The following is a 57287-nucleotide window of genomic DNA, read 5'->3' as shown; positions in this document are numbered from 1 at the left end:
ATGACCGATTCCGGCAGCGGCTTGCCTTCGGCATCGACCAGCTTGAAAGGCGCGTTCGGCAAGTCTTTCAGCTGGTCTTCCTTGAGTTCGTAGCGCTTGCCGGCGATATCCTGCGGCACCGGCACCAGGCCGCCCCAGACCTTGGGAAGGGTGGGCAGGATGCTGCCGTCGTAGTCGCGCTGCTGGTAGTCGGCCGGCTTGAGCGCCGACAGCGGCGAAGCCAGGCCCGGGAAATCGGCAAACAGGTTGTTGAAGCTGCGATTTTCCAGGTAGATGACCACGACGTTTTTGACGTTGGCCTGCAGTTTGGCGTCCAGCGAGCTGGCCTTGGCCGGCTTTGTGGCGGGCGTGGCGTTCACTCCTGGCAGGCTGGCTGCCAGGCCGGCGGCGCCGGCGGCCTGGAAAATGCGGCGGCGCCCTGGGCTGGCCGGCTGCTCGTTCGTTGCTTTGTTGTTCTCGTCGCTCACGCGCTACTCCTTGCGGTTCATTCAGCGTGCAATTGTGACAGTTCGATTACAAAAAGGCGAGTGTGCCGCGCTGGTAGGTTTCGCGCACTTCGGCGATGGGCTGATGGGCGGCGGTGTACAGAACCGCGCTATGTTCGAACAGTGCGACCGGCGACTTTAGCATCCGGCTGGCAAAGGTGCGGCGATAGGGCGCCAGCGGTTGGACGACTTTGCCGAACGGGGTATCGGTTTCGTCGAGCAGGCGGTTCATGGCGGGCGTCAGGCGGCTGGGGACGTACCAGTTGTCCGCTTCCGAGAACAGGTGGGTGCCGCAATACAGCTGCACGCGGCGGTATTTGATCTCGGACGCGTTGGTGACGCCCAGGCGGGCCAGCGTTTCGGCGCTGGGGGCTTGTGCGCCGCCGCGCACCAGGCGCGCCACAATGTTGGGATCCGGTGCCATCGCATGGTCGGCGCACCACTTTTCCAATGCCAGGGTGGCGCTGCTGCTGGCCAGGATGTCGGCGTTCAGCTTTTGCGCAAGGGCGTCGGGAGAATTGGGCGGCGCCGCACAGGCGGCCAGGAAGGGCAGTGCCGCTAGCGAGCGTAAGCATGATGGTGTCTGCATCGGCGCACCTGGAAATGAAAAAAGCCGCTGCAAAGGCAACGGCTTTTCCGGAATTTGGTTGCGGGGACAGGATTTGAACCTGTGACCTTCGGGTTATGAGCCCGACGAGCTGCCAGACTGCTCCACCCCGCGTCTGAGGCAAGCATTATAGCTCGCCCATCCCGGTTCCGCAAGGTCGATTTATGCGGCCCCTAAACGCCACAGGGAAGTGAGCTCCGCTGAACGGGCGGCATGCAGGGGATCGTCCGGGTCGCTGGCTTTTGGATGGACGGGGCGGGCATCCAGGCGGCCCAGTATGTTCAATCCGGCGGCGGCGATCCAGCCTTCCAGTTCAGCGCGTGGGCGCAGGCCCAGGTGCTCGGCCAGGTCGGACAGGATCAGCCAGCCTTCGCCGCCCGGAGCCAGGTGGGCTTTCAGGCCGGAGAGGAAGCCGCGCAGCATGCGGCTGTCCGGGTCGTAGACGGCGTGTTCGACCGAGGAATTGGGGCGGGCCGGTACCCAGGGCGGGTTGCAGACCACCAGGGGGGCTTGGCCGGGCGGGAACAAGTCCGCCTCCAGCAATTCCACCTGGCCGTCCAGCAGCAGGCGCGACAAGTTGTCGCGCGCACAACTGAGGGCGCGCCGGTCCATATCGGTGGCGACCACGCGTTTGACGCCGCGCCTGGCCAGCACTGCCGAAAGTACGCCGGTGCCGGCGCCGATATCGAAGGCCAGTTCCGCGGCGCCTTTCGGCAGCGGCGTATCGGCTACCAGCTGCACATATTCGCCGCGCACCGGCGAGAACACGCCGTAGTGCGGATGAATGCGGTCGCCCAGCGCGGGGACGGGCACGCCGGCCTTGCGCCATTCGTGCGCGCCGATCAGGCCTTGCAATTCGCGCAGGGAAATCACGAAGGCATCTTCGCCGCGGCCATATGCTTCATTGCAGGCCAGCGCCACGTCGGGCGCGCGGCGCAGGGGAATGCGGTAGCCCGGGTCGAAGGGGATCAGCAGCATGGCCAGGGTGCGGGCGCGCTGCGATTGGGCTTGGCGGTGCAAGTGGAACGCTTCGGTGGCGTTGGCGGGCGCTTTTGCGGCGGCGACTTTGCGCCCCTTGCCGCCTTTGGACTTCTTGTGGTCGGCGCGCCGGGCCAGCGCCTGCAGCAGTTGGCGCGCGTTCTGGAAGTCGCCGCGCCAGAGCAGGGCTGTGCCTTCGCAGGCCAGGCGGTAGGCGACGTCGGCGTTCATGGTGTCATCGGCGACCTGCACGCGCTTGGGCGGCGGGTTGCCAGCTTCGGAATGCCAGCGCGCGGAGCGCGGCTCGCCTTGTTCAGTCCAGTGGATTTCTTGCATTGATAGCCCGGGTGTAAACGACGAAATTCGGGATCAGCTTTGGCGTTTCGTGCGGAACACAATGTCCTTTTGCCAGAGCTGACCCCGAATTTCTTTTTAGGAGCCTGTCATTATACGCGGGCTTATGCGGCTGGCGGCTCCTTGGTGTCCTGGGCGCTTGCCGGGGCCGGCGTTGGGCCTGGCGTTGGGGCTGGCGTCGTCGCGGGGTCGGCCGGGACTGGCTCGGCTGGGGTGTCTGGCGGTTCCAGCGGGCCGTTGCGCAGCGCCTTGCGGGCGGCGTTGGCGGCGTGCGCCAGGTCCGCTGCCTGGCCAGGCTCGGTTTGCAGGCGTCCGTAGGCTTTCGCTTTGTCGCTGGCGTTGGCCGGCAAGGCGGCGTCCAGCGGCGATTCGGCGTCGACCAGCTTGAGCAGGCGCATGGTCAGGTTGCCGGCATCGCTGTCCTTGCCTTGCCCGTCTTCCTGTTGGACGGTGGCGCTGATATTGCGGTCCATCAGGCGGAACAGGTCGGCCAGGCTGCCCGGGAAGTCGATGTCGGGGAATTCCACTTCCGGCAGCGGCATAGCCGGGTTCTTGTCGAACTGGTCCTGGCGGCGCGCCGGCACGCTGGATGCGGCGGCGGCGGTTGCGCGGGCTTCATACTGGATTTCCACTTCAAAGCTCAGCTTGCGGCCATCGGCCGTGGTGATTGTGCCTTTGCCGAGGAAGTGGGAATTTTCGCTCAGGCTGAACCCGAGGGCGTCGGTGACGCCATCGGCGCCCTCGGCATGCAGGGCGCCCGCAGCGAAACTGGCATTCGACTCCAGTTCGACGGAATCGAAGGCGATCTTCGCGCCTTTGGCGTTATCGCCCAGCAGGCTTTTCGCGAAGCTGCCGATCAGGTTCTGCGCCATGTCGACGGTTCGGTTGCCCAGCTGGTCGACGCGCTTTTGCAGGTCGACCGCATTGCTGGACAGCGAGACGGCGCTGCCGGAATTCACATCCTTCACCGCGTTGGCGTGCGTCGCCTTGCCGTCCGGCTGCTGCAGGGCCGGCGACAGCGAAGTGTTCTGGTACTGGCGGGGGCCAATGGAATTCAAGGGGTTCATGATAAGAGACCTTTAAGGGCACTACCCCCTGCTACGGCAGATTTTCGAAAATCTTGAGGATTATCAATGATGATGAGTCCACAATCCGTTCGATTCCAGGTAGGACTTGACGGCTTCCGGGGCGCCGGTGGCGTGCAGTTTCACTTCGCCGCAGGCGCAGACCCCATAGTAAGGCGTGATGTGGGAGCAGGCAGAAGTTTTCTGCAGGGAAACTTTAACCGCTTTGGCGCATTTGACGCACTTGAAGGTCAGGGTGCGTGGGGCTTTCAGGAACATAGCCAGTACTCCGGGCAAAACGACGATTTTATCAGGCAAAGATATCGATCGTGGCTTGCTTCTCGGATTGGCCGTAGCTGAGGGCGACTTGCCGTTGCTTTTCTGATATCTCGGCCTGGGCTTTCTGCGCCATCTGGGCCGCGCTGGAGGCTACGCTGCGGTCCTGGCCGGACGGATCGGCCGGTGCCAGGGCGGCGGCCTGGATCTGGCGTGCCTTGCTGATGGTTTCTTCCGGGGTGCTGCCGGGCGAGGTGTCGATATTGACTTCGCCGCCTACGGCATAGTTCACCCCGTTCGGGCCGCGCTGGTAGGTATACGTGGCGCCCGAGGTGGCCAGGCCGCCCGCAACGGCCAGGTGGGCTTGCTCATGCTGGCGCACCTGCAGGTCGCGCGCCTTGAGTTTGTCGATCTTGGCCTGGTCTTCGGCCGAGTATTCCTGCTGGGCCGATTGCGTGCGCGTGCCGCTTCGCGCGGGCGCGCTGGCCTGCGGCGCGTACGTGCTTGACGATGTGATAGCGCCGATTCCCATTTACATATGATAACAAATTGCTAGGCCTCTGCCGTCAACGGGGGCCTGCGTCCAGCGTTGAATGGGTGAGCGTCATGCCGATGGAGGTGTACGATGGACCAGACCAAGCAACCCACCAAGGAAGCGGTGCGCAACTGGCTGCAATCGCGCCAGGACGAACGCCGTCCTTTGCCCGATGCGCAGCAGATCCGCCGCGAACTGGGGTGGGAAATGGTGCGCGTCGAGCAGGCGCGGCGCCCCTGGCGCCTAGCTGACTGAGACGGCGCTGCGGCCGTTGGCGGCGGGCTGCACCACGATCCTGGTGGCGATCCGTTCGGTCATCTCCTGCACGTGGGAGATCACCCCCACTTTCCTTCCCATCGACTGCAAACCATCGAGCGCGTCCATGGCGACGCGCAGGGTTTCCGCATCCAGGCTGCCGAAGCCTTCATCGATGAACAGCGATTCCACCCGTACGCGGTTGGACGACAGCGAGGCCAGGCCGAGCGCCATGGCCAGCGATACCAGGAAGGACTCGCCGCCCGACAGCGAATGCACGGAGCGCTTTTCATCGCCCATGTGCAGGTCGCGCACCAGCAGGCCAAGCGAAGGCTGGGCCGGGTGGTCGATCCGCTCCAGCTGGTAGCGCGGCGCCAGTTGCGCCAGGTGGGCGTTGGCATAGCCAAGCAGCACGTCCAGAGTGAATTGCTGGGCGTAGTTGCGGAACTTTTTGCCGTCGGCGGATCCGATCAACTCGCTCAATTGGGCCCAGCGGCGTTCCGATTCCTGCTGGCGGGCGATGTCGGCCAGGATTGCTTCCGCCTGCTTGCGGCAGGCGTCATCCTGTGCCAGTTGCGCCTTGAGTGCGGCGGCCAGCTCATAGGCTTGCCTGCGCTCCGCCTGCAGCGCGGCGAGGGCTTGTTCGAGTTCGGCCGCGCTTCGCTGCCCGCCGGGCGGCGCGCCGGCGAGATGCCCGGCATGCAGCGCCTCGCGCTCGGCCAGCACGGCCCTGGCGGAGGCGAGCGCCTGGTCGATCGCCTGAAGCGCTGCGCGTTCGGCGCGCACGGTCTGCGGGGAATGGGCAAGCAGGGCACGCAGGGCTTCCACGCTTTCGATGCCGGCCGCCCGGTTGGCCTCGATCCAGGCTTGCAGGCCGGCGGCCGCGCGTTCTGCCGCGGTATCGAGCGCTGCCAGCCGCTGCACGGCTTGGGCATGCGATTCATCCGCCCTGGTGCGCTGTTCGGCAGCTTTACTGGCCGATTCCTGGCGCGCCTGCAAGGCTGAACGGGCGGCGTTGACCGCCTCGCGAAGACCGTTTTCCACCTCGCGCACCGGGCGGCCTTGCCACAGCGCCTGGCGTTCCGCCGTGGCGCTGGCGAGGGCCGCATGCGCCGTTCGGGCAGTATCCTGCGCGGCGAGTGCGTCGGCGGCGCTGCGGTCGCTGGCTGTGCGGAGCGCCTGCGACTCGACCACAAGCGTCGCGATGGCTGCGGCGCGCTCGTCGGCCGCCTGGCGCTGCGCCAGCCATTGCCTGCTTTCGCGTGCGCGCTGTTCGTGGAAGCGGGCCGGACCTTCCTTCCATTCATCCTGCCAGCCTTCATGTCCCAGCGGCGCGTCCAGCTGGTCAAGCAGGTGGGCGATTTGCAGCGCCGTGTCGATACGCTGCTCATCCAGTGCCTGTTCCTGCGCACCTGACTGGGCCAGCGCCGTCTGTGCCGCGGCGAGCGCCTGCTGGTGGCGCTTGCATTCGGCGGCAGCCTGGTCGCAGGCAGTCTGCGCGACTTCCCGGCTGCGGGTCGCCTGGCGGTAGGCCTGCTCCTTGTTTTCAATCTCGCGCAATTCGGCTTGCAGCGCGGCCCCGTGCCCGGCCAGCCAGGCAGGGACGTCGTGATCCGCTGCCATGGCGGACTGGCCCAGCGTGGCGCATGCCGCGTGCCAGCGGGTCTTCGCAGCGCCGATCGCCGTGGCCGTTCCGCTTTGCTCGGCACCGAGCGCGGCCAATTGCTCAATGCTGGATTGGAGGCGGGCTTGATGTTCCGCTTCCAGTTTCATATTGCGCTGCAGCTTTTCGCGGCAGTCATGCACCTCCGCCTGTAATTGCTTGAGCATGGCGTGCAGCGGGCCGTCCTCGTGGCGATAGGGGTGCTCGTGCGAACCGCACACCGGGCAGGGCGTGTCGTCCTGCAGCGTGGCGCGCAGCTTTTCGACACTTTCGCCGGTCGCCGCTTCCGCCAGTTTCAACGAGCGCTCGGCCTGGGTCGAGGCGGCCACCAGCGCCAGGTTGGCTTCTCGGGTGGCGGCCACTTCGGCCTCGGAGCTGTCGCGGGCCGTTTGCAGGGACGATATCCGCGTCGAGTGTTCCAGCTGGCGGCGTGTGAGCTGGTCCAGCTCCTGCCATGCGGTGTTGGCGTCGGCCAGCAGCGCGCGGCGCTGGTCGATACGCTGGCGCTGCTGTGCGATGCTTTCGGCGTCGATGGCGGCCACCGTCCTGGCAGCCTGCTCGCGCTGCGACTCGGCCTGGCGCAAGCGTTCGCCGGCCGCATCCAGCCCGCTGCGGGCATGGGCCTCTTCCTGCCGCTGGCGGGCGGCCGCCTGCTGCACGCTGGCCAGCGACTGGGATTGCTGTTCGGCGCGCCCGGACTGCTGGCTGGCCTGGCTGAACAAAACGTCCCAGCGCGCCCAGTCGCGGGCCAGTGCCACCCAATGCGCATGGGCGTCGAGCCATTGCTCCGCAGCTTGCCGCTCGCTGGCGAGCGCCTGCTGGCGCTCTTCGTGCGCGCGCAGGGCGGCCGCCGCGGCGGCATCCGCTTGCACGGCAGCGTCGCGCGCGCGGGCGGCGTGGGCGAAGGCCGCCTGCAACGATTCAAGGCGCGTATCGAGTGCTTTGGCCTGGTCCAATAGCGGAGCGGCCGCCAGCTGGGCGTGCTCCGCTGCCGCCAGTGCGGCGCCAGCTTGCTGCGCATCGCTGTTCAGTACTTCCAGCGCCAGGCGGGTGCGTTCGGCTTCCTGCTCGGCCAGCGAAATGGCCTCCTGCACCGCCGCGCGTTCGGCGGCGAGACGGACCACTTCGTCGTCCAAGGCACGTGCCGGCTGCACCGCGTCGAGCTGCGCCAGCACGGTACGGCGCGGGGCGGCGGCGTCGGCTTCCTGCTGCCGCTGCAGGCCTTGGTCGCGCGCCTGCTGCACGGCCAAGGCCAGGTGTTCGGCTTGCCGGTGCCAGCGCAAGTCGGCCTCCAGCGCGGCGACGCGCTGCGCGGCGGCGTCCTGCGCTGCTTCGGCGGCCTCCGATTGGGCGGCGATTTCCGCGCGCTGCTCCGGCGCCAGCGGTTGCTGGTTGGCCAGGCCGGCGGTGAGCGTTTTCAGTGCCAGTTCTTCGGAGCGCCAGCGTTCAAACGCGCGTTTGGAAATCTCGCTATAGATACCGCTGCCGGTCAGTGTTTCCAGCAAGGTGCCGCGTTCGTCGTCTTTGGCCTTGAGGAAGGTGGAGAACTCGTTTTGTGCAAGCAGTACGGCGCGCGTGAACTGGTCGAAGCTCAAACCGATGCGCTCGACGATTTCCGCCATCACTTCAGTCTTGGTGTGGCCGAGCGGCTGCAGGCCAGGCAGCTTTTGCAGCGACATCGCGCTTGGCTGCAGGGCGCCAGCCGCCTTGCTGCGGGCGCGCCAGACTTTCCAGCGGGCGCGATAGGATGCCCCGTCGTTGCCGACGAAATCCACTTCGGCCCAGCCTTCGGCCGCGCCGCGGCGCAGCAGGGTGCGCGGATCCTGCGAGGAGACCGGATCACCGACGTCCGGCGTCTTGCCTTCGGCCTTGTGTACGCGCGGCGTATCGTCGTACAGCGCCAGACACAGGGCATCGAGCAGGGTGCTTTTGCCCGCGCCGGTAGGGCCGCTGATGGCGAACAGACCGGCATCGGACAGGGGCTGGGCGGTGAAGTCGACCGAGAATTCGTCGGCCAGCGAGGCAAGGTTCTTGCCTGCGATGCGCAGGACCCTCATGGCCGCACCAATTCGGCAAATGCCGCCAGTTGTTCGGGCGGCGCTTCGCTACCATAGCGCTGCAGATACAGGCGTTTGAAGATGTCGTCCGGCTGCAGGGTTGCCAGCTGGTCCAGCGAGAGCGCGGCTTCCTCGAGCGAGGCGCGGGCAGCGCTGGACGTTTCAATCTTGGCCAGGCGGACAGGTTTGCCCTGCAGCGCCTCTTCGATGGCGGCGCGCAGGCCGGGTTCGGGCGCCGCCAGCTGGATGCGCACTTCGAGCAGCGGCTGCTGTTCCAGTGGCGCGTCAGGCAGCGCCAGGGTGGCCAGGGCGGCCTTCACCTCCTCCAGCGGGGCGGGCTTGTCTGGAATGCGCAGCAGCTGCACCGCGCGCGGGATCGGCAAGGCCTTGATTTCGCTGGCCTGGCCGTCCCGCAGGTCGATACGCAGCACCTGGTGCGGGTAGCTGGTTTCGGCGAAGGAGAGCGGGATCGGGCTGCCGCAGTAGCGTATATGGGCATGCGGTCCGACCTGCTGGGCCAGGTGCAGATGGCCCAGCGCGGCGTAGGCGATCGGCGGCGGGAAGATTGCGCTCGGGAGCATCTCGGTCCCGCCGATCACGATGCGGCGCTCGGAATCGGCCGACATGGTGCCGTTAACCATATGGCAGTGGCCCATCGCGATGATGGCCTGGCCTGTGCCGGCGCGCGCGCTGGCCAGTTGCAGCGCCTGGCGGTACAGCTCCGCAATGCCGGCCAGATAGGGATCAGGCTGCGGTGCCGGTTCGGCATCTCTCTCGGCGGCCGGAACCGGCTCCAGGCGCGGCACGTCGCCGTGGCGCAGGAAGGGCACGGCCAGCACCCAGGCGCCGATGGCGCCATCCTTGCCGGTCAGCGGCACCAGCAGGCGCTCCATGGCGATATTGCCGTCGGCGTCGCGGTGCGGGTAGCCGATCACGGTGGTGCCGTGCACTTCCAGCAGGGGGCCGGGCGCTTCAATGCGGCCCGGCGAATCGTGATTGCCCGCGATGACGACGATATCAAGCTGCGGGGCGCGGGCGCGCGCCTGCTGCAGGAAGGTGTAGAGCTGGCGTTGCGAGGCCGCCGACGGATTGGCGTTGTCGAAAATATCGCCCGCGACCAGCAGGGCGTCGGCCTGTTCGGACACGATGGTATCGAGCAGCCAGTCAAGGAAGCGCTGGTGCTCGTAGTGGCGGTCAAAATTATGCAGCGACTGGCCAAGATGCCAGTCGGAGGTGTGCAGCAGGCGCATGAAATGTAAAGCTGGGCGTGGGAAGCGCAAATATAGCGCAAACGGCCGGCCCCTGTCTTGATCCTTGTCAGGCTGCGCTCGGGGCGAGCAGATCCGGCAGAGGCGGGCCGCTGCGGAAGGTGTTGCGGCCGGCCTGCTTGGCTTCATACAGCAGCGCGTCGGCCCGTTTCAGCAGTTCGGCCGGGCTGACATCCTCGTCGCGGTAGTAAGTCAGGCCGATGCTGGTGGAGACGTTGGCCATGATCCCGTCCAGCTCGAAGGGCTGCTGCATATTGTGCACGATCTTGGCGGCGGTGATGGAGGCATCCTCCGGCTTGGAAATATGCTCCATGATGATGGTGAATTCGTCTCCGCCCAGCCGCGCCACCGTGTCGCTGCCACGCACGGTGTTGGACAGGCGCGCCGAGAAGGCCTTGAGCAGGGCATCGCCGACCGCGTGGCCGTAGGTGTCGTTGACCGGTTTGAAGCGGTCGATATCCAGGTACATCACGGCCATCAGCCCACGGCTTTCGCGGCACGCCGTCATCGTGTCGCCGAGTTTTTGCAGGAAGCCGGCGCGGTTGGTCAGGCCGGTCAGCGCGTCGACCTGCGACAGGCGCAGTAGGCGCTGTTTTTCCCGCTTTTGCGCCGTCACATCCTGCCGCATCACGTGGAAGCCGATCACGGTGATGCCGTCTTCGTCCAGCTGGGGGATGTAGACCACCTCATAAGTACGCAGGTTGCCGCCGACTTCGTCCTCCTCCTCGAAGGTCAACGTCTCGCCGCCCAGGGCGCGCGCGATATAGGGCTGCAGCACGGCATAGCGCCTCTCACCCACGGTTTCCGCCACGGTGCGGCCGGTGACATGCAGGCCGGTCTTGCTGAATTCCCGTTCGTAGGCCAGGTTGTGGAAGCGGTAGATCTCTTCGAAATCGATATAGGCGATCATGGCGGGCAGGGTGTCGGCGATGGTGCGCAGGCGCGACTCGCTTTCGCGCAGGGCCATCACGGATTTACGCACCAGGGTAATGTCGTCCAGCGTGCCGACGTAGCCGCCGATTTCATTGTCGATCACGATGGGGGCGACCTTGATCGAGGTCCAGACGATCTTGCCGTCCGGGTGCACGCAGCGAAGGGTTTCCTGGAAGGCTTGCTGCGTGTGGTTCAGGTGCCTGAGCGAAGCACGCAGCATTTCCCGGTCGTTCGGGTGCACTGCATCGAGCCAGCCGCCGCCCAGCGCCGCTTCGCGCCCCATGCCGGTGATGGCTTCGAATGTGCGGTTGACGTAGGTGCAGTTGCCATGCTGGTCGGCGCGCACCAGGCCGAGCGGCGAAGCGTCGTTGACGGCCTGCAGTTCCGCCTGGTTCTGGCGCACGGCAAGTTCGGAGCGTTTGCGTTCCGTGATGTTGCGGGCGGTGATGGCGACGCCGTCTTCAATGGCGACGATCTGGTGCCGCAGCCACAGGCGCTCGCCAAACACCGTCGAATCGATCTCCTCCTCGAGCGGCTCGCCGGTCTGCAGGACGCCCATGCACTTGTCAAAGAAACCCTCGCTGTGCCAGTGCGGCAGCATGTCGCCCATGCGTTTGCCCAGCGCATCCTCGGCGGCAAAGCCCAGGATGCGCGCGCCGCGCTCGTTCACGTCGACCAGGGTGAAGTCCTTGATGTCGCTGCCGGCGCCGCCGGCGCGGCAGGCTTTCATCAGGAACAGGGTGTCGAGGCTGGCGTCGACCGCAGCGTGCAGCTTTTCGCGCGCCTCGGTCGCTTCGCGAATGCTTTCACGCAGGCGCCTGGCCTGCCGCGTGAGCAGGACGCTGAACACCAGCACGACGATGGAGACGATGATGGTCACGGCAAAATACAGGCGCCGCTGACTGTAATACTTGGCCAGTGCGAGGTCGGTGGCGTCACCCACCACGGCGGTCAAGGAGTAGCGCGGCATATCGCGGAAGCCGTAAATACGCTCCGTCGTGTCGACCGGCGTTTTCAGTATGAGTTCGTCCGGCGAGGTCACCGGATCGGCGGGCGCCACGTAGTCGATGCTGTCGCTGATGAACAGCTTTTCGTCCAGGCGCCCGGCGGCAAGGCCGGTGTCGCGGCTGATCAGCATGACCAGGCCGCCTTCATCGACGTGCATGCGGTCGTAATCTTCGACAAAATAGGCCGGATCGATCATCAGGACGATGGCGCCCGCGAATTTTCCGGCCCGGTCGTCCAGCCTGCGCGCAATCTGGATTTGCCACTTCTTGGTGATCGGTTCCACCATCGGATTGGTGACGAGCGCCGCGTCGCCGGCTGTTGTGGACAGCGTCTTGAAAAAGCTCTGGTTGGCCGAATTCGGCGGAAACGCGCCGTGCATGCTGTCGACCAGGTCGCCGTTGGCATCGATCAGGGCGATCGGCAATTCGAGCCGGGAAGGCATGACCGAATCGAGTAGGCCGCCGCGCTTGCTGAATTCCGGCAGGCGCAGGGCGCCGTTGGTTTCCTCGAATTTGAGCTTGAACAGCTGGGTGGCGTGGTCCGCCTGGCGCAGGATATGGCTGGTATATTCAGCCAGGGTGCGCGCCAGCGACTGGCTATGCTGGACGGCGTCGAAATGCGCGCTTTTCGCATCCTGGGCCAGTTGGTAGAACACGTCGGCCCACATGATCACCAGCAAAACCAGCGTAAATGAGGGCAGCAGTATCATGCGATACAGCTGGCGGAAAATCTGGCGGGCGGTGGTCTTTGGCACAGGCTTATTTTGCACTCAAACCCCGGTAGCGGGGCAAAAAAAGCCGAACCGTGCTGCCATGCGGCCACCATCATGCGCAAAATGCCAGGAAATACTGTCAATTCGCTATTAGAATAGGCGCTCATCTCCTACAGGAATCGAGTCTTGACCGAATTGAACTTGACCTTGCCCGCGGCGCGCGCCTTGCACCTGGCGGCGCAGGGACTGCTGCAGCCGCGCCGGCGCAAGGCGCAGAAGGCCGATGTGATCGATGCGATCCGCAATATGGGAGTGCTGCAGATCGACACCATTCATGTGGTGGCGCGCAGTCCTTATCTGGTGTTGTGGAGCCGCCTTGGCGACTATCCCCAGCCCTGGCTGGAAGAGCATCTGGCCGAAGGCGCCCTGTTCGAGTACTGGGCGCATGAGGCCTGCTTTGTGCCGATCGAGGATTACGGCCTGCTGCGCCACCGCATGCTCGATCCGGGCGCGATGGGCTGGAAATATTCCGTGCAGTGGATGCAGGAGCGCCGTGCCGACATCGATCGCCTGCTGCAGCAAATCCGCAGCAACGGGCCGGTGCGCTCGGCCGATTTCGAGCGCACCGACGGCAAGGGCGGCGGCTGGTGGGAGTGGAAACCGGAAAAGCGCTCGCTCGAGGTGCTGTTCACCTCCGGCGAACTGATGATCGCGCGCCGCCAGAATTTCCAGCGCGTCTACGACCTGGCCGAACGGGTGCTGCCGGGCTGGGACGACAGCCGCCTGCCCGGCATGGAGGAAACGCGGCGCGAACTGGCCTTGAAAACCGTGCGCGCACTGGGGCTCGCGCGCGCCGCCTGGGTGGCCGACTATTACCGCACCAAGCCGCCGCGCCCGGACCTGGAAAGCCTGGCCGAGGAAGGCTTGCTGCTGCGCGCCCGCGTCGATGGCTGGAAAGACGCCGTGTACATTCACCCCGAACTGGCCGACCTGGCGCAAGCGGCCGCCGAGGGCGCCCTGTCGGCGACGCTGACCACCATCCTGTCGCCTTTCGATCCGGTGGTGTGGGACCGCCGCCGGGCCGCCGACCTGTTCGATTTCGACTACCGCCTGGAATGCTATACGCCGGCCGAAAAGCGCCGCTACGGCTATTTCTCGCTGCCCATCCTGCGCCGCGGCGCGCTGGTGGGGCGCCTGGACGCCAAGGCGCATCGCCGCGGCGCTGTCTTCGAAGTGAAAAACATCGCCATTGAACCGGGCGCGCGTGTAACGGAGCGCTTCGTGCGCGACGTCGCCGGTGCGCTGCAGCGCCTGGCCAACTGGCACGCTTGCCCGCAGGTGCAGGTACAAGCCAGCGAGCCGCGCGAATTCGCGGCAACGCTGCAATCAGAACTGGATGCGCAAGGAGTGGAGCAATGAAACTAGCGGCAGCACCGCAAAACGTGGTCGGCGCCGACGGCAAGCCGCAACTGGGCCGCTTTGCCGGCGAGACCAAATCCTTCGACTGGCATTTGCTGGCGGGCGAGCACGCGCGCAGCAGCTTGTGGCGCCGCTTCCACCACAAGAAATGGCACTATGTCTCGCTGGTCTCGGAGCAGGTGATGGCGGCCGTGGCCATCGTCGACCTGGGCTGGACCAGCACCTGCTTCGCCTACGCCTTCGACCGCAGCGACTGCGACATGATGGCCAATTTCTCGCAGGACGGCCTGCCGGGGCGCATGTCGGTCGGCGTCGGCGAGCACGCGGGCGCGGCCAGCTGGTTCCGCACGCGCGGCACGCAGATCAGCATCGATCCGCTCGACGGGGGCAGGTACAGGCTGACCCTGCGCTGCCAGTATATGGAGATCGACGCCGAGTTCGGTCCGCCGATCGGCCCGCTGCTGCTGGCCACCGGGCAGGTGAAGGGCGGGGCGCTGCATGGCACGCAGAAGTCGCCGGGCATGCCGATGACGGGCGAAATACGCACTTTCCGCGACGAATACAAACTCGATGGCGGGGTCGCCAGCTTCGACTACTCGAATGGCCTGCTGGCGCGCGAGACGTCCTGGAAATGGGCGTCGGGGCACAACCTGGAAATGGGCTTCAACCTGCAATCGGGCTATTTTGGCGGCCATGAAAATGCGCTCTGGATCGATGGCGAAGTCATTCCGCTGGCGCCGGCGCACTTCATCTTCGACCCGCGCGATCCCATGCAGCGCTGGCATATCTTCACCGAAGACGACCAGCTGGAGCTGTTCTTCACGCCCGACGGCGCGCGCCGCCAGAACCGCAACCTGATTGTTGCCGCCAGCCGCTACATACAGCCTGTCGGTCATTTCAGCGGCTGGGTGCGCGGCGCGCCGGACGGCCCGAAACGCATCGTCACCCAGCTTGCCGGGGTGACGGAGGATCATTATTCACGCTGGTAGGGGAGAGCAGCCATGAGCATCAGGAATATGGACAGCCTGTTCGAACCCGGTTCGGTGGCCATCTTCGGCGCCTCGCTGCGTCCGGACCGCTTGGGCACGCAGGTGATGAACAATATGGCCGAAAGCGGCTTTGCCGGCGCAATCTGGCCGGTCAATCCGAAGTACGACAAGCTGCACGGCATTCCCTGCTATCCGCGCCTGTCGGCGCTGCCGCGCGTGCCCGACCTGGCCATCATCTGTACGCCGCCCGACACGATTGCTGCCATGATCGCCGACCTGGGCACCAAAGGCACGCGCGGGGCCATCATCCTGACCCCGGTCAGCGACAGCGTCCGCCAGCAGATCATGAAAGCGGCCCGCCCGCACCTGCTGCGCATCCTGGGGCCCGGCGGCATTGGCTTGCTGGCGCCGCTGGCGGGGCTGAACGCCAGCGCCGCCCATGTCGGCGCCAAGCCCGGCAAGACCGCTTTCATCGCGCAGTCGGCGACGCTGATGACGGCGGTGCTGGACTGGGCGCAGCAGCACGGCATCGGCTTCTCGCGCGTGGTCTCCCTGGCCGAGGGCGGCGATATCGACCTGGGCGACGTGCTGGACTTCCTGGCGGCGGATGACGACACCTCCGCCATCATCATGCATATCGAATCGGTGACCTGCGCCCGCAAATTCATTTCGGCAGCCCGCCTGGCGGCGCGCGGCAAGCCGGTGGTGGTGCTGAAAGCGGGCCGCAGCGGCGACGACAAGGTGTACGACGCCGTCATCCGCCGCGCCGGCATGCTGCGCGTCTATTCATCGGCCGATCTGTTCGACGCGGTGGAGACGGTGGCGCGCGCACGACAAGCGCGCGGCACCCGCCTGGCCATCATGAGCAATGGCAGCGGCACCGGCCATCTGGCGGCCGACGCGCTGCAGTGGGTGCACGGCAAACTGGCCCAGTTTTCGCTGCAGACCAGCAAGCTGCTGCGCAGCGAACTGCCGGCCGGGCTGGCGCTGAGCAATCCCGTCGACATCGGCGCCGAAGCCAGCGCCGAGCGGCACGCCGCCGTGGCCAGGGCGCTGCTGGCCGATCCGGGCACCGATGCGCTGCTGGTGGTGCATGCGCCGTCGTCGGCGGTCGCCAGTACCGGCGTGGCACAGGCACTGGTGCCGCTGGTGCAGCAAAGCGGCCGCTGCGTCCTGTCCTGCTGGATCGGCGGCGCCTCGGTGGCGGGAGCGCGGCAAGTATTTGCCGATGCCGGCCTGCCCAGCTACGACACGCCGGAGAAGGCCGTGCGGGCCTACAGCCAGGTGGTGCAGTACTCGCGCAACCAGGCCTTGCTGATTGAAGTGCCGGGGCTGGTGCCGGCCCATTCGGTGCCGGTACGCCAGGCCGCACGCAACCTGGTGCGGGCCGCGTGCGCGGCGGGCCAAGCGGAGCTGGCGCCAGCCGACCTGGCGGCGCTGCTGGCCGCCTACGGCCTGCCTTTCACCTCCGCTGCCGCGCGCGGCGACATGCAGCAGCTGCGCATCGCCATGCAGGCCGATCCGGTCTTCGGCCCGGCCATCAGCGTCGGGCTGGGCGGCAGCGCGGGCAGGGTGGTCGACGACCGCGCGGTCGGCCTGCCGCCGCTAAATACCGTACTGGCGCGCGACATGCTGCGCCGCACCCGCGTCGGGCGCGCGCTGGCCGATGAACGCGAAGCCTTGTGCAGCGCCCTGGTGCACGCGGCCGAGCTGGTGGCCGACATCGGCGAGATCGCCACGCTGGAAATCGATCCCATCACGGTGGCCGGCGGCGTCCTGCACGTGCATGGGGCGCGCGCCACGCTGGGCCCGCGCCGCGCCGAAAGCAGCATGGCGATCCGCCCGTATCCGCAGGAGCTGGAGCAGGAGATCCAATGGCAGGGCGGCGCGCTGCTGCTGCGCCCGATCCGGCCGGAAGATGCGCCGGCCCATGTGCGCTTCTTCAGCCGGCTCGACCCGGACGATGTGCGCCTGCGCTTTTTCACAGCCATGAAGGAATTGCCGCCGACCCAGCTGGCGCGCCTGACCCAGATTGACTACGATCGTGCAATGGCTTTCATTGCGACACGCACCGGCGCCGATGGTGCGCCCGAGACGCTGGGTGTGGTACGGGCGGTGGCCGACCCGGATAACCAAAAGGCGGAATTTGCGATCATTGTGCGTTCCGATTTGAAAGGCAAAGGGTTGGGAAATATCCTGTTCCAGAAACTGCTTGACTATTTCCGCAGCCGCGGGACGCGCGAAATCACGGGCGAAGCCTTGTCCGAGAATATCGGGATGCAACATCTGATGCGCAGATTTGGCGGAACCGTGACGCCGGGAAGAGAAGCTGGTATGGTTGATCTTCGCCTTGCGCTGCATATGAAAACCTCCTAAATTAGGAGGGCGCGTGACGTTACATTGAGGAATGTCAAAGCGTTTTTGTCGGGCTTATTTACACTTGTACTTCCGTTTCCGCGTAGCGATATTTGGGAGCAAGAATGTTAACGGCCACATATACATTAGTTGCGCTATCCGTTGAACAGGCTAATGTGCGCCTTAGCCTGCTGTCGTTTCAAAAATACGTGCAATCGACGCTGCTGCGCCAGCAGCGTTTGACCCTGTCCCAGCTTGAATATGCGTGCGAAACCCTGGAGCGCCTGTACCAGGCCTGCCATTGGCGCAAGATCGAGCTGTACCTGATCCCCGCGCTGCAGAATGCGACCGAACAAGCGAACCAGCTGCTGGACGAGCTGAGCCGCCTGAACCAGGCCGCCCTGTCGGTGATCCGGCGCCTGCAAGCCGAGCTCGATACGGCCACTGAGCGCAGCGAGCAGCAGGTGACGGAAATCTGCGAATCGATTGAATCGTTCTGCGCGCTGCTGCTGCAGCGCCTGGAGAAAGAAGAGAAGGAATTGTTCGCCATTGCCCGCTCAGCGATCGGCGGCGAGGCATGGTTCGACATCGCCAACAAATTCCTTGCCCATGACGCTCAAGTGGTGGAAGCGCGCCGTACGCCCGCTGCCGCCGAGAAAGACAGGAAATCCTTGTCCCAAGCCAAGCAGGTGCGTGCCACCCTGCGTGAAGAGGACGAGGCCGTGGTTCCTGTGCCGAAGCTGCGCTACCACCGGCGCAGCCGTTCGGCCCATCGCGCCGCTGCGGATACGGCCTGAATTCGCCGTGACTGCATTCGCCGCCCCTGCCGGGCGGCGCTGCGCTATGATGGTGGTTTTGATCCATTCATAGCACAACTATGTTTGAGTTCCTCTTCAAGCGACAGGCCAGCCAGGCCAGCGTTGCAGGACAGCCGAGCGCCGGCGGCTCGCAGGCGGCGCTCGGCAATCCCGCCGAACGCCGCACCGCGCAAGCCGAACTTGCCCGCAACCTGGGCGGGGATGAGGCCGCCGCGGTCGAGCTGATCCTGAACAGCGAATTTGCCGATGTGCGCCTGGCGGCGGCCGAACACGTCGTCTCGCAAGCGGCTTTGGAAAAAGTGCAACACGCGGTACGCAATTCCGACCGGCGGGTCGCCAAGCTGATGCAGGGGCGGCTCGATGCCATCCGCCATGTCCAGGCAGAACAGAAGCAGGCCCAGGCGTGCATTGCTCTTGCGCAGCGTTTGTTGGCCGACGAAAAGCTGACCCCGAACCTGGTGGCCGACCTCGACCGGCAATGGAAGGTGGTCGATGCCGCCCCCGTGGCCGCGGCCGAGTTCGCCCATGTGCGCGAAGCGCTGGCGGACCGGCTCGAAGCCCAGGTCTCGCTCCAGCGTGCCATGATCGATGCGCTGGCCGCCCTGCGCAAGCACCCGGACGCAGCCGAACTCGAGCGCCTTGCCAGCGAACATGAAGCCCATCTGACGTCGCCCGAGCGTGGCTCATTGCCGCGCCACCTGTTGAATGATTTTGACGCGGCCCTGGCAGCCGAACGCAGCACGCGGCAGCCTGTCCCGCCTGTGCCTGCCATGGCCGAAGCCGAACCGGTCAACACCGTGGCCAATGGCGCGGACAAGCTCGCGGCGGCCCCGCCGCCTGCCACGCCGGATGCGGCAGCGGCCATGGCGTCCGCGCCGATCGATGGCCATCCCACGCTCGCTGCGCGCCCGCCGCGCGCGCCCAAAGACAAGCACAAGCCCTCCGCTGTCGAGCAGGAAGCCAATCGCCATTTCATGGACCTGGTCGAAGCGATGGAAGCGGCTCTGACCCAGGGCCAGCTCCACATTGCCGCCGAGCACGACAAAACGCTCAAAGACAGCAAGACTGGCCGCCTGACGCCGGCCCAGGCCGAGCGCCTGGCCCACGTGCGGGCCGACCTGAAACGCCTGGGCGACTGGGCGCGCTGGGGCGGCAATGTGTCGCGCGAAGAGCTGGTGCACGCGGTGGAAAGTCTGCCCGCCGAGGGGCTTGGCATGAGCGAGCTGGCGAAGAAAGTCGGCAGTATGCGCGAGCGCTGGAAATCGCTCGATGGCGTATCCGGGGCTGCACCCAAATCGCTGTGGGAGAAATTCGACGCCGCCTGTACGGCCGCCTACGCCCCGGCCGCGGCCCATTTCAAGCAGCTGGCCGACGAGCGCCATGCCAACGCGGCCAAGGCGCAAGAGCTGGTGGATGAAGCGAACGCCCTGATCGCCAGGGACAGCGCCCAGCTGGAAGCGGCCGGCGGCGCCCAGGCCGACCGCGAGGAATCGGCGTCGGGCAACCTGCCGCATACGCACGACTGGCGCACTCTGGCTTCGTCCACCCAGCGCCTGCGGCAGGCCTGGAGCCGCCTGGGCACCATCGACCGCAAGGACAAGAAGCGCCTGGACGCCGCCTTCAGCAAGGCGATGGACAGCCTGATGGCGCCGCTCGACTCGCAGCGCAGGATCGAAGTCGCGCGCCGCGAACAACTGATCGAAGAAGTGGGCAAACTCAATCCGCTGGACCGCCACACCATCGACACCCTGCGCCGCCTGCAGGAATCCTGGCAGGGCCACGCCCGCGCCTTGCCGCTCGAGCGCAAGACGGAGCAGGCCCTGTGGCAGAAGTTCCGCAACGCCTGCGACCTGATTTTCGCCAAGCGCAAGGAGCACGCCCATGCCGCCGACCATGAACGCAAGTCGCACCTGCATGCCCGCGAAGCGATTTGCGCGGGGCTGGAGTCCGCCACTTTTGAGGGCGAGGACAAGGCCGTGCTGGGCGCAATCGGCAAGACGCTGAAAGACGCTGCCGCCGCATGGCATGCGTCGGGCATCGTGCCGCGCGCCAGCGAGCAGAAAATCGACCAGCGCTACCGCGCCGCGGTCGGTGCCCTGCAATCGCAGGCGGATGCGATCCGCAAGCGGGCCGGGGCCGCGCAGGCCAATTCCATGCGCGAAAAGCTGCGCCTGGTGCAGGGGCTGGAAAGCGCGCTTGCCGAAGCGGGCGAGATCGATGGCGCCGACTGGAGCGGCCGCTGGCAAGCCTTGCCGGCACTGCCCGCCGACCATGAACGCACCTTGCGCACGCGTTTCGACGCAGCCTTGAAAGCGGCCAGTGAGGGCGCGGCTGCGCGCTCGGCCTACGCCGGCCAACTGGAAAACAACCGTCAACGTCTGCTGTCCGAAGTGCTGCGCCTGGAAATCGTGGCCGGCATCGACAGCGGCGCCGAATTTGCGAAAGACCGATTGAAAATGCAGGTGGAAGTATTGCAGTCCTCCCTCAAGTCCGGCCAGAAGCCGGCCAGCCACGCCACCCAGATCCTTGCCCTGTGCGCCATGCCCGCTTTGGCGGATGCACGCACGACCAGCCGCATCGAGCAGCTGTTCCGCAAGACCGGCGCGGCGGAGGGTAAATGAGCGAAGTACGTATCCAGACCGACGACTTCGACCTGTCCCATGAAGTGGCGCAACTGCGCGCCGGGAATGCCAAAGTTGGCGCTATCGTCACCTTTGTCGGCACGGTGCGCGACCTGAACGACGGGGCCGCCGTGGCCGAAATGGAGCTCGAGCATTACCCGGGCATGACCGAGCAGGCGATCCAGGCCATCCTTGAGCAGGCCAAGGTCCGCTGGCCGATCTATGGCGCGCTGGTCATCCATCGCGTCGGCCCGCTCAAGCCCATGGACCAGATCGTGCTGGTGGCGGTCACTTCGCCGCACCGGGGCGAAGCGTTCTCGGCTTGCGAATTCATTATCGACTACCTGAAGACCGAGGCGCCGTTCTGGAAAAAGGAACAGACCCCGGAGGGCGCGCGCTGGGTGGACGCCCGCACCAGCGACGACGAAGCCCGCAAGAAGTGGTCTTGAAATTTGTCAACGCGCCCTTAGATTGTCGTTGACAATTCATCAGGAGCGTTCGACATGCGCCAAGACAAACTTACAACAAAATTGCAAGAAGCCCTCGCCGATGCCCAGAGCCTGGCGGTGGGCAACGACAACCAATACATCGAGCCCGCGCACCTGCTGCTGGCCTTGCTGAACCAGGAAGACGGCGGCGCGCGTTCGCTGCTGCAGCGCGCCGGCGTCAATGTGGGCGGCCTGGCGCAAGCGCTCAAGCATGCGATGGAACGCATGCCCAAGGTGTCCGGCGGCGACGTGACGGTCAGCCGCGAGTTCGTCAATATGCTGAACCAGGCCGACCGCGAGACGCAAAAGCGCGGCGACCAGTTCGTTTCCAGCGAAATGGTCTTGCTGGCCATCTCCGACGACAAGTCCGACGCCGGCAAGCTGGCGCGCGAGAACGGCCTGCAGCGCAAGGCCCTGGAGACCGCCATCGACGCCGTGCGCGGCGGCGCCAAGGTCGATTCGCAGGAAGCGGAAGGCCAGCGCGAAGCCCTGAAAAAATACACCCTCGACTTGACCGAACGCGCCCGCCTGGGCAAGCTCGACCCCGTCATCGGCCGCGACGACGAAATCCGCCGCGCCATCCAGGTGCTGCAGCGCCGGACCAAGAACAACCCGGTGCTGATCGGCGAACCGGGGGTGGGCAAGACCGCCATCGTGGAAGGGCTGGCGCAGCGCATCGTCAACAACGAAGTGCCGGACTCGCTGCGCGGCAAGCGCGTGCTGTCGCTCGATATGGCGGCCTTGCTGGCGGGCGCCAAGTACCGCGGCGAATTCGAAGAGCGCCTGAAGTCCGTGCTCAAGGAGCTGGCGCAGGATGAAGGCCAGACCATCGTCTTCATCGACGAATTGCACACCATGGTCGGCGCCGGCAAAGCCGAAGGCGCCATGGACGCCGGCAATATGCTCAAGCCTGCGCTGGCGCGCGGCGAGCTGCATTGCCTGGGCGCGACCACGCTGGACGAATACCGCAAATACATCGAGAAGGATGCCGCGCTGGAGCGCCGCTTCCAGAAAATCCTGGTCGACGAGCCAAGCGTGGAGGCCACCATCGCCATTCTGCGCGGCCTGCAGGACAAGTACGAGCTGCACCACAAAGTGGAAATCACCGACCCCGCCATTATCGCGGCGGCGGAACTCTCCCACCGCTACATCACGGACCGCTTCCTGCCCGACAAGGCGATCGACCTGATCGACGAAGCCGCATCGAAGATCAAGATCGAGATCGACTCCAAGCCGGAAGTGATGGACAAGCTTGAACGCCGCCTGATCCAGCTGAAGATCGAGAAGGAAACCGTCAAGCGCGAAAAGGACGAAGCCTCGCGCGCCCGCCTGCAATTGCTGGACGACGAAATCGCCAAGCTGCAGCGCGAGTACAACGATTACGAGGAAGTGCTGAAGGCCGAGAAGGCCAATGTACAGGGCACCACCCACATCAAGGAAGAGATCGAACGCATCAAGCAGCAGATGGAAGAGGCGACCCGCGCGTCCAACTGGCAGCGCGTATCCGAGCTGCAGTACGGCCGGTTGCCCGAGCTGGAGGCCCAGCTGAAGCACGCCGAAGCCGCCGGCGCCGCCGAACAGGCAGGCGACAAACCCAAGCTGCTGCGCACCCAGGTCGGCGCCGAAGAAATCGCCGAAGTGGTGTCGCGCGCCACCGGCATTCCCGTCTCGCGCATGATGCAGGGCGAGCGCGACAAGCTGCTGCACATCGAAGCGAAGCTGCACGAACGCGTGGTGGGGCAGGATGAAGCGATCAACGCCGTGGCCGACGCCATTCGCCGTTCGCGCGCCGGCCTGTCGGACCCGAACCGCCCATACGGCTCCTTCATGTTCCTCGGCCCGACCGGCGTCGGCAAGACCGAACTGACCAAGGCGCTGGCGAACTTCCTGTTCGATTCGGAAGAGTCGCTGATCCGTATCGACATGAGCGAATTCATGGAGAAGCATTCGGTGGCCCGCCTGATCGGCGCACCACCGGGCTATGTGGGCTATGACGAAGGCGGCTACCTGACGGAAGCCGTGCGCCGCAAGCCCTACAGTGTGATCCTGCTGGACGAGATCGAGAAAGCGCACCCGGATGTCTTCAACGTGCTGCTGCAAGTGCTGGACGACGGCCGCATGACGGACGGGCAGGGCCGCACCGTGGACTTCAAGAACACGGTGGTGATCATGACCTCCAACCTGGGTTCGCAGAAGATCCAGTCGCTGGATGAAGCCGACCCGGCCGTGGTGAAGCTGGCCGTGATGGCTGAGGTACGCGGCCACTTCCGGCCGGAATTCATCAACCGGATCGACGAGATTGTTGTGTTCCACGGGCTGGACGACAAGCATATCGGCTCGATCGCCCGCATCCAGCTGCAGATCCTCGAGCAGCGCCTGAAACGCATGGATATGGGCATGGAAGTCAGCGATGCCGCGCTGCAGAAGATCGCCGAGGCGGGCTACGACCCGGTCTATGGTGCCCGTCCGTTGAAGCGCGCGGTTCAGCAGCAGATCGAGAACCCGCTGTCGAAGCTGATTCTGGAAGGCCGCTTCGGCCCGAAAGACACGATCCGCATCGACGCCGACGGCAGCGAGCTGGCGTTCCGCAAAGCCTGACAGGCGGCACAGGGGGCTTGCCCCCCCGCATCAGTGGCAAGGTGCGCTGCAGTCGACCGGCTCGCGGCGCCCCACGGCCGAAGCTGGCCACGCTGCATTCGACGAGTGGCAGCACTGGCACCCAGTAGTAAGCGCCGGTGAAAAAGGAGCGATCGATGAAAGACTCAACATTGGCCGGCCGCCTGAATTTCCTGCGCGAAGCCGAGCGGCTCAAAAACGTCCTGCGCAGCGGATTCACCTCATCGGGCCGGCCCGAAAGCACCGCCGAGCACAGCTGGCGGCTGGCGCTGATGGCGCTGGTTTTCGCCGACCAACTGCCCGGACTTGACATCGCACGCGTATTGAAACTGTGCGTGGTGCACGACCTGGGCGAAGCAATCCATGGCGACATCCCGGCGATCCACCAGCATGCCCATCCCGGCAAGTCGGCGCAGGAGCGCGAAGACTTGCATATCCTGACGCGCGACCTCGATCCGTCCCTGCGTGCGGAAATCATCGCCCTGTGGGACGAATACGAAGCCGCCGCCACGCCGGAAGCCCAGGCTGTAAAAGCCTTTGACAAGCTGGAGACCATCCTCCAGCACAACCAGGGCGATAATCCGCCCGATTTCGACTACGCCTTCAACCTGGGGTACGGCCGCAAGCACACGGCCACCGCGCCGCTATTTGCCACCTTGCGCGAAATGCTCGACGCCGAAACCAGCCAGCGCGGCCGATCCACCTCCTCGCAATGAATGGATGCAGCGCGAAACCCGGCTGGCAAGCCCGGCAAATTGAGGCGAATCAGTTGCGGGTGTTGAAGAACTCGGTCGGCGGGCAGCCGAAGGTCTTGCGGAACATGGCCGTGAAGGCCGATTGGCTGGAATAGCCCAGCGCGTCGGCCACCTGCGACAAAGGCATGCCGCCGGTGATCATCGGCGCCGCATGCGCCAGCCGCGCCTGCTGTCGCCACTGGCCGAAGCTCATGCCAAGCTCCTTCTCGAACAAGCGCGCCAGCGTGCGCTCCGACGCGCCCGCCTTGCCCGCCCATTCCTCCAGGGTCAGCGTCGCGCCGGGATCGGAGAGCAGGGCATCGCACAAGCCTTTCAGGCGCTTATCGCGCGGCATGGGGACACGGATGGGCCGCGTAGCCAGGCGCGGCAGCTCGTCGAGGATCAGGTTGCAGATCAACTGCGAGCGGCGCGTTTGCACCTCCGGATCTTCCTGCTCCAGTGCCATGATCAATTCGCGCAGCAGCGGCGAAACTTCGAGCACCTTGCACGGCTCGCCGGGGAAAGGATCCAGCAGCGAGGTGACGTACACCGGCCGCAAGCGTGCCGCTTCAATCACGGTCAGCGAATGCTCGACATTCGGCGCCGTCCAGATCGCACGCTGCGGCGGCACGATCCAGCTGCTATCCATGGCATTGACGCGGATCACTCCCTCCAGGGCCAGGGTCAACTGGGCGCAGTCGTGCGTATGTGCCGGCAAGGAGCGCTCGCTAATGAGGTCGCGCGCAATCATGGTCACGGGCTGGATGGCGGTCGGCTCGCGGCGGCTTTCGTGCGGCCTGGTGTGGGTGACGATCTGGATCGGCATGGATGGCGGTTTTGCGACAAATGATGTCATCCTAGCTCAAAACGGACGCGCCGGGTTTTCCTAAAATGCTTTCATCCAATAAACGAGAGAGGCAACACATATGGACAAGCAAACGCTACGCAACGATGCGCGGGTGATCGGCCTGGTAGGGCTGGCGCACGGCGTATCGCACTTCTACCACCTGATCCTGGCCGCGCTATTCCCCTGGCTGAAACCGGCGTTCAACCTGAGCTACTCTGAACTCGCCCTGTTGATGACGGTGTTTTTCGTCGTATCCGGCATTGGCCAAGCCTTGGCAGGCTTCGTGGTGGACCGGGTGGGAGGGCGCCGGGTCCTGTTTTCCGGCATGGCGATGCTCGGTGTATCGGCCCTGGTCCTATCGAACGCACCGAATTATGCCGGGCTGATGGTCGGGGCCCTGCTGGCCGGCCTTGGCAACAGCATCTTCCACCCGGCCGACTACACCATCCTGAACCAGCGGGTCTCGCGCGACCGCGTGGCACACGGCTTCTCGGTGCACGGCCTGAGCGGCAGCATTGGCTGGGCCGCAGCGCCGCTGTTCATGACCGGCGTGGCCGCCGCCACCGACTGGCGCACCGCCTTGCTGTCGGCCGCCGCGCTGCCGGCGATTGTGCTGGCGATCCTGTGGTGGAACCGTGAAGCGCTGCGCCCGGAGCCGACTATCCACACTGCCGCCAGCGCGCCGGCGGAAGGCTCGCTCGACTTCCTGCGCCTGCCGTCGGTATGGATGTGTTTCGCCTTCTTCTTCCTCACCGCGCTGGCGCTGGGCGGCATCCAGAGCTTTGCCTCGACCGGGCTGGTCAAGCTGTACGGCATGTCACTGCCGATGGCAACCGGCGCCTTCACCGCCTATATGCTGGCTGGTGCTGCGGGCATGGTGCTGGGCGGCTTCCTGGGCGGCGGCCACAAGCAGCATGACCGCACGATTGCCGCGGCATTCGCCGTCGCCGCAGTGCTGGCGCTGGTCATTGGCCTGGTCGTTGTGCCGGCGTGGGGCGCGGTCGTGTTGATGGCGCTGGTCGGCTTCTTCTCAGGCATTGCCGGCCCATCGCGCGACCTCATGATACGCGCCGCGGCACCGAAGAACGCCACTGGCCGCGTCTATGGCGTCGTGTATTCCGGCCTGGACAGCGGCTTATCGCTTGGCCCATTGCTGTTCGGATTCTGGATGGATGCCGGCAAACCGCAAATGGTATTTGCCACGATCGCCTTCTTCCTGCTGTTAGCGATCGCCACCGCCACCGGCGTCGGCAGCCGCACCCGCGCCACAGCGCGCGCCGCCGCCTAACCCAAAATTCGGGGTCAGGTCTGTCATTTGGACACGCAGCCCATTTCTTTGATCTATCTCAATACGCGAAATCGGCAGAATTTGCGTATTGAGCTAAATCAAAGATATTGTGGCGCTGTCCAAAAGACAGACCTGACCCCGAATTTTTACGGAGAGATGCCATGAGCTTTGCTACGACTGATCTTTGCGATGAGCACGCGGATTTGCTGGAAAACGGGACGCTGGCGGTGCTGCCGCCGGTGTTCCGCCATTTCGGTATGCGCCAGCAGTTTGCCGGGCCGGCAGCTACGCTGAAGGTGCATGAGGATAATGCGCTGGTGCGCGCTACCCTGGAGACCCAGGGTGGGGGCCGGGTGCTGGTGGTCGATGGCGGCGGCAGCTTGCGCCGCGCCTTGGTCGGTGGCCAGCTGGGCTTGCTGGCCCAGAATAATGGCTGGGCCGGCGTGCTGGTGGATGGCTGCGTGCGCGATAGCGTGGAGTTGGCGCATTGCGATGTGGGCGTCATGGCGCTGGCCACCCATCCCCAGCGCAGCGCGCGTGAAGGCGTCGGCAAGCGTGATGTGCCGGTCCCGATCGCGGGGGTGATTGTCCGTCCGGGCGATTGGATCTATGCCGATGCCGACGGCGTTCTGGTGGCCGCAGCAAAACTCGCCTGACTTTCATGCGCCTTTCACCATATGAAAGATCCGTTTCATGCGATGAAAAGCGCATCGTCGGCGCTTGCGCCGTTTCTCTCAAAATGAGAAATGCCATGCCGCATCATGGAATTTAAATTTTAAGTATCTGATTCTGAACGAAATTAAAGTTCTTTTATGTCTTATATAAGACAATTATTGCACTGAAAAATTGCGCCTAAGATAGCTCCATAGGATTTCGTTTTTAGAGCATCTTCTTGGGAGAAAAATCATGGCAAGCCGCGCCGAGCAAATCGCAGCCCTGCAACACGATTGGGATACCAATCCTCGCTGGATTGGCGTGCGCCGCGCTTATTCCGCCGAGGACGTGGTGCGCTTGCGCGGTTCGCTGGTGGTGCAACATACGCTTGCCCAGCGCGGCGCTGAGAAATTGTGGCGGCTGTTGAATACGGCGCCTTTCGTCAACGCACTCGGTGCCTTGACCGGCAACCAGGCGATGCAGCAGGTGAAGGCGGGTTTGAAGGCGATTTACCTGTCCGGCTGGCAGGTGGCCAGCGATGCCAATCTGGCGGGCGAGATGTATCCCGACCAGTCACTGTATCCGGCGAACTCGGTGCCGATGGTGGTGCGCAGCATCAATAACACCTTTCAGCGCGCTGACCAGATCCAGTGGTCCGAGGGGCGGGACGAGATCGATTATTTCGCGCCGATCGTGGCCGATGCGGAGGCCGGCTTCGGCGGCGTGCATGCCTTCGAGTTGATGAAGGCCATGATCGAGGCGGGCGCTGCCGGTGTGCACTTTGAGGACCAGCTGGCTTCCGTGAAGAAGTGCGGCCATATGGGCGGCAAGGTCCTGGTGCCGACCCGTGAGGCAGTCGAAAAGCTGACGGCGGCACGCCTGGCTGCCGATGTGATGGGCACGCCGACCCTGGTGATTGCCCGTACCGATGCGGAGGCGGCCGATCTGCTGACGTCCGATATCGATGATAACGATAAGCCTTTCTGCACCGGCGAGCGTACCGTGGAGGGATTCTATAAGGTGCGCAATGGCCTGGAACAGTCCGTCGCACGCGCCTTGGCGTATGCGCCATACGCCGACCTGGTGTGGTGCGAGACCGGCAAGCCGGACCTGGCGTTCGCCAAGGCCTTTGCCGAGGCGGTGCACGCCAGGTTCCCAGGCAAGATGCTGGCGTATAACTGCTCGCCTTCGTTCAATTGGAAGAAAAACCTGGACGATGCGACCATCGCCCGCTTCCAGAAGGAGCTTGGTGCGATGGGGTATAAGTTCCAGTTCATCACGCTGGCGGGTTTCCATTCGCTCAATTACGGCATGTTCAGCCTGGCGCATGGCTATGCGCGCCGCCAGATGTCGGCGTTTGTGGAGTTGCAGGAGGCTGAATTCGCGGCGGCGGAGCGCGGCTTTACGGCGGTGAAGCACCAGCGCGAGGTGGGTACCGCGTATTTCGATGCCGTGACCCAGGCGATCCAGCAGGGCCAGCGTTCCACCACGGCCTTGCATTGCGCGACCGAGGATGCGCAGTTCTTCGATGCGAAGAAGGTCGCTTGAGCCTTCCGCATGAGATAATGGCAGATTGATTCAATAATCTGCCTTATTCATGTTCAGTTACCGCCACGCATACCATGCCGGCAATCATGCCGACGTTCTCAAGCACTTTGTCCTGGTCCAGGTCCTCGAATACCTGAACCAGAAGGACGTCGCGTACACCTATATCGACACCCATGCCGGCGCCGGCGTTTATTCGCTGGATAGCGCGCAAGCGACCAAGACCGCTGAATTTGAAACGGGCATCGGTCCACTGTGGGAGCGCGATGACCTGCCCGCGCCCCTGGCCGAGTACGTCAAGCTGATCAAGGATTTGAATCCGAGCGGCAAGCTGCGCTTCTATCCGGGTTCGCCGTATTGCGCCGAAATCGTGGCGCGCGAGGAAGATCGCCTGCGCCTGTTCGAATTGCATCCGTCCGATGCCAAGATCCTGGCCGATAATTTCCATAAGCTGGAGCAGCATCAGGCTGCCAATGGCCGCCGTCCGACCGCGCGCGGCAAGCGCGTGATCGTCAACAAGGCCGACGGCTTCTTCGGCGTGAAAACGCTGTTGCCGCCGCCTTCGCGCCGCGGCCTTGTCCTGTGCGATCCGCCGTACGAGGACAAGCAGGATTACAAGAAGGTCACGGATATGCTGAACGATGCGCTGAAGCGCTTCCCGACCGGCACGTATGCGGTCTGGTATCCGGTGCTGCAGCGTATTGAAGCGCGCAATTTCGCGGAGCGCCTGAAGCATTTGCCGGCCAAGAGCTGGCTCAACGTGACGCTTTGCATCAGCAGCCCGACCCCGGACGGTATCGCCTTGCACACGAGCGGCATGTTCCTGCTGAACCCACCGTACACGCTGGAGCCGATGCTGCGCCAGGTGATGCCTTACCTGGTGCAGGTGCTGGGCCGCGATGCGGGCGCCCAGTTTACGCTGGAGAGTGGCGAAGCGACCACAGCGAAGAAAGCTTCGCCCCGCACGGCATAAAAATGTTGTCAGGACTGCACAAACAGGTATAGTCTAGTAACCATGAGTTTAGCAATGGGGAAACCCATGACAGCCGTGGTGGAAAGTGAAGTGCAGCTCCCAATGCCGTATGCCAATCAATTCTTTTTGGCAAGGCAACCTATCCTCAATCGCAGCCAACGGCTCGTGGCCTACGAGCTTTTGTACCGAAATGCCGAGGTCCACGAAGCCTGTGTGACGGATGGCACCCAAGCCACCGCTTCCGTGATTGCCCATGCCTCCGAGCTGGGCATGGAGCAGGTTGTCGGCGACCAACTGGCCTTCGTCAATGTCGATACGACGGGGCTGATGAGCGATTTCATTCACTTCCTGCCGAACGATAAGGTCATCCTCGAGGTGCTGGAGTCGGTGGAGCCGACTCCCGATGTGCTGAGGCGCGTGCAGGAATTGAAGCAGGCGGGCTATAAGTTCGCACTGGACGATGTGGCCTGCGAGAACGAAGCGGTGACGGCCTTGCGTCCGCTGATGGATGTGATCAAGGTCGATATCAAGCAGATCGAGCCCGGCCAGCTGCCGGCGCTGACGCGCAGCTTGCGCAATCCGAACCAGAAGCTGCTGGCCGAGAAAGTCGAAACGGTCGAGGAATTCCGCGAGTGCATGGACCTGGGCTTCGAGTATTTCCAGGGCTATTATTTCGCGCGCCCGGTGGTCTTGAGCGGGAAGAAAATCACGCCGTCGCAGCTGTCCATCATGCATTTGCTGGATTTGCTGAACCGCGATGCCGATCAGCGCGAGGTTGAGCGCAGCGTCAAGCATGATCCCCTGATTTCCTTGAATCTGTTGCGTCTGGTGAATACCCCGTCCGTGGGCGCGCGCTTCCGCATCAATTCGGTCGGGCATGCGCTGATTGTGCTGGGGCGGCGGCAGTTGCAGCGCTGGCTGCAGATCCTGCTGTATGTGAAGGGGGCGGAATTCGATTCGCCGCTGCTGCAGATGGCGACCACCCGCGGCAAGACCATGGAGCTGGTGATGGGGCATGTCCGCCCGTCCGAGAAGGTGGCGGCCGATGTCGGCTTCACGGTCGGCATCATGTCGCTGATGGATGCGCTGTTTTCCGTGCGCATGGGCGAGATTCTCGACAGCGTCAACGTCCTGGACGAGGTGCGCGATGCGCTGCTGCACCGCGAAGGCGAGCTGGGCGACGCCTTGCGCCTGATCGAGCTGATCGAGCGGGCGCAGGAGGGGCTGGAGCTGACCGGCATCCTGCACAAGCTAGACCTGCCGCCTTCGGCGCTGTATGCGCTACAGCGCGAGGCCTACGACTGGGTGAATGAGTACGCCCACGCAGTTCAATGAGCCAGTAGCAGGAAGACGGTAGGCTTCTTGTGGAAATCCGGCGCCTGGCCGGAGTCGAGCTGGCTTTTCCATTGCGCGCCCGTCCGGGTGCGGATCGTTTCCGTTGGCAGGCTGATGTCGGTGGCCACGCAGATCAGCGTGTTGCCGCTGCATGCGCCGACCAGTGCTTCCAGCATGGCAGCGTTGCGGTAAGGCGTTTCGATGAACAGCTGCGTCTGCTTTTCCTGGCGCGAGCGGGTTTCCAGCTCTTTCAGGCGTTTGGCCCGTTGTGCGGCGTCCGTCGGCAGGTAGCCGTTGAAGGCGAAGCTTTGGCCGTTCAGGCCGCTGGCCATGACGGACATCAGGATGGAGGACGGGCCGACCAGGGGGCGTACCGGGATGTTGTTGGCATGCGCCAGGCGGACCAGGTCGGCGCCGGGGTCGGCGACGGCCGGGACGCCGGCTTCGGATAGCAGACCAACGTCGTGGCCGGCTTTCAGCGGCTCGAGCAGGGCTTGCAGGGCTTGCGCCGGGGTGTTGATATTCAGTTCGGCGATCGCGATTTCCTGGATGGGCTTGGCGGTGCCGACCTGTTTCAGGAAGGCGCGCGCGGTCTTGGCGTTTTCGGCGACGAAGTGGCCGAGCTGCGAGGTCAGCTGCTGCACGTGCTGGGGGATGACCTGGTCCAGGGAGTCGGTGGGGCCGAGGGTGTTGGGGATGAGGTAGAGGGTGCCGTTCATATTTTTTTAAACCGGTAAACCGGTGTCAGACCCGCAGGGTCAGACACCCGATTGATCAGGGTTTGCTGGTGTTGTGCTTGGCCGGCTTGCCGATGGGAAAAAGCCTACGCCCGCGGCGCGCAGCATGCTGGTGAGCGCAATCAACGGCAGGCCGGTCAGCGCAGTCGGGTCGCTGGAGTCGATCCGCTCGAGGATTGCGATCCCCAGCGCCTCATTTTTCGCGCTGCCCGCACAATCATAGGGCTGTTCGATGCGCAGGTAGGCATCGAGCTCGGCATCCGATAGGTCGCGGAACTTGACCACGGTCTGAATATCTTCGAGCTGGTGCGTGTTGTTGCGACCATCCCACAGGCATAGCGCTGTATGGAACACCACTTCGCGGCCGCGCATTTTCTGGAGCTGGGCGAGGGCGTTGGCATGGTTGCCCGGCTTGCCGATCTGTTCCTCGTCGAGGGTGGCGACCTGGTCGGAGCCGATGACCAGGGCGTCCGGGTGCCGGGCGGCCACGGCGGCAGCCTTTTCCCGCGCCAGGCGCAGGGCGGTGGCGGCGGGGCTTTCGCCTGGCAGCGGGCTTTCATCGATATCCGGCACGTCGACCGCGAAGGGGAGTTGCAAGCGCGACAAGAGCTCGCGGCGATAGGCCGAGCTGGAGGCGAGGATGATGTTGGTTGTTTTCATCTGGGAAATGTTATATGCTTTCTGCGCCGTCGAAAAAGTGCGAATAATCTCGCAAGTCTTTGACGCGGCGCGGAAAATCCTGTTATTATCGCAGGTTTTCGAGGGAAATTTTAGCCAATGAATGCTTTTGAGATCGACGCCTTTGAATTTTGTCGTACCAACAGCAGCAAAGAAGGGGGAACTCCCGTCGCTGAAATGACCCGGCTTGGCAAGGAATGCGCTAACACTTCCGGTGAGGTGGCCTGGAAAGTGGAGGGCGGTTCCAGTAAACACGGTTATCCGCAGATGCGCTTGGTCGTTGCCGGCAAGGTGCAGCTGGTGTGCCAGCGCTGCCTGACCCCGTTTGAATACGAAATCGATTCGTCGACCTTCCTCCTGCTCGGCAAGGATGATGCGGATGCGGACGAGATCGAGGCAATCATTGATGATGAAAGCATTGACGTGATCGTCGGTGCGCGCTCCATGAATCTCATGGACCTGGTGGAAGATGAGGCCCTGCTGGCCTTGCCGCAAGCGCCGAAGCACGGGGAATGTCCCGACACCTCGCTGGTCGACGCTGCGAAGAATGAGAAGGCATCGCCCTTCGCAGGCCTGAAGGGCCTGAAAACGAATTAATCAGTTTGTAGTAGCAAAGAACGTGTCAAAACGCGTGCAGTAATCGAGTTTGGCATGGAAGTAGAAAGCTCGATACGCATGTTTTTGCGCATCGGATGTGTTAAAATCTTAGAACTTTAGTATTAGGAGTCATCATGGCTGTTCAACAGAACAAGAAATCCCCGTCGAAGCGCGGCATGCACCGTTCGCACGATTTTCTGGTAGCACCGAACCTGGCCGTTGAGCCAACCACCGGTGAAACCCACCTGCGTCACCACATTTCGCCTAACGGCTTCTATCGTGGTCGCAAAGTGCTGAAGACCAAGAACGACGAGTAATCGACGTTTTTTGCCTTCGGCTACAAGACAAAGCGGTGCTACGCAGGATTTTCTGACGTCGCGCCGCTTTTTCTTTGGGTTATACAATGACAATTAAAATCTCTATCGACTGCATGGGTGGCGATCACGGCCCCTCAGTCACGATTCCCGCAGCAATCTCCTTCCTCAAGCACGAACCGAACGCCGAGCTGATCCTTGTTGGCCTGGAAGACGTTCTCCGTGCCGAGCTGAAGAAGCATCACGCTGATTCCGAGCCGCGCCTCTCTATCCTTCACGCTTCCGAACAGGTCACCATGGATGACCCGCTCGAGGTCGCCTTGCGCCGCAAGAAGGATTCGTCGATGCGCGTGGCCATTGAACAAGTTAAAGAGGGCAAGGCTGCCGCCTGCGTTTCCGCCGGCAATACCGCGGCGCTGATGGCCGTGTCCCGCTATGTGCTGAAGACCATGCCCGGCGTCGACCGCCCGGCCATCTGCAGCATTTTGCCAAACCAGAATAACGGCCCCACCTATGTGCTGGACCTGGGGGCGAACGTCGATTGCGAGCCGCACCACCTGCACCAGTTCGCCATCATGGGCTATGTGCTGTGCCAGGCCTCGGAAGGCATCGCGCGGCCGACCATCGGCTTGCTGAACGTGGGTACCGAGGACATCAAGGGCAATGAAGTGGTCAAGGCCACGGCGGAGCTGCTGAAGGCGGACCATGCGCGCGGCGCCCTGAATTTCCACGGCAATGTGGAAGGCAACGATATTTTCAAAGGCACTACCGACGTGGTAGTGTGCGATGGCTTCGTCGGCAACGTGACGCTGAAGGCAATTGAAGGCCTGGCGCGTTTCGTGAAGACGGTGCTGACAACCGAATTCAAGCGTAATCCGATCACCATGCTGGGCGCATTGATTGCGCGCTCGGCGCTGAAACAGATCGGCAATCGCCTGAATCCGGCCCGCTATAACGGCGCTGGCCTGCTGGGCCTGCGCGGCCTGGTGTTCAAGAGCCATGGCGGGGCGGAGGCGGAGGCCTATGAATGGGCTATCCGACGTGCATATGATGCGGCAAAAAACGACGTACAAGAGCATTTGTCGGCAATGATCGCCGAACTGATGCCACAAGAAGAGCCGCCAACCGAAACGAGAGACACGCATGACCCTGTACAGCAAGATCGTAGGCACGGGCAGCTACCTGCCTGAGAAACGCGTCACCAACCATGAACTGGCCGCCCAGCTGGCGGCCAAGGGTATCGAAACTTCCGACGAGTGGATCGTGTCGCGCAGCGGCATCTCCGCCCGTCACTACGCGGAGCCGGAGCAGGCTTCGTCCGACCTCGGTGTGATCGCTGCCCGGCGCGCACTGGACATGGCCGGCATGCAGCCGGACGATATCGACCTGATCATCGTTGCCAGTTCCACGCCCGATTTCTACGGCAGCTTCCCGAGCACGGCCTGCATCGTGCAGAAAAAGCTGGGCATGACCAATACCTGCGCGGCAGTGGATGTGCAGGCGGTGTGCAGCGGTTTCGTGTACGCGGTGTCGACGGCGGACAGCTTCATCAAATCCGGCATGCACAAAAACGTGCTGGTGATCGGCGCCGAAGTCTTTTCGCGCATTCTCAATTTCGAAGACCGCACCACCTGCGTGCTGTTCGGTGATGGCGCCGGTGCGGTTGTCATGAGCGCGTCGCAAGAGCCGGGTATCCTGGCGTGCAAGCTGCATGCGGATGGCCGTCACTCGGACGTGCTGCGCGTGCCGGGCGCCGTCTCCAACGGGGCGATCGCGGGCAGCGCCTTCCTGTATATGGACGGCCAGGCGGTGTTCAAGCTGGCGGTGTCGGTGCTGGAGAAGGTGGCCTACGAGGCGCTGGGCCATGCGGGCATGACGGCGGACCAGATCGACTGGCTGATTCCGCACCAGGCCAATATCCGCATCATGAACGGCACGGCGAAGAAGCTGGGCATGGCGCCGGAGAAAATGGTGGTAACGGTGGACCAGCATGGCAACACCTCGGCCGCGTCGATTCCGCTGGCGCTGGATGTCGCTGTGCGCGATGGCCGTGTGAAGCAGGGCGATGTGGTGATGATGGAAGGTGTCGGCGGTGGCTTCACCTGGGGTGCTGTACTAGCCCGAATGTAATAAAATGCAGTCCTTTTTAGAATAAGAAGTCTAAAGGTTGAACGATGAATAAATTTGCTTTCGTGTTTCCAGGCCAGGGTTCCCAGGCTGTGGGCATGATGGAAGGTTTTGCCGGCAATCCGGTGGTGGCGCAAACCCTTGCCGAAGCTTCCGATGCTTTGCAATTTGACCTGGGCAAGCTGATTGCCGAAGGTCCAAAGGAAGAGCTCGACCTGACCACCAATACCCAGCCGGTCATGCTGACCGCTGCTGTGGCCGCTTACCGTGCCTGGATCGCCGCTGGCGGCCCGGTGCCGACCGTGGTGGCTGGCCACTCGCTGGGCGAGTACTCGGCCCTGGTGGCGGCCGGCGTGATTTCCTTCAAGGATGCCGTGCCGCTGGTGCGCTTCCGCGCGCAGGCCATGCAGGAAGCCGTGCCGGTCGGGCAGGGCACCATGGCTGTCATGCTGGGGCTGTCCGATGAGGATGTGCGCGCTGCCTGCGCCGAAGCGGCAGCGGCCGTGCCGGGCGAAGTCGTGGAAGCGGTGAACTACAATGCGCCGGCGCAAGTCGTGGTGGCCGGCCATGCCGCTGCCGTCGACAAGGCCTGCGAAATCGCCAAGGCCAAGGGCGCCAAGCGTGCCATGCGCCTGCCGGTGTCGGCGCCGTTCCACAGCACGCTGCTCAAGCCGGCCTCGGACCGCCTGCGCGACTATATGGCATCGATCCATTTCAACGCGCCGCAAATCCCGCTGATCAACAACGTGGATGTGGCCGTGTTGAACGACCCGGCATCGATCAAGGATGCGCTGGTGCGCCAGGCCGCCTCCCCGGTACGCTGGGTGGAAACCATGCAGAAGGTCGCCGCCGACGGCATCACCAATGTGGTCGAATGCGGTCCGGGCAAGGTCCTGATGGGCCTGGCCAAGCGCATCGACAGCACGCTGGTTGGCGAGGCCATCTACGACCAGGCCACCCTCGAGCGCATGCTGGACACCCTGAAATAAAAGAAGGAAAACAATGACACTCGCAAATCAAGTTGCACTGGTGACCGGCGCCTCGCGCGGCATCGGCAAGGCCATCGCCCAGGAACTGGCGCGCCAGGGCGCCAAGGTGATCGGCACCGCCACCACCGAAGCCGGCGCGCAAGCCATCTCGGCCTACCTGGCCGAAATCGGTGCGGAGGCAGGCAAGGGCATGGTGCTCAACGTCACCAATGCCGAGCAGTGCGCTGCCATCATCGACGATATCGCAAAAACCTTTGGCGCCGTCGGCATCCTGGTCAACAACGCGGGCATCACGCAAGACCAGCTGGCCATGCGCATGAAGGATGAGGAGTGGGATAGCGTGATCGCCACCAACCTGTCGGCGGTGGGGCGCTTGTCGCGCGCGGTCCTGCGCGGCATGATGAAGGCCAAGACTGGGCGTATCATTAATATCACCTCCGTGGTGGCATCGGCCGGCAATCCCGGCCAGATGAACTATGCTGCCGCCAAGGCCGGTGTCGAGGGCATGACCCGCGCGCTGGCCCGTGAAATCGGCAGCCGCAACATTACCGTCAACAGCGTCGCCCCCGGTTTTATCGACACCGATATGACCAAGGCGCTGGGCGAAGACCAGCATACAGCCCTGCTGTCCCAGATTCCGCTGGGCCGTTTGGGCAAGCCGGAAGATATTGCCGCAGCAGTCGTTTTCCTGGCCTCGCCAGCGGCCGCGTATATTACCGGTACCACCCTGCACGTGAATGGTGGGATGTATATGAATTGATACGGTTCTGCGGCATAATGCTGCACGATCGCATCATTTAGTAGTGATTTCAACGTAGATCAAATCAAACGTCGAAATTAGTTTATAGGCGCGCAAACCTGCTAAAATGCGCGCTTTCCGTAACAACATATTGGAGCCATAACATGTCGGATATCGAACAACGCGTTAAGAAAATCGTCGCTGAACAACTGGGCGTCGCCGAAGCAGACATCAAGAACGAATCGTCCTTCGTTGACGACCTGGGCGCCGATTCCCTCGACACCGTTGAGCTGGTAATGGCACTGGAAGACGAGTTCGAAATGGAAATCCCAGACGAACAAGCTGAAAAGATCACCACCGTGCAGCAAGCCATCGACTACGCAACTGCACACGTCAAGGCCTAATCAGCCCGCTGACTCTCCGATCCACTCCGGGAGACTCGCTTGAGTTCTAAAAACCGTCGTGTAGTGGTCACCGGCCTCGGTGTTATTTCCCCCGTCGGCAACAGCGTTGCCGACGCGTGGAAAGCAATCACCGAGAGCAAGTCCGGGATCGCAAACATTACTAGTTTTGACGCATCGGCCTTCTCCACCCGTTTCGCGGGTGAAGTGAAGGGCTTCAATGTCGAGGATTACCTCGACGCCAAAGAAGCGCGTCACATGGATAAATTCATCCACTTCGGCATGGCAGCCGGCATCCAGGCTATCCAGGATTCCGGGATCACTGTGACCGAGGAGAATGCCGATCGTATCGGCGTTATCATTGGATCCGGTATCGGCGGCCTGCCGATGATCGAAGCACAGAAGGAAGACTACGACAAGCGCGGTCCGCGCCGTATCTCCCCGTTCTTCGTACCGGCCTCGATCATCAATATGATTTCCGGCAACCTGTCGATCAAGTACGGCATGCGCGGTCCCAACCTGTCCATCGTGACAGCTTGCACCACCGGCCTGCACTCGATCGGCGCGGCTGCTCGCCTGATTGAATACGGCGATGCGGACGTCATGATTGCCGGCGGCGCGGAATCGACCGTGTCGCCGCTGGGCCTGGGCGGTTTCGCTTCGGCCCGCGCCCTGTCCTCCCGTAACGATGACCCGGCCACCGCGTCCCGCCCATGGGACAAGGACCGCGACGGTTTCGTGCTGGGCGAAGGCGCAGGCGTCATGGTGCTGGAAGAGTACGAACACGCGAAAGCGCGCGGCGCCAAGATCTATGCAGAACTGCTGGGCTTTGGCATGAGCGCCGATGCGTATCACATGACCTCGCCGCTGGAAGACGGTGCCGGTGGCAGCAAGTCGGCGCAGAACGCGCTGCGCAACGCTGGCATCAACCCTGACCAGGTGAATTATGTGAATGCGCACGGCACCTCGACCCCGCTGGGCGACGTGGCTGAAGTGCAGGGCGTCAAGCGCACCTTCGGCGAACACGCCAAGAAGCTGGTTGTCAGCTCCACCAAGTCGGCCACCGGCCACCTGCTGGGCGGCGCTGGCGGTCTGGAGTCCGTGTTCACCGTACTGGCGATCCACCACCAGGTGATCCCGCCGACCATCAACCTGTTCAACCAGGATCCGGCTTGCGATCTGGACTTCTGCGCCAATTCCGCGCGGAATGCCACGATCAACTATGCGCTGAAGAACTCCTTCGGCTTTGGCGGCACCAACGGCAGCCTGCTGTTCGGTAAAGTCTAAACGGAACTTCCAAGCCTCGCCCCGGTCATAGCACCGGGGCGAGCGCTTCCGCTGTACCCCCCAGAACGAAAAAACCCATGTCGATCGCGGCATCTGTCGCTATCCGTCCCTCGCCATGCCTGCGCGCTTTGCGGGCAGGCCTGCTTGCGTCCGTGCTGGCCGTTGGTGCCTGGAGCGGCCAGCCGCTGCTGGCCGCAGCCCTGCTGGCAGGGCTGCGGCGCGACGTCAATTGCAGCCATCTTGATATTTCCGGTGTCGGAGAAATCCGCCTGACGGTATACCGGAAGCAATGCCGTGCCTGCTTGCTGGATGGCTGCACGGTCTGGCCGGGCGTCTTGTTGCTGCATATGGCGCTGGACGATGGCCGGCGCCTGTGGCTGGTCCTGCTGCCGGATTCGATCGCGGGCGGGGAATGGCGCCGCCTGCAGGCCGCAATCCGGGCGCAGCTGCAAAAAATATGAACCAACGACGCAGGGGCAGGTCTAATGAAGGTGGACCCAGATCGAGAACTGGTAGAGCGGGCCCGGGCGGGAGAGCGGGCGGCCTTCGACCAGTTGGTGGGGCGCTACCAGCGGCGCTTGCTCCGCCTGGTGCTGCGGCTGCTGCGCGACCAGGCGGAGGCGGAAGACGTGGTGCAGGAGACTTTCCTGCGCGCGTACCGCGCCCTGCCGCGCTTTCGGGGCGAGGCGGCGTTCTTTACCTGGCTGTACCGGATTGCCTTGAACGGGGCGCGCAATGCCATTCTGCGGCGCCGGCAGCGCGGCGCGCCGGCGCTATTGCCGTCCCAGGCGCCGGCGCCCGAGATCGGCACGCCCGAGTCGATGTTGCTGAGCAAGCAGGTGATGCTGGCGATTGATGCGGCGCTGGAGGCCTTGCCGCTGGAATTGCGCACGGCCATTGTGCTGCGCGAAATCGAGGGCTTGAGTTATGAGGAAATCGGGGAAATCATGGAGTGTCCGCTGGGAACTGTGCGGAGCCGGCTTTTTCGGGCGCGCGAAGCGATCGCACGCCGCCTGCGGCCTTTGTTGGATTTGCCTGTTGATCAGCGCTGGTGAGGAGGGGCAATGATCGTACTGCCGGATGAAGATGACAAGCCTGTGGCCGCCCAGGTCCACGCCGTGATCGGCGAAGCCTTGCGGCGCAGCGTGGCCGACGCCGAGCCCAGCCCCGGCTTCGAGCGCAGGCTGGCGGCGGCGCTCGATGCGGCCGTGCTGGAAGCGGGGCAGGGCGGCGCCGTCCCTAGCGAAGGCGGCGATGCCGGGCAAACCGAGCTGGGCGATGCGTCCGCCGTCGCGGCCTCTTGAAATGCGGCACAGGCGACCGCAACATATCGTCACAAAATCAGGCTCCCGTTTCGCGCGAAGCTGATTTATATTGCTCCTACTTCATTGACTTTCATCAAACGCAACCATGAAAAAAAGCATGATCTCTGCGCTGGTGCTCAGTGCAGCTTCCCTCGGCCTGCCAGCCGTCGCCGGTTTCTCTCCTGTTTATGCGGCTGCGCCCGCCGTGGCCGGCTTGCCGGACTTTGCCGATCTCGTTGAGCGGGTTGGGCCGGCAGTGGTGAATATCCGCACTACCGAGCGCATCACGCAGCGCGATGTCGATGCGGCGGGCCAGGCCGATGAAATGCAGGAATTCCTGCGCCGCTTCTTTGGCGGCCAGATGCCGCGCGGCCAGTCGCCGCGCCGGCGCAACCTGCCGGCGCCAGGCCAGGAAATCCAGCGCGGCATTGGTTCGGGCTTTGTCGTGTCGGCCGACGGCTATGTGCTGACCAATGCCCATGTGGTCGATGGCGCCGACGAGGTGTACGTCACCCTGACCGACAAGCGCGAGTTCAAAGCCAAGGTGCTGGGTGCCGACGCGCGCGCCGACGTGGCCGTGCTGAAGATCGATGGCGGCAAGCTGCCCTACCTGACGATGGGCGACCCGAACAAGGCGCGCGTGGGCGAGTGGGTGATTGCGATCGGCTCGCCGTTCAACCTGGAAAACACGGTGACTTCCGGCATTATCTCGGCCAAGGCACGCGATACCGGCGATCTGCTGCCGCTGATCCAGAGCGATGTGGCGGTCAATCCCGGCAACTCGGGCGGTCCGCTGATCAATATGAAAGGGGAGGTGATCGGCATCAATTCCCAGATTGCGACCCTGTCGGGCGGCTATAACGGCATCTCGTTTGCGATCCCGATCGACGAGGCGATGCGGGTGGCCGAGCAGTTGAAGAAATCCGGCAAGGTGACACGCGGCCGCCTGGGTGTGCAGATCGGCGAGTTGAACCGCGAAGTGGCCGAGTCGCTGGGACTGAAAAACAATAAGGGCGCGGAAGTGACCCAGGTCGAGCCCGGCAGCCCGGCCGACAAGGGCGGCGTGCGCGTGGGGGACGTGGTCATCAAGTATAACGGCAAGGAGATTGACCGCTTCGCCGAACTGACCCGTATGGTGCTGGGCACGCCCCCAGGCAGCAAGGCGACTCTGACCGTCTGGCGCAAGGGGGTCCCGACCGACCTGCATGTGACGGTGGGCGAAGCCGATCCGGACAACAAGGTGGCCGGCCGTTCGGGCGGCAAGAAAGGCGAGAGGAAGTATGAGCTTGCCTCGGCGGCCAATACGCTGGGCTTCGTCGTCAGCGACCTGACGGCGGCGCAAAAGCGCGAGCTGGGCGTGAGCGGCGGCGTTATCGTCGAAGACACCGACGGCCCGGCCGAGGCCGCCGGCCTGCGCCAGGGCGACATCCTGCTGATGCTGAACAACCAGGATATCGTCGATGCCAAGCAGTTCAATGCCGCCGTGGCCAAGCTCGATCCCAAGAAATCGGCGGCCGTGCTGGTGCGCCGCGGCAACCAGGCGCAGCACTTCTCGCTGCGTCCGGCCCCGGCTGCCAAGTAAGCTGAGCTGCCGCCGCCGCGCGTTGGCCGCCCATCACGGCGGCCGGCGCGCGGCGGCGTAACATTCGCGATTACCAGCCGAAGATGATCGTACAGTGGCCCGTGTGACAAGCTGGAGGCTGGCGCCAATCATCATCATCAACATCCCGCCCGGCGCGCTACAATGGCAGCCCGCGCCCGAGGGGGCGCCGCCAATCTCCCGCAAGCCCCGAATGCACTTCACCCTGTACTCCCGCTCGTATTGCCACCTGTGCGAAGACATGCTGGCGGCCCTGAACGCCCTGCAAACCCCACACCAGCCATTCACGGTCGATGTGATCGACGTCGACGCGGATGCGGCCCTGGTGGCGCGCTTCGACGAACTAGTGCCGGTGCTGTTTGCCGACCTGGACGGGCCGGAGCTGTGTCATTACTTCCTGGATGAGGCGAAAGTACGGGCGGTGTTGTCGAAATAATTGCTGAAATGGCACCATTTCGCATTCCTCCCTCTAGAAATCCGGCTTTCCCCTCTGAAATCCGGTAAAATGCCGGGGGTTACCCTTGCATTGATTTCCATAAAAAGGCGCACAAGCGCCTTTTTGTTATAGCTCGTTTCGATTTTTTAATGAAGAACATTCGCAATTTTTCCATCATCGCCCACATCGACCACGGCAAGTCCACGCTGGCGGACCGCATCATCCAGCTGTGCGGCGGCCTGTCCGACCGCGAGATGGAAGCGCAGGTCCTCGACTCCATGGACCTGGAGCGTGAACGCGGCATCACGATCAAGGCCCAGACCGCAGCCCTGAAGTACAAGGCGCGCGACGGCGAGATCTACAACCTGAACCTGATCGACACCCCGGGCCACGTCGACTTCTCCTATGAAGTGAGCCGCTCGCTGTCGGCCTGCGAAGGCGCGCTGCTGGTGGTCGACGCGTCGCAGGGCGTGGAAGCGCAGACCGTGGCCAACTGCTATACCGCGCTCGACCTGGGCGTGGAAGTGGTGCCGGTGCTGAACAAGATCGACTTGCCGAACGCCGACCCGCCCACCGCCATCGCCGAAATCGAAGACGTGATCGGCATCGAGGCGGGCGACGCCGTGCACTGCTCGGCCAAGACCGGCCTGGGCGTGGAAGACGTGCTGGAATCGATCATCGCCAAGGTGCCGCCGCCGCAGGGCGACCCGGAAGCGCCGCTGCAAGCGCTGATCATCGACTCCTGGTACGACTCCTATGTGGGCGTGGTGATGCTGGTGCGCGTCGTGAACGGCACCCTGCGTCCGAAAGAAAAGATCCGCCTGATGGCGACCGACTCGGTGCAGCTGGTGGAGGATATCGGTATCTTCGCACCGCGCTCCGTATCGCTGCCGGCGCTGAGCGCAGGCCAGGTCGGCTTTGTCATCGCCGGCATCAAGGAATTGAAAGCCGCCCGCGTGGGCGACACCATCACGGCCCTTGCCAAGCCTGCCAGCGCGCCGCTGCCCGGCTTCAAGGAAGTGCAGCCGCAAGTGTTCGCCGGCCTGTTCCCGGTCGAAGCCAACCAGTACGACGCGCTGCGCGACTCGCTGGAAAAGCTGAAGCTGAACGACGCCGCCCTGATGTACGAGCCGGAAGTGTCGCAAGCGCTGGGCTTCGGCTTCCGCTGCGGCTTCCTCGGCCTGCTGCACATGGAAATCGTGCAGGAGCGCCTGGAACGCGAATTCGACATGGACCTGATCACGACGGCGCCGACCGTGGTGTATGAGGTGGAAATGCGCGACGGCAGCATTGTCAATGTGGACAATCCGTCCCGCATGCCCGAGCCGACGCACATCAACGATGTGCGCGAGCCGATCGTCACCGTCAACCTGTACATGCCGCAAGAGTATGTCGGCTCCGTGATCACCCTGTGTATCGGCAAACGCGGTATTCAGATGGACATGGCCTACCACGGCCGCCAGGTCAAGCTGATCTACGAAATGCCGATGGCCGAAATCGTGCTGGACTTCTTCGACAAGCTGAAGTCGACCTCGCGCGGCTACGCCTCGATGGACTACGAGTTCAAGGAATACCGTTCGGCCGACGTGGTCAAGGTCGACATGCTGATCAACAGCGAGAAGGTCGACGCGCTGGCCATCATCGTGCACCGCGCCAATGCGCCGTACCGCGGCCGCGCCGTGGCGGCCAAGATGCGCGAGCTGATCCCACGCCAGATGTTCGACGTGGCGATCCAGGCCGCGATCGGCTCCAACATCATCTCGCGCGAAAACGTGAAGGCGATGCGCAAGAACGTGCTGGCCAAGTGCTACGGCGGCGACATCAGCCGTAAGAAGAAGCTGCTGGAGAAGCAGAAAGCAGGTAAGCGACGCATGAAACAAGTGGGCTCCGTGGAGATCCCGCAAGAGGCATTCCTGGCAATCCTTCAAGTGGACGAGAAATGACACTGCAATCCATTCTGGGCAATTTCGCATTAATCCTGTTCGTCCTGATGGTGGTGACGGGCATCATCTGGGTTCTGGACCTGGTGGTGTTCGCCAAGCAGCGCCGCGCGGCAGCCAACAAGGCGCTGGCCGAATATGACGAACGCATGGCGCGCTCGGCCGCCAACGGCATCCGCATGGACGAGCAGGGCAATGCCCGTTCCAAGCTGGAAGCGGACATCCTGCGCCAGCCGACCTGGATCGAGTATTCGGGCAGCTTCTTTCCGGTGATTGCGCTGGTGTTCTTCTTGCGCTCCTTCCTGTGGGAGCCGTTCAAGATCCCGTCGGCCTCCATGGTGCCGACCCTGCTGGTTGGCGACCTGATCCTGGTGAACAAATACACCTACGGCATCCGCCTGCCCATCATCAATAAGAAGGTGGTGCAGCTGAACGACCCGCAGCGCGGCGACGTGATGGTGTTCAAATATCCGGAAGACGTGAGCCAGGACTACATCAAGCGGGTCATTGGTGTGCCGGGTGATAAAATTGTGTATCAAAACAAGCGCTTAACAGTCAATGGGCAACAGATCGGCTACACCGCCATGCCCGACTACCTGGACGAAGAAAAACTGCTTACTTACCGGAAACAGTTCATGGAGCAGCTGGGGAATGTCCAGCACCGTGTGCTGAATGACGAGATGGCGCCGGCGGCCCCCCAGGGTGTGCATAATTTCCCTGGCCGTGAAGCCTGCACGTACAACTACGAAGGTTTCTCGTGTGTAGTGCCTGAAGGAAATTACTTTATGATGGGCGACAATCGGGATAATAGTTCCGACAGCCGTATCTGGGGATTCGTGCCGGACAAGAACATCGTGGGCAAGGCCTTCTTCGTCTGGATGAACCTGGGTAATTTCAATTTCGATCGTCTTGGCGGCATCCGCTAAGTAGACAAAGGAAAACAAGTTATGCGTATGCAGCGTGAACGTGGTATCAGCCTGGTAGGCCTGATTTTTGTGATTGCCATCCTGGGCTTTATCGGCCTGCTGGGCGCCCAGGTCCTGCCGACCTTCATCGAATACCGCGCCATTGCCGGCGCGATCGACCGCGCCAAGAAAGATGGCGGCGACTCCGTGAAGACGATCCAGGAGTCTTTCGACAAGAGCGCCGAAGTGGGCTACATCACCGCGATTACCAGCCGCGACCTGATGATTGAACGCCAGGACGGACAGCTGGAAGTGAGCTTTGCTTACGAGAAGAAAATCCCGCTGGTTGGTCCTGCCAGCCTGCTGATGGAGTATCAAGGTTCAACGGCCAAATCCGGCGCGAAGAAAAAGGTTGCAGAATAAGTGATGAATTTACAGTTATTGCAAACCCGATTGGGCTACACGTTCCAGGATGCTGGATTGCTCCAGCAGGCCCTGACACACCGTAGCCATAGCAGTTTGCATAACGAACGGCTGGAATTTCTCGGCGACTCCATCCTTAATTGCGTGGTCGCCTCCATCCTGTACGAACGTTTCAATTCCCTCGACGAGGGCGATCTGTCGCGCGTGCGCGCCAACCTGGTCAAGCAGCAATCGCTGTTCGAAATCGCGCAGAAGCTGGAACTGTCGCAGTTCCTGCGCCTGGGCGAGGGCGAACTGAAGTCGGGCGGTTTCCGCCGCCCGTCCATCCTGGCCGATACCCTGGAAGCACTGCTGGGCGCCATCTACCTGGATGGCGGTTTCGACCAGGCCGCGGCGGTGATCCGCGCTTTCTACATCCCGATCCTGGACACCGTCGATCCGCAAACCCTGGGCAAGGACGCCAAGACCTTGCTGCAGGAATTCCTGCAGGCGAAGAAGATTTCGCTGCCGCTGTACAACGTCGTCGCCACCCATGGCGCGGCGCACAGCCAGGAATTCGAGATCGAGTGCCTGGTGCCGAAACTGGGCATCCAGGTGTTCGGGCGTGGCGGCAGCCGCCGCGCCGGCGAGCAGGCCGCGGCCAAGCTGGCCCTGGAAGTGGCCGAGGAGGCGCTGAAGAAGGCACCGTCCACCGGCCGCAAGCCACGCCAGCGTTCGCCCCAGCTCAAGCTGGCCGGCATTGCCACGGTCCAGAGCGAAACGGCGGCTGACAAGAAGCTCGCCAAACAATAACCGAATTGAGTTTGCACCATGACTAGCGCACCCACTCCCGCCGGCTTCCGCTGCGGCTACATTGCCATTGTCGGCCGGCCGAATGTCGGCAAGTCGACCCTGATGAATACGCTGATCGGCGCCAAGGTCAGCATCACCTCACGCAAGGCGCAGACCACGCGCCACCGCATCACCGGCATCCAGACCGTCGCCGACGCCCAGTTCATCTACGTCGACACGCCGGGCTTCCAGACCCGCCACTCGAACGCGCTGAACAAGACGCTCAACAAGACCGTCACCAACACCCTGGAATCGTCGGACCTGATCCTGTTCATCGTGGAAGCGGGCACCTTTGGCCAGGCCGACCAGCAAGTGATGGACCTGCTGCCGAAGAATGTGCCGGTGATCCTGGTGATCAACAAGTCGGACCGCGTCAAGGACAAGGCGGTGCTGATGCCGTTCGCCCAGCAGGTCGCCGAAAAGTTCAAGTTCACCGCCATCGTCCCGGTCAGCGCCAAGCTGCGCTTCCAGCTCGACGGCCTGCAGAACGAAATCAAGAAGTACCTGCCGGAAAACGAGCCGGTTTTCGGCGAAGACGATATCACCGACCGCAGCGAGAAATTCCTGGCGTCGGAAATCGTGCGCGAAAAGCTGTTCCGCTTCGTGGGCGACGAGCTGCCCTACACCAGCACGGTGCTAATCGAAAAATTCGAGCAGGAAGGCAATCTGCGGCGCATCTTCGCCGCCATCCTGGTCGAGCGCGATGGCCACAAATCCATGATCATCGGTAACAAAGGTGCGCGCCTGAAGGAAGTCAGCACCCAGGCCCGCCAGGACATGGAGAAACTGTTCGGCGGCCCGGTCTACCTCGAGATCTGGGTGAAAGTGAAATCCGGCTGGGCCGACAACGAAGCCGGCCTGCGCGCATACGGCTACGAATAATGCCTGTTTCTACAGCCGAGCCCGTGGCAACCTTGGGGTCAGACCCGGTGCTTGCCACGGGCTCGGCCATTTCGGCGGCGCCGGCGCAAAAGCGCCGGGCGCCAAGCCAGCAGCGCACCGTCGGCACCCGCGTGACGGGGCAGCCAGCCTTTGTACTGCATTCCTATCCCTACAAGGAAACTTCGCTCATCGTCGAGCTGTTCACGCGCGATTTCGGGCGCGTGGCGCTGATCGCCAAGGGCGCCAAGCGCCCCCATTCGCAGCTGCGCGGCGTGCTGCAAACCTTCCAGCCCCTGAGCACCGGCTGGACCGGCAAGAACGAGCTGCGTACATTGACCGATGCCGACTGGGTCGGCGGCATGCTGCCGCTGGAAAAGACGGCGCTGCTGTGCGGCTTCTACCTGAACGAACTGCTGGTCAAGCTGACCGCGCGCGACGATGCGCATGCCGCGCTGTTCGATCATTACGTCTCCACCCTCAACCAGCTGGCCCACAACGAACCGGCGCCGATCGTGCTGCGCAAATTCGAAATGGCGCTGTTGAAGCAGACCGGCGTGGCGGCCGACCTGGTGCGCTGCACCGTCACGCGCACAAAAGTCCAGCCCGAGGTACAGTATGTGGTGGACCCGGAACGCGGCCCGCGCCCCGGGCGCGATGACGACAGCGCGCCGCGCGTGGCCGGCAAGACCCTGCTGGACATGGAGCGCGAAGATTATTCCGACCCGGCCACGCAATTGCAAAGCAAGCAGCTGATGCGCTATTTGCTGTCCTGGCACCTTGGCGGCGCGCCATTGAACACGCGCCAGATACTGATCGATTTGCTGCAACTTTAAGAAGAAAATATGAGCTTCCTGCATCCCTCCGGCACCATCATCGACCTCGGCGTGAACATCGACCACGTCGCCACGCTGCGCAATGCGCGCGGCACCGTGTATCCCGATCCGATCCGCGCCGCGCTGCTGGCCGAGCAGGCCGGCGCCGACTGCATCACCCTGCACCTGCGCGAAGACCGCCGCCATATCAAGGATGCCGACGTGATCGCGCTGGCGCCGCAGCTGCTGACCCGCATGAATCTGGAAGCCGCCGTGACCCAGGAAATGATCGATTTCGCCTGTCGCATCAAACCGGCCGACGTCTGCCTGGTGCCGGAAAAACGCACCGAGATCACCACCGAAGGCGGCCTGGATGTGGTGCGCTTCCACAAGGAAGTTGAAGCGGCCGTGAAGCAGCTGCAAGGGGAGGGCATCCGCGTCTCCCTGTTCATCGACGCCGATGAAGCGCAGATCAAGGCCGCCGCCGCCGTCGGCGCCCCGGTCATCGAACTGCACACCGGCGCCTACGCCGATGCCGAGGGCGAGGCCCAGGCGCGCGAGCTGGCGCGCATCAAGGATGGGGTGCGCTGGGGCGTGCAGAACGGCCTGAAGGTCAACGCCGGCCACGGCCTGCATTACACCAATGTGCAGGCGATCGCCGCCATTCCCGATATCGCGGAACTGAATATCGGCCACGCCATCGTCGCCCACTCGATCTTCGCCGGCTGGGAAAACGCCGTGCGCGAGATGAAGGCCATCATGGTGTCGACCCGCCTGGGCGCGCAATGATCTACGGGATCGGGACCGACGTCAGCAAAGTACCGCGCATCGCCGCCGCGCTCGAACGCAGCGGCGAGCGCTTTGCGCGCAAAATCCTCGGTCCCGAAGAATTCGCGGTCTACCGGGAGCGCTGCGCCCGCAGTCCCGTGCGCGGCGTACGCTATGCCGCCACCCGCTTCGCCGCCAAGGAGGCATTCTCCAAGGCGCTTGGCCTGGGGCTGCGCCCTCCGATGAGCTGGCACACGGCGCAGCTGCTCAATGATGATTTGGGCAAGCCGTATATGGCTTGCAGCGGCGCGCTCGGCGAATTCATGTTGCAGAATGGGCTGGTCGCCCATATCTCCGTGAGCGACGAAGAGGATTACGCGGTCGCCTATGCGATCGTCGAACGAACGAATGACTGAAGAGACCCCAGACCCGCGCGAACAGGTGCTTGCCACCGTTGCCAAGCTGCCCAACCTGCCGGGCGTGTACCGCTACTTCGACGCCGACGACAAGGTGCTCTACGTGGGCAAGGCGCGCGACCTGAAGAAGCGCGTCTCGAGCTATTTCCAGAAGAATCTGTCGAGCCCGCGCATTGCCCTGATGGTCGAGCGCATCGCGCGCCTGGAGACCTCGGTCACGCGCAGCGAGGCCGAGGCGCTGATCCTGGAAAACAACCTGATCAAAGCCCTGCAGCCGCGCTACAACATCCTGTTCCGCGACGATAAAAGCTATCCCTACCTGAAGATTACTGGCGACGAGGTGCCGCGCATGGTGTACTACCGCGGCGCGGTCGACCGCAAGCACCAGTATTTCGGCCCGTTCCCTTCGTCCTGGGCGGTGCGCGAGTCGATGCAGATCCTGCAAAAGGTCTTCATGCTGCGCACCTGCGAGGACAGCGTGTACATGAACCGCACGCGTCCCTGCCTGCTGCATCAGATCGGCCGCTGCAGCGGCCCTTGCGTAGACCTGATTGCGCCGGAAGATTACCGCAATGACGTCAACAACGCGGCGCGCTTCCTGCGCGGACGGCAGAGCGAGGTGATGGAGGAGCTGGAGCAGAAGATGCTGGCCTACGCCACCGAGCTCAAATTCGAGCAGGCGGCGGCGGTGCGCAACCAGATCCAGTCGCTGTCCAAAGTGCTGCACCAGCAATCGATGGAGACCACCGGCGACCAGGACGTCGACATCCTGGCCGTGGTGGTGCAGGGCGGCCGCGCCTGCGTCAACCTGGCGATGGTGCGCGGCGGCCGCCACCTGGGTGACCGCGCCTACTTCCCGACCCATGTGATGGATGCCGAAGTCGTGGCCGAGCGCCCGATCGAGCAGGAAGTGCTGGCCGCCTTCTTGGTGCAGCATTATCCGGAGAAGTCGATTCCGGGCACGCTGATCCTGAACATTGAATTCGATCAGCCGGAGCTGATCGTGGCGCTACAGGAGCAGTGCGGGCACCGCATCCACCTGGTGTTCCAGCCGCAGGGCCAGCGCCGCCAATGGCAGGAGCTGGCACAGAAGGGCGCCGAAATCTCGCTGGCGCGGCTGCTGTCCGAGCAGGGTTCGCAGCAGGCCCGCACCCGCGCGCTGGCCGAAGTGCTGGGACTGGAAAACGAAGACCTCGATACGCTGCGGGTGGAATGCTTCGACATTTCGCACACGGCCGGCGAGGCGACCCAGGCCTCCTGCGTGGTGTTCCATCACCACCAGATGCAGAACGGCGAATACCGCCGCTACAACATCAACGACATCACGCCGGGCGACGACTACGCCGCCATGCGCCAGGTGCTGACGCGCCGCTACGAGAAAGTGGCGGGCGGCGACGGCGTGATGCCGGACGTGGTGCTGATCGACGGCGGCAAGGGCCAGGTCGAAATGGCGCGCCAGGTATTTGTCGAACTGGGTCTGGATATCGGCCTGATCGTCGGCGTGGCCAAAGGCGAGGGCCGGCGCGTCGGTCTGGAGACGCTGGTGTTCGTCGATGGCCGCGAGCCGCAGGAGCTGGGCAAGGAGTCCGCGGCCCTGATGCTGGTGGCCATGATTCGCGACGAAGCGCACCGCTTCGCCATCACCGGCATGCGTGCCAAGCGCGCCAAGGCCCGCCAGACGTCGCGCCTGGAAGAGATTGAAGGCATTGGCGCCAAGCGGCGCCAGAAGCTGTTGTCGCGCTTCGGCGGCCTGAAAGGCGTCATGAATGCGAGCATCGAAGACCTGAAGTCGGTGGAGGGTATTTCCGACACCCTGGCAGAGGAAATCTACCGGCAGTTGCACTAGGGTGGCTTTGCATGCGCCGCCGTTATACACTAGCGGCGCGTCATTACAATTCCTATATACCGCATATGCCTTTCAATTTCCCGATCCTGCTGACCTGGTTGCGCGTCGCGCTGATTCCCCTGGTCGTAGGTGTGTTCTATCTCCCTGAAACCTGGCTCACCGTCCACGAACACAATCTCGCCGCGACCCTGATCTTCATCGTCGCCGCGGTGACGGACTGGTTCGACGGTTTCCTCGCCCGCCGCTGGAACCAGACCTCGGCTTTCGGCGCCTTCCTCGACCCGGTCGCCGACAAGCTGATGGTGGCCGCAGCCCTGCTGGTGATCGTGAACCTGAGGCTCGACCCCTGGCACCCGATCCTGGCCTTGATCATCATTGGCCGTGAAATCACGATTTCCGCCCTGCGCGAATGGATGGCGCAGATCGGCGCCTCGAAATCGGTGGCGGTGCATTCGATCGGCAAGATCAAGACGGCCGCCCAGATGACGGCCATCCCGCTGCTGCTGTATCAGGACGTGCTGTTCGGCGCCATCGATACCCGGGTGCTTGGGCACATGCTGCTGTGGCTGGCAAGCGTGCTGACCGTGTGGTCCATGTTCTATTACCTGAAGAAGGCGTGGCCCATGATCAAGGAGCGCTCGGGCACGTTATCGTAAATAACAATGTTGCCCCTTGACAGTGCCGGTAGATCATCTATAATGCTGGCCTGCTGTTGATGACAACGCAGCGATGCGAAGCGGGAGTAGCTCAGTTGGTAGAGCGCAACCTTGCCAAGGTTGAGGTCGAGAGTTCGAGACTCTTCTCCCGCTCCAAAAAGTCATCAGCAACTCAGCGGTAATAATCGCTGGAAATATGAGAATGTTTCTGCGATAATGCGGTTCCTCTGAAATGCGGGAGTAGCTCAGTTGGTAGAGCGCAACCTTGCCAAGGTTGAGGTCGAGAGTTCGAGACTCTTCTCCCGCTCCAGGTATTTCAAACCCAGGCGCTAGCTCAGTTGGTAGAGCGCAACCTTGCCAAGGTTGAGGTCGAGAGTTCGAGACTCTTTTCCCGCTCCAGAATTCCAAGAGACACGCGACCTGCCGCGGCTCTGAAACCCCTTCGGCGGGGTAGCAAAATGGTTATGCAGCGGCCTGCAAAGCCGTGTACGCCGGTTCGATTCCGGCCCTCGCCTCCAAAAAAATCAAGCACTTAGCTTGCGAAAAGCCGGGAACTTCCCGGCTTTTTTACGTTCAAATACCCTCATACCACCTCGTTGCTACCCCATTCGGGTAGCACCGCTACCCTGAAACGGCCTCGTTTGGCCGTTTATGCGAGTTGAAGCGGGTTGGCCGTTGACGCGAGTTATTTGTCACCTTGCTACCCGACTCTTGGAGAAGCTAATGGCAATGGTGAGAAAACGGGGCAATAAGTACGAGCTGCGCATCAAGCACAAGCTCTTGCCCAATGGGATTTACACAACGACATTCGCATCCGAAAACGAGGCCCATGCCTACGGAAGCCACCTAGAAATTTCTAGTCGACCCACATGCCTATCGGCCTTTAGTGACTAGAGTGCTTGTCAGCGCAAAAATTCCAAAACAATTCCACGCCCCCACTACTGAAGTTGAGCTTGTCTGTTTACGGATCCGATAGCCAAAAAAAAGCCCTTGATTTACAAGGGCTTTTTGAATCCTGGCGGAGAGAGGGGGATTCGAACCCCCGATAGGCTATGAACCTACAGGAGGCGGGACTGCAGGAGAGATAATCCCCCGGAAAATTGTCGGACCGTTGAGTTACCCCGACATCACTTGATATCGATCAAGCCTTATTAGGCCAAACCGAATAGACTAAATCGCGGAGGCCATCATGCACCACAATCACGAAGCCCACCGCTCCTCCCAATGAATTCCTAGCAACGCCAAACGACAACGAATATTTGTGCAGAGAGCTTCGATGATTTATTTGTAATTAATTGTCAGATGGACTACTATGCTAAAAAATAATTAAGAGCATGGAATCAGGATGTCTGGGCAGAAGAAGTTTGCCGGCCGCTGGCGGCTTTTCGCATTGTGGTTGTGTTTTGCAGCATTAAACTTGGGCGCCATCGGAGGAGCGCAGGCTGGCAAGCCCGGGACGGTTCGCCCCGCCATTGCGACACCGCCCGACCCCGAGGACCAGACGCCGGATGCTGCGCCGTTCAACATCTGGGTGCCGACAACATTGTTCGTTGGGCAAACTTTCACCCCTAAAATCAGCTTCCGCAATATGGGTAATCCAGTCTGGACTGGCTACTCCTATCACGTCGGCTCACTGTACGATTATTGGGGCCAACCCAGGCTGGACTTCGGCGGCACCATCCGATTCAATGATGTGCTTGCGCTGCAGCCAACCCTGGTTGCTCCAACAACGCCGGGGACTTATCCGTTTGCTTGGCAAATGATGTACGATGGGGGCGGTTTTTTCGGCTCAACGACCCAAGTCTATATGATCAATGTGGTTGTGCCGAAAAACGATGCTGCTCTAGGCGCGGTGAGTGCACCGCCGTTGCTCATGCGGCCCGGCGAGGCACGTCTGGTATCGGTCACCCTGACAAATACCGGCAACACTACCTGGTCCGCCGCTGATGGTTACCAACTGGGATTTGTCGGCGATGCGATGACCTGGGGTGGCCACCGCGTGCCATTACCTTCAAGCGTCGCCCCGAATGGCGCTGCAACATTTAGCTTTTACATCACGGCGCCCGCAATGAGCGGCATCTATACAGCCCAATGGGGCATGCTGCGTGAATCAGTCGAATGGTTTGGGCAGCAGACCGGCGTTTACAGTATCAAGGTCCAACCGCCGCAGCCACCACAGATCTCGGTCAGCCGGACGCCGTCCACCATGCAGGCTAACCAATCCTTTACGCTGAACTGGAGCACCTCGAACGCTACCAGCCTTTCGCGCGTATGTACCGCCAATGGGACAGGTTTCACCTCCAACGACAGCATGGCGCTGAGCGGTGCTTCCTCTGGCACCGCCAGCGCCGCATGGGTCGGCTATCCATCCACCTGCATCTGGAGCGCGTCCGGGCCCGGCGGCACGAGCACGGCGACTGAAATGATGGCCACCGCCGGCTACGGAGCGGAGTTTGTGATCCAGAGCGTCCCCAGCACCATGATCGCAGGGCAGACCTACCAGGTCTCGGTGACCATGAAGAACACCGGTGCATTGGCCTGGTCCGCCGCGAACAATGCGCAGCTGGGCACCACCGGCCCCGCCAACAACATTACGTGGGGTCTCAATCGCGTCCCCTTGTCCGGCGTCGTATTGCCAGGCCAGAACGCCCAGTTTGTGGCGATCGTCAAGGCGCCGGTAGCCGCCGGCGCCTATAACCTGCAATGGCAAATGACCGAGCCGGTATCCGGAGCCTTTGGCAACCCAAGCGCTAATGTTCGGGTCGATGTGCTTGCCGCGGCGGCAGGAGCACCGACGCTCAATGTATCGCATGCGCCAACAACCCTGACTTCGGGCGAAAACTACACCGTCACGTGGAGCTCCACCAATGCCACCCGCGTCACCATGCAGTGCAGCGATGCGAATTATTCCGTTGTGTTGCGCAATGCAGGCCAGTTCTCCGCCATAGCCAAGCCTGAATGGGCCGGAGCTCCCGCCGTCTGCACCTGGACCGCGGCCGGCCCGGCGGGCAGCGTCACCCTGCAGGACACCATGACCACACAGGCCGCGCCGGCCTACTGCAACTAATCGTCATGAAAAGGATAACCATGCGACTCACCATGGCTACTCGCGCCGTCGCAGCTGCGGCAGCAGGCGCCATCTTAGCCAGCGTGTTCCCATCTGCGCTGGCCTCGACCAGCATCTATGCCGAATCCGGCAAGTTAATTCGCTCCCAAACCGGCATGACGACGCTCGGTCCGGATCTCTTTGGCGACAAAGTCAGCATGTACACCGGCGGACTGGAGTTCACGCAGACCGACGTCAGCCTGCCGAGCAACAACGCGCTCCAGGTGAGCATGGGGCGGCGGCTGGAAACCGGGGCGGAGATACAAGCTGCCAAGGCATTTGGCAATTGGGACTACGACATCCCCCACCTGCACGGCACATTCTCCAGCGCGTCAAAATGGACCAAGCCGTCGACGCCGACTGGATCGCGCTGTTCGGGCTTTGGGGTGCCGCCGACCGTGACCGGCAGCTGGGGTTCCCGGAGCACATGGAACGGCACGGAATACTGGCACGGCAGCTTCCTGTATGTACCCGGGGCAGGGGACCAGGAAATCCTTCAGCGTAACGGCGCTTTCACTGGTACCGCCGACCCGCTGATTACAACTGGCATGTGGACCCTGCGATGCGGCGTGACGCTGCAGTCGCCCGGCGCGACCAACGAATCCGGCGAAGGATTCATGGCGATCAGCCCTGATGGCACACAATACCGTTTCGACTGGATGGCCGTTCGTGGCATGACGCCGCTGGAAAAGGCGAGCAGTGCGCCGGAGTCGTTTGCGATGGTGTTGCCGGTCGACGGCAAGGCGCCGGCGCCCCAGCCAATGATTGCCGACGGCAATGTGCTGGATAGGGTGGAAGTATGGATCATGCCGACCCAGGTGACCGACAAATTCGGCAACACGGTGAATTACGTCTACGATCCGGTCAACCGCTGGCAACTCAACACCATTACCGCTAGCGATGGCCGCAAACTCACCATCAACTGGAGCGGCGGCAAGATCAGCACCGTGAGCGATGGCAGCCGGACCTGGACTTACAACTACTCAGGCAACACCCTAGGCAGCGTCGTGCAGCAAGATGGCAGTGCGTGGCAAGTTGGCGAAATGGCCAACCTGCAGCAAACCATCTCCTACATCAACGATGGTGGGTGCACTGCGCCGCCGATGTACCAGCCGTCTGCGTTCACCGCCAGCATGACCCACCCCTCCGGTGCGACAGGCACCTTCACGCTGGCGCCGGTAACCCATGGCCGCTCTTTTGTATATCGCCAGTGCGACGACGAGCGGACGCAAAGTCCGCATCTGCACTATCCGATGTACTTCGACACCCTTGCGCTGCAGACCAAGACCATCAGCGGCGCGGGCCTTTCGCCGCTCACATGGCGAAATTTCTACGGCCCACCCAACGCCAGCTTTGACGAACCGTCTGCTCAGCTTTGCCTGGACAGCAAGGTCGTCAACGTCCAGGACCCGGAAGGCAATGTGACGCGCTACACCTTCGGCAACCGCTTCCGTGTGAACGAAGGCAAGCTGCTGAAGACCGAAAGCGGCCTGCACGACCTGGCCGCCACCAGCGGCGGCTATCCCTTGCGCACGGTCTACATGAGCTATCGTGGCCCTAAGGCTCCCGCCAACTATGTCCAGCCGCTCGGTTACAGCTACCAGTCGCGCGGCAACGGCGAGCTGGCGTCCCACCTCACGCCACTGGACGAAAAGGTCACCGTCCAGCAGGACGTCAACTTTGTCTGGCGAGTTGATCCTGCACTGGGCGACTTCGACGCCTGGGGCCGGCCATTGGCCATCACACGCTCCAGCAGCCTTGGCTACAGCCGCAGTGAATTGCACACCTATCACGACAACACCAGTAAATGGGTGATTGGCCAGACTGCGACAGTCACCGAAGTGTCGACGAGCACGCAGATGGCGAACTACGGCTATCACCCAGTCCACGCCAGCCTGACTGGCCGCCAAGCCTTCGGCTTGCAGTTGGAATCGCTGGACTACTACGGCGACGGCACGCTGTGGCATCGCAAAGACGGCAATTACAGCACCACCACCTACAGCAACTACAAGCTGGGCATTGCGCAAAACGTGGCCTACCCGGAAGGCAGCAGCGAAAGCGCTGTGGTGAATAACAATGGCCTGATCGCTTCCACGACCGACCCAGCCGGCTTCCAGAGCAGCTACGACTACGACGCCATGGGCCGCCTCAAGCTGACCAACCATCCTGCTGGCGACACGCTTGCCTGGGCGCCCACCACGCAAACCTTCAGCCAGTCGGGCAGCGCCTACGGCTTGAATGGCACGCATTGGATGCGGGTGACGCAAACCGGCAACCAAACCGAAGAAGTGCACTTCGACGGGCTGCTGCGCCCTGCGCTCACGCGTATCTACGACGCCGCCGACCCTGGCAACACCAGCCGATACACGGTGCGCCGTTTTGACTCCGGCGGCCAACAAGTGCTTGAGTCCTACCCGCAGCGCACGGTGAGCAGTGTCGACGCCACGGTGCCCGGCGTCAGCACCGAGCACGACGCCCTGGGCCGCGTAGCCCGCACGGTCGCAGACAGCGAACTGGGTCCGCTGGTCACCACCCACAGCTACGACAGCGGCTACATCCGCAGCACGCGCAACCCTCGCCAGTATGAAACGCGCAGCGAATTCTTCGCGCTGGACG

The 57287-nt window shown here is 63.1% G+C and carries 51 protein-coding genes and 5 tRNA genes (1 of these 56 running past the window's edge); 43 read left to right on the top strand and 13 right to left on the bottom strand.

Translation table 11 applies throughout. The features are described 5' to 3' along the window. From H597_RS0122640 to H597_RS34340, 7 genes are all read right to left on the bottom strand, one after another. Positions 1-467: the 5' end (the start) of an acid phosphatase gene (locus H597_RS0122640; protein WP_028104117.1), read on the bottom strand. 1186 nt of this gene lie to the left of the window's left edge; 467 of the gene's 1653 nt are visible here — the first part of the coding sequence; it begins with the start codon at positions 465-467; the stop codon falls past the left edge of the window. A 46-nt stretch (positions 468-513) separates the two neighbouring features. Beyond that, positions 514-1074 (bottom strand): hypothetical protein, encoded by a 561-nt coding sequence (locus tag H597_RS0122635; RefSeq protein WP_028104116.1) that lies wholly within the window; start codon positions 1072-1074, stop codon positions 514-516. Positions 1075-1129: 55 nt separating this feature from the next. Continuing rightward, a tRNA-Met gene (locus tag H597_RS0122630) sits at positions 1130-1206 on the bottom strand. Positions 1207-1254: 48 nt separating this feature from the next. Continuing rightward, entirely contained in the window at positions 1255-2406 is a 1152-nt protein-coding gene (locus H597_RS0122625; RefSeq protein ID WP_028104115.1) for a methyltransferase, read from the bottom strand. Positions 2407-2528: 122 nt separating this feature from the next. Next, positions 2529-3491: a hypothetical protein gene (locus H597_RS32130; protein WP_154668233.1), complete on the bottom strand. Its 963-nt coding sequence runs from the start codon at positions 3489-3491 to the stop codon at positions 2529-2531. A gap of 63 nt (positions 3492-3554) precedes the next feature. Beyond that, complete coding sequence (locus H597_RS0122615; RefSeq protein WP_028104114.1) at positions 3555-3761, bottom strand: hypothetical protein; 207 nt, start codon at positions 3759-3761, stop codon at positions 3555-3557. 37 nt (positions 3762-3798) lie between these two features. Further along, positions 3799-4296: a putative metalloprotease CJM1_0395 family protein gene (locus tag H597_RS34340; protein ID WP_083941247.1), complete on the bottom strand. Its 498-nt coding sequence runs from the start codon at positions 4294-4296 to the stop codon at positions 3799-3801. A gap of 93 nt (positions 4297-4389) precedes the next feature. Between H597_RS34340 and H597_RS35530 the strand changes: the two genes are divergently transcribed. After that, a complete protein-coding gene (locus H597_RS35530; RefSeq protein WP_169433296.1) occupies positions 4390-4554 on the top strand; it encodes a hypothetical protein in 165 nt (54 codons plus the stop codon). On the opposite strand, the gene H597_RS0122600 is transcribed toward H597_RS35530, so the two are convergent. The 3 genes from H597_RS0122600 to H597_RS32120 form a co-directional block, all read right to left on the bottom strand. Continuing rightward, positions 4543-8274, bottom strand: coding sequence for an AAA family ATPase (locus tag H597_RS0122600; RefSeq protein WP_028104113.1), 3732 nt, complete (start codon positions 8272-8274; stop codon positions 4543-4545). The two genes, H597_RS35530 and H597_RS0122600, sit on opposite strands and share 12 nt — an antisense overlap. Then, positions 8271-9524, bottom strand: coding sequence for an exonuclease SbcCD subunit D C-terminal domain-containing protein (locus H597_RS0122595; RefSeq protein WP_028104112.1), 1254 nt, complete (start codon positions 9522-9524; stop codon positions 8271-8273). The genes H597_RS0122600 and H597_RS0122595 overlap by 4 nt, the downstream gene beginning before the upstream one ends. 67 nt (positions 9525-9591) lie before the next feature. Further along, the gene (locus tag H597_RS32120; protein WP_229632232.1) at positions 9592-12237 is read right to left on the bottom strand and encodes a sensor domain-containing diguanylate cyclase; all 2646 of its coding nucleotides are present in this window, start codon (positions 12235-12237) and stop codon (positions 9592-9594) included. A 144-nt stretch (positions 12238-12381) separates the two neighbouring features. Between H597_RS32120 and H597_RS0122585 the strand changes: the two genes are divergently transcribed. The 8 genes from H597_RS0122585 to H597_RS0122550 all read left to right on the top strand — a co-directional run bounded on the left by H597_RS0122585 (position 12382) and on the right by H597_RS0122550 (position 24217). After that, positions 12382-13614, top strand: coding sequence for a winged helix-turn-helix domain-containing protein (locus H597_RS0122585; RefSeq protein ID WP_028104111.1), 1233 nt, complete (start codon positions 12382-12384; stop codon positions 13612-13614). Further along, the gene (locus tag H597_RS0122580) at positions 13611-14603 is read left to right on the top strand and encodes a DUF2804 domain-containing protein (RefSeq protein ID WP_028104110.1); all 993 of its coding nucleotides are present in this window, start codon (positions 13611-13613) and stop codon (positions 14601-14603) included. The genes H597_RS0122585 and H597_RS0122580 overlap by 4 nt, the downstream gene beginning before the upstream one ends. Positions 14604-14615: 12 nt before the next feature. Then, the gene (locus H597_RS0122575; protein WP_028104109.1) at positions 14616-16979 is read left to right on the top strand and encodes a bifunctional acetate--CoA ligase family protein/GNAT family N-acetyltransferase; all 2364 of its coding nucleotides are present in this window, start codon (positions 14616-14618) and stop codon (positions 16977-16979) included. Between the two features lie 188 nt (positions 16980-17167). Beyond that, on the top strand, positions 17168-17755 hold the full coding sequence (locus H597_RS32115; protein WP_229632231.1) for a hemerythrin domain-containing protein: 588 nt from the start codon (positions 17168-17170) through the stop codon (positions 17753-17755). An 80-nt stretch (positions 17756-17835) separates the two neighbouring features. Beyond that, entirely contained in the window at positions 17836-20397 is a 2562-nt protein-coding gene (locus H597_RS0122565; RefSeq protein ID WP_028104108.1) for a DUF349 domain-containing protein, read from the top strand. Beyond that, positions 20394-20846, top strand: coding sequence for a molybdopterin synthase catalytic subunit MoaE (gene moaE, locus H597_RS0122560; protein WP_028104107.1), 453 nt, complete (start codon positions 20394-20396; stop codon positions 20844-20846). Before H597_RS0122565 ends, moaE begins: the two co-directional genes overlap by 4 nt. Before the next feature lie 54 nt (positions 20847-20900). After that, a complete protein-coding gene (gene clpB, locus H597_RS0122555; RefSeq protein WP_035375029.1) occupies positions 20901-23483 on the top strand; it encodes an ATP-dependent chaperone ClpB in 2583 nt (860 codons plus the stop codon). 155 nt (positions 23484-23638) lie between these two features. Beyond that, a complete protein-coding gene (locus tag H597_RS0122550) occupies positions 23639-24217 on the top strand; it encodes an HD domain-containing protein (RefSeq protein WP_028104105.1) in 579 nt (192 codons plus the stop codon). A 49-nt stretch (positions 24218-24266) separates the two neighbouring features. Here the strand turns inward: H597_RS0122550 and H597_RS0122545 are convergent, their stop codons facing one another. Then, positions 24267-25091, bottom strand: coding sequence for a helix-turn-helix transcriptional regulator (locus tag H597_RS0122545; RefSeq protein WP_307580795.1), 825 nt, complete (start codon positions 25089-25091; stop codon positions 24267-24269). A gap of 70 nt (positions 25092-25161) precedes the next feature. Here H597_RS0122545 and H597_RS0122540 point away from each other — a divergent pair, with 70 nt between their 5' ends. The 5 genes from H597_RS0122540 to H597_RS0122520 all read left to right on the top strand — a co-directional run bounded on the left by H597_RS0122540 (position 25162) and on the right by H597_RS0122520 (position 30877). Then, positions 25162-26370, top strand: coding sequence for an MFS transporter (locus H597_RS0122540; RefSeq protein WP_028104103.1), 1209 nt, complete (start codon positions 25162-25164; stop codon positions 26368-26370). 161 nt (positions 26371-26531) lie between these two features. After that, positions 26532-27026: a ribonuclease E activity regulator RraA gene (gene rraA / locus H597_RS0122535; protein WP_028104102.1), complete on the top strand. Its 495-nt coding sequence runs from the start codon at positions 26532-26534 to the stop codon at positions 27024-27026. 250 nt (positions 27027-27276) lie between these two features. Then, on the top strand, positions 27277-28572 hold the full coding sequence (gene aceA, locus H597_RS0122530; protein ID WP_028104101.1) for an isocitrate lyase: 1296 nt from the start codon (positions 27277-27279) through the stop codon (positions 28570-28572). Positions 28573-28621: 49 nt separating this feature from the next. Continuing rightward, positions 28622-29542 carry a 23S rRNA (adenine(2030)-N(6))-methyltransferase RlmJ gene (locus tag H597_RS0122525; RefSeq protein WP_028104100.1) on the top strand — a complete coding sequence of 307 codons (921 nt, stop codon included), beginning with the start codon at positions 28622-28624 and terminating at the stop codon, positions 29540-29542. Between the two features lie 66 nt (positions 29543-29608). Beyond that, the gene (locus H597_RS0122520) at positions 29609-30877 is read left to right on the top strand and encodes an EAL and HDOD domain-containing protein (RefSeq protein ID WP_035375027.1); all 1269 of its coding nucleotides are present in this window, start codon (positions 29609-29611) and stop codon (positions 30875-30877) included. Here the strand turns inward: H597_RS0122520 and H597_RS0122515 are convergent. Beyond that, a complete protein-coding gene (locus tag H597_RS0122515; RefSeq protein WP_028104098.1) occupies positions 30871-31596 on the bottom strand; it encodes an SAM-dependent methyltransferase in 726 nt (241 codons plus the stop codon). The genes H597_RS0122520 and H597_RS0122515 overlap by 7 nt on opposite strands. A 39-nt stretch (positions 31597-31635) precedes the next feature. Next, the gene (locus H597_RS32110) at positions 31636-32274 is read right to left on the bottom strand and encodes a Maf-like protein (protein ID WP_051294036.1); all 639 of its coding nucleotides are present in this window, start codon (positions 32272-32274) and stop codon (positions 31636-31638) included. A gap of 117 nt (positions 32275-32391) precedes the next feature. On the opposite strand from H597_RS32110, the gene H597_RS0122505 reads away from it, so the two are divergent. The 29 genes from H597_RS0122505 to H597_RS0122365 all read left to right on the top strand — a co-directional run. Further along, entirely contained in the window at positions 32392-32889 is a 498-nt protein-coding gene (locus H597_RS0122505; protein WP_028104097.1) for a YceD family protein, read from the top strand. Between the two features lie 134 nt (positions 32890-33023). Further along, positions 33024-33206, top strand: coding sequence for a 50S ribosomal protein L32 (rpmF, locus tag H597_RS0122500; protein WP_028104096.1), 183 nt, complete (start codon positions 33024-33026; stop codon positions 33204-33206). An 86-nt stretch (positions 33207-33292) separates the two neighbouring features. Further along, positions 33293-34393, top strand: coding sequence for a phosphate acyltransferase PlsX (plsX, locus tag H597_RS32105; RefSeq protein WP_051294035.1), 1101 nt, complete (start codon positions 33293-33295; stop codon positions 34391-34393). Beyond that, positions 34347-35333 (top strand): beta-ketoacyl-ACP synthase III, encoded by a 987-nt coding sequence (locus tag H597_RS0122490; protein WP_028104095.1) that lies wholly within the window; start codon positions 34347-34349, stop codon positions 35331-35333. Before plsX ends, H597_RS0122490 begins: the two co-directional genes overlap by 47 nt. Positions 35334-35377: 44 nt before the next feature. After that, on the top strand, positions 35378-36319 hold the full coding sequence (gene fabD / locus H597_RS0122485) for an ACP S-malonyltransferase (RefSeq protein ID WP_028104094.1): 942 nt from the start codon (positions 35378-35380) through the stop codon (positions 36317-36319). A gap of 13 nt (positions 36320-36332) precedes the next feature. Continuing rightward, on the top strand, positions 36333-37079 hold the full coding sequence (gene fabG / locus H597_RS0122480) for a 3-oxoacyl-ACP reductase FabG (protein ID WP_028104093.1): 747 nt from the start codon (positions 36333-36335) through the stop codon (positions 37077-37079). Positions 37080-37222: 143 nt separating this feature from the next. Continuing rightward, on the top strand, positions 37223-37462 hold the full coding sequence (acpP, locus tag H597_RS0122475) for an acyl carrier protein (protein WP_028104092.1): 240 nt from the start codon (positions 37223-37225) through the stop codon (positions 37460-37462). A gap of 39 nt (positions 37463-37501) precedes the next feature. Beyond that, positions 37502-38746: a beta-ketoacyl-ACP synthase II gene (fabF, locus tag H597_RS0122470; RefSeq protein ID WP_028104091.1), complete on the top strand. Its 1245-nt coding sequence runs from the start codon at positions 37502-37504 to the stop codon at positions 38744-38746. A gap of 77 nt (positions 38747-38823) precedes the next feature. Further along, the gene (locus H597_RS0122465) at positions 38824-39207 is read left to right on the top strand and encodes a protein YgfX (protein ID WP_028104090.1); all 384 of its coding nucleotides are present in this window, start codon (positions 38824-38826) and stop codon (positions 39205-39207) included. 24 nt (positions 39208-39231) lie between these two features. Next, positions 39232-39801, top strand: a complete 570-nt coding sequence (locus tag H597_RS0122460) for a sigma-70 family RNA polymerase sigma factor (RefSeq protein WP_028104089.1) — start codon at positions 39232-39234, stop codon at positions 39799-39801. A 9-nt stretch (positions 39802-39810) separates the two neighbouring features. Next, positions 39811-40050, top strand: a complete 240-nt coding sequence (locus tag H597_RS0122455; protein ID WP_028104088.1) for a hypothetical protein — start codon at positions 39811-39813, stop codon at positions 40048-40050. Between the two features lie 118 nt (positions 40051-40168). After that, positions 40169-41632 carry a DegQ family serine endoprotease gene (locus H597_RS0122450; RefSeq protein ID WP_229632230.1) on the top strand — a complete coding sequence of 488 codons (1464 nt, stop codon included), beginning with the start codon at positions 40169-40171 and terminating at the stop codon, positions 41630-41632. Positions 41633-41843: 211 nt separating this feature from the next. Next, on the top strand, positions 41844-42086 hold the full coding sequence (locus H597_RS0122445; protein ID WP_028104086.1) for a glutaredoxin family protein: 243 nt from the start codon (positions 41844-41846) through the stop codon (positions 42084-42086). 149 nt (positions 42087-42235) lie between these two features. Continuing rightward, complete coding sequence (gene lepA, locus H597_RS0122440) at positions 42236-44029, top strand: translation elongation factor 4 (protein WP_028104085.1); 1794 nt, start codon at positions 42236-42238, stop codon at positions 44027-44029. Further along, the gene (gene lepB, locus H597_RS0122435) at positions 44026-44952 is read left to right on the top strand and encodes a signal peptidase I (RefSeq protein ID WP_028104084.1); all 927 of its coding nucleotides are present in this window, start codon (positions 44026-44028) and stop codon (positions 44950-44952) included. Before lepA ends, lepB begins: the two co-directional genes overlap by 4 nt. A 21-nt stretch (positions 44953-44973) precedes the next feature. Continuing rightward, on the top strand, positions 44974-45354 hold the full coding sequence (locus tag H597_RS0122430; RefSeq protein ID WP_229632229.1) for a DUF4845 domain-containing protein: 381 nt from the start codon (positions 44974-44976) through the stop codon (positions 45352-45354). Positions 45355-45357: 3 nt separating this feature from the next. Then, complete coding sequence (gene rnc / locus H597_RS32100; protein WP_035375023.1) at positions 45358-46146, top strand: ribonuclease III; 789 nt, start codon at positions 45358-45360, stop codon at positions 46144-46146. A gap of 18 nt (positions 46147-46164) precedes the next feature. Next, complete coding sequence (era, locus tag H597_RS0122420) at positions 46165-47067, top strand: GTPase Era (RefSeq protein ID WP_028104082.1); 903 nt, start codon at positions 46165-46167, stop codon at positions 47065-47067. Further along, entirely contained in the window at positions 47067-47900 is an 834-nt protein-coding gene (gene recO, locus H597_RS0122415) for a DNA repair protein RecO (protein ID WP_051294034.1), read from the top strand. The genes era and recO overlap by 1 nt, the downstream gene beginning before the upstream one ends. Before the next feature lie 9 nt (positions 47901-47909). Continuing rightward, complete coding sequence (gene pdxJ, locus H597_RS0122410; protein ID WP_028104080.1) at positions 47910-48668, top strand: pyridoxine 5'-phosphate synthase; 759 nt, start codon at positions 47910-47912, stop codon at positions 48666-48668. Then, entirely contained in the window at positions 48665-49063 is a 399-nt protein-coding gene (gene acpS / locus H597_RS0122405) for a holo-ACP synthase (protein WP_028104079.1), read from the top strand. The genes pdxJ and acpS overlap by 4 nt, the downstream gene beginning before the upstream one ends. Further along, the gene (gene uvrC, locus H597_RS0122400) at positions 49056-50909 is read left to right on the top strand and encodes an excinuclease ABC subunit UvrC (RefSeq protein WP_028104078.1); all 1854 of its coding nucleotides are present in this window, start codon (positions 49056-49058) and stop codon (positions 50907-50909) included. Before acpS ends, uvrC begins: the two co-directional genes overlap by 8 nt. A gap of 65 nt (positions 50910-50974) precedes the next feature. Next, the gene (pgsA, locus tag H597_RS0122395) at positions 50975-51565 is read left to right on the top strand and encodes a CDP-diacylglycerol--glycerol-3-phosphate 3-phosphatidyltransferase (RefSeq protein ID WP_028104077.1); all 591 of its coding nucleotides are present in this window, start codon (positions 50975-50977) and stop codon (positions 51563-51565) included. An 80-nt stretch (positions 51566-51645) separates the two neighbouring features. Beyond that, positions 51646-51721: transfer RNA gene (locus H597_RS0122390), tRNA-Gly, on the top strand. Between the two features lie 78 nt (positions 51722-51799). After that, positions 51800-51875: transfer RNA gene (locus H597_RS0122385), tRNA-Gly, on the top strand. Between the two features lie 16 nt (positions 51876-51891). Beyond that, a tRNA-Gly gene (locus tag H597_RS0122380) sits at positions 51892-51964 on the top strand. 45 nt (positions 51965-52009) lie between these two features. Next, positions 52010-52083 (top strand) — tRNA-Cys (locus H597_RS0122375). A gap of 827 nt (positions 52084-52910) precedes the next feature. Beyond that, positions 52911-54632: an NBR1-Ig-like domain-containing protein gene (locus H597_RS34335; protein ID WP_083941245.1), complete on the top strand. Its 1722-nt coding sequence runs from the start codon at positions 52911-52913 to the stop codon at positions 54630-54632. A 32-nt stretch (positions 54633-54664) separates the two neighbouring features. Then, positions 54665-57287 (top strand): RHS repeat domain-containing protein (locus H597_RS0122365; RefSeq protein WP_028104075.1); only part of this gene is annotated, 2623 nt, incomplete at its 3' end.

Origin of the sequence: Pseudoduganella violaceinigra DSM 15887 (assembly GCF_000425385.1) — a bacterium.
GTDB lineage: Bacteria > Pseudomonadota > Gammaproteobacteria > Burkholderiales > Burkholderiaceae_D > Rugamonas > Rugamonas violaceinigra.
Note: the sequence above shows the minus strand (reverse complement) of the source record. Positions and strands in the feature narration are given on the sequence as shown.

What these genes read in the sequence shown, in the direction of transcription:
- rpmF (WP_028104096.1), top strand. Translation starts at nt 33,024, where the DNA reads ATGGCTGTTCAACAGAACAAGAAATCCCCGTCGAAGCGCGGCATGCAC.
- H597_RS0122525 (WP_028104100.1), top strand. Translation starts at nt 28,622, where the DNA reads ATGTTCAGTTACCGCCACGCATACCATGCCGGCAATCATGCCGACGTT.
- H597_RS0122550 (WP_028104105.1), top strand. Translation starts at nt 23,639, where the DNA reads ATGAAAGACTCAACATTGGCCGGCCGCCTGAATTTCCTGCGCGAAGCC.
- era (WP_028104082.1), top strand. Translation starts at nt 46,165, where the DNA reads ATGACTAGCGCACCCACTCCCGCCGGCTTCCGCTGCGGCTACATTGCC.
- H597_RS0122540 (WP_028104103.1), top strand. Translation starts at nt 25,162, where the DNA reads ATGGACAAGCAAACGCTACGCAACGATGCGCGGGTGATCGGCCTGGTA.
- H597_RS0122565 (WP_028104108.1), top strand. Translation starts at nt 17,836, where the DNA reads ATGTTTGAGTTCCTCTTCAAGCGACAGGCCAGCCAGGCCAGCGTTGCA.
- H597_RS32130 (WP_154668233.1), bottom strand. Translation starts at nt 3,491, where the DNA reads ATGAACCCCTTGAATTCCATTGGCCCCCGCCAGTACCAGAACACTTCG.
- H597_RS0122635 (WP_028104116.1), bottom strand. Translation starts at nt 1,074, where the DNA reads ATGCAGACACCATCATGCTTACGCTCGCTAGCGGCACTGCCCTTCCTG.
- H597_RS0122595 (WP_028104112.1), bottom strand. Translation starts at nt 9,524, where the DNA reads ATGCGCCTGCTGCACACCTCCGACTGGCATCTTGGCCAGTCGCTGCAT.
- acpS (WP_028104079.1), top strand. Translation starts at nt 48,665, where the DNA reads ATGATCTACGGGATCGGGACCGACGTCAGCAAAGTACCGCGCATCGCC.
- fabG (WP_028104093.1), top strand. Translation starts at nt 36,333, where the DNA reads ATGACACTCGCAAATCAAGTTGCACTGGTGACCGGCGCCTCGCGCGGC.
- rraA (WP_028104102.1), top strand. Translation starts at nt 26,532, where the DNA reads ATGAGCTTTGCTACGACTGATCTTTGCGATGAGCACGCGGATTTGCTG.
- H597_RS0122520 (WP_035375027.1), top strand. Translation starts at nt 29,609, where the DNA reads ATGACAGCCGTGGTGGAAAGTGAAGTGCAGCTCCCAATGCCGTATGCC.
- fabD (WP_028104094.1), top strand. Translation starts at nt 35,378, where the DNA reads ATGAATAAATTTGCTTTCGTGTTTCCAGGCCAGGGTTCCCAGGCTGTG.
- H597_RS0122575 (WP_028104109.1), top strand. Translation starts at nt 14,616, where the DNA reads ATGAGCATCAGGAATATGGACAGCCTGTTCGAACCCGGTTCGGTGGCC.
- lepB (WP_028104084.1), top strand. Translation starts at nt 44,026, where the DNA reads ATGACACTGCAATCCATTCTGGGCAATTTCGCATTAATCCTGTTCGTC.
- H597_RS0122445 (WP_028104086.1), top strand. Translation starts at nt 41,844, where the DNA reads ATGCACTTCACCCTGTACTCCCGCTCGTATTGCCACCTGTGCGAAGAC.
- pgsA (WP_028104077.1), top strand. Translation starts at nt 50,975, where the DNA reads ATGCCTTTCAATTTCCCGATCCTGCTGACCTGGTTGCGCGTCGCGCTG.
- H597_RS0122460 (WP_028104089.1), top strand. Translation starts at nt 39,232, where the DNA reads ATGAAGGTGGACCCAGATCGAGAACTGGTAGAGCGGGCCCGGGCGGGA.
- H597_RS0122450 (WP_229632230.1), top strand. Translation starts at nt 40,169, where the DNA reads ATGATCTCTGCGCTGGTGCTCAGTGCAGCTTCCCTCGGCCTGCCAGCC.
- acpP (WP_028104092.1), top strand. Translation starts at nt 37,223, where the DNA reads ATGTCGGATATCGAACAACGCGTTAAGAAAATCGTCGCTGAACAACTG.
- H597_RS0122430 (WP_229632229.1), top strand. Translation starts at nt 44,974, where the DNA reads ATGCGTATGCAGCGTGAACGTGGTATCAGCCTGGTAGGCCTGATTTTT.
- lepA (WP_028104085.1), top strand. Translation starts at nt 42,236, where the DNA reads ATGAAGAACATTCGCAATTTTTCCATCATCGCCCACATCGACCACGGC.
- H597_RS0122515 (WP_028104098.1), bottom strand. Translation starts at nt 31,596, where the DNA reads ATGAACGGCACCCTCTACCTCATCCCCAACACCCTCGGCCCCACCGAC.
- H597_RS34335 (WP_083941245.1), top strand. Translation starts at nt 52,911, where the DNA reads ATGTCTGGGCAGAAGAAGTTTGCCGGCCGCTGGCGGCTTTTCGCATTG.
- rnc (WP_035375023.1), top strand. Translation starts at nt 45,358, where the DNA reads ATGAATTTACAGTTATTGCAAACCCGATTGGGCTACACGTTCCAGGAT.
- plsX (WP_051294035.1), top strand. Translation starts at nt 33,293, where the DNA reads ATGACAATTAAAATCTCTATCGACTGCATGGGTGGCGATCACGGCCCC.
- clpB (WP_035375029.1), top strand. Translation starts at nt 20,901, where the DNA reads ATGCGCCAAGACAAACTTACAACAAAATTGCAAGAAGCCCTCGCCGAT.
- moaE (WP_028104107.1), top strand. Translation starts at nt 20,394, where the DNA reads ATGAGCGAAGTACGTATCCAGACCGACGACTTCGACCTGTCCCATGAA.
- H597_RS0122505 (WP_028104097.1), top strand. Translation starts at nt 32,392, where the DNA reads ATGAATGCTTTTGAGATCGACGCCTTTGAATTTTGTCGTACCAACAGC.
- H597_RS0122545 (WP_307580795.1), bottom strand. Translation starts at nt 25,091, where the DNA reads ATGACATCATTTGTCGCAAAACCGCCATCCATGCCGATCCAGATCGTC.
- aceA (WP_028104101.1), top strand. Translation starts at nt 27,277, where the DNA reads ATGGCAAGCCGCGCCGAGCAAATCGCAGCCCTGCAACACGATTGGGAT.
- H597_RS0122625 (WP_028104115.1), bottom strand. Translation starts at nt 2,406, where the DNA reads ATGCAAGAAATCCACTGGACTGAACAAGGCGAGCCGCGCTCCGCGCGC.
- pdxJ (WP_028104080.1), top strand. Translation starts at nt 47,910, where the DNA reads ATGAGCTTCCTGCATCCCTCCGGCACCATCATCGACCTCGGCGTGAAC.
- H597_RS0122600 (WP_028104113.1), bottom strand. Translation starts at nt 8,274, where the DNA reads ATGAGGGTCCTGCGCATCGCAGGCAAGAACCTTGCCTCGCTGGCCGAC.
- recO (WP_051294034.1), top strand. Translation starts at nt 47,067, where the DNA reads ATGCCTGTTTCTACAGCCGAGCCCGTGGCAACCTTGGGGTCAGACCCG.
- H597_RS0122580 (WP_028104110.1), top strand. Translation starts at nt 13,611, where the DNA reads ATGAAACTAGCGGCAGCACCGCAAAACGTGGTCGGCGCCGACGGCAAG.
- H597_RS0122465 (WP_028104090.1), top strand. Translation starts at nt 38,824, where the DNA reads ATGTCGATCGCGGCATCTGTCGCTATCCGTCCCTCGCCATGCCTGCGC.
- H597_RS35530 (WP_169433296.1), top strand. Translation starts at nt 4,390, where the DNA reads ATGGACCAGACCAAGCAACCCACCAAGGAAGCGGTGCGCAACTGGCTG.
- H597_RS32110 (WP_051294036.1), bottom strand. Translation starts at nt 32,274, where the DNA reads ATGAAAACAACCAACATCATCCTCGCCTCCAGCTCGGCCTATCGCCGC.
- H597_RS34340 (WP_083941247.1), bottom strand. Translation starts at nt 4,296, where the DNA reads ATGGGAATCGGCGCTATCACATCGTCAAGCACGTACGCGCCGCAGGCC.
- H597_RS0122455 (WP_028104088.1), top strand. Translation starts at nt 39,811, where the DNA reads ATGATCGTACTGCCGGATGAAGATGACAAGCCTGTGGCCGCCCAGGTC.
- H597_RS0122490 (WP_028104095.1), top strand. Translation starts at nt 34,347, where the DNA reads ATGACCCTGTACAGCAAGATCGTAGGCACGGGCAGCTACCTGCCTGAG.
- uvrC (WP_028104078.1), top strand. Translation starts at nt 49,056, where the DNA reads ATGACTGAAGAGACCCCAGACCCGCGCGAACAGGTGCTTGCCACCGTT.